The organism is Alloyangia pacifica, from assembly GCF_003111685.1.
Lineage (GTDB): Bacteria > Pseudomonadota > Alphaproteobacteria > Rhodobacterales > Rhodobacteraceae > Salipiger > Salipiger pacificus_A.
Genome location: NZ_CP022191.1, coordinates 226,526 through 282,458, shown reverse-complemented (window position 1 = coordinate 282,458; position 55,933 = coordinate 226,526). Strand labels below are relative to the sequence as shown.

Annotated in this window: 52 protein-coding genes (2 of these 52 cut by a window edge); 27 read left to right on the top strand and 25 right to left on the bottom strand. The window is 67.0% G+C overall.

The window, feature by feature from the left end:
- From CEW88_RS20480 to CEW88_RS20445, 8 genes are all read left to right on the top strand, one after another.
- Nucleotides 1-519 carry the 3' portion of an ABC transporter permease gene (locus tag CEW88_RS20480; protein WP_108970415.1) on the top strand. Its footprint begins 318 nt before the window's first position, so the window shows 519 of its 837 coding nt (coding positions 319-837); the start codon falls outside the window, past its left edge; it ends in the stop codon at nt 517-519.
- A 3-nt stretch (nt 520-522) separates the two neighbouring features.
- A complete protein-coding gene (locus CEW88_RS20475) occupies nt 523-1,692 on the top strand; it encodes an amidohydrolase family protein (RefSeq protein ID WP_108970215.1) in 1,170 nt (389 codons plus the stop codon).
- A complete protein-coding gene (locus CEW88_RS20470) occupies nt 1,689-3,080 on the top strand; it encodes an FAD-binding oxidoreductase (RefSeq protein WP_108970214.1) in 1,392 nt (463 codons plus the stop codon). The genes CEW88_RS20475 and CEW88_RS20470 overlap by 4 nt, the downstream gene beginning before the upstream one ends.
- 29 nt (nt 3,081-3,109) lie before the next feature.
- Entirely contained in the window at nt 3,110-4,120 is a 1,011-nt protein-coding gene (locus CEW88_RS20465) for an ABC transporter substrate-binding protein (RefSeq protein ID WP_108970213.1), read from the top strand.
- Between the two features lie 17 nt (nt 4,121-4,137).
- Complete coding sequence (locus CEW88_RS20460) at nt 4,138-4,782, top strand: NAD(P)H-dependent oxidoreductase (RefSeq protein WP_108970212.1); 645 nt, start codon at nt 4,138-4,140, stop codon at nt 4,780-4,782.
- Nucleotides 4,757-5,383: a TetR family transcriptional regulator C-terminal domain-containing protein gene (locus tag CEW88_RS20455; protein WP_108970211.1), complete on the top strand. Its 627-nt coding sequence runs from the start codon at nt 4,757-4,759 to the stop codon at nt 5,381-5,383. Before CEW88_RS20460 ends, CEW88_RS20455 begins: the two co-directional genes overlap by 26 nt.
- Nucleotides 5,380-5,763, top strand: a complete 384-nt coding sequence (locus tag CEW88_RS20450) for a RidA family protein (protein ID WP_108970210.1) — start codon at nt 5,380-5,382, stop codon at nt 5,761-5,763. Before CEW88_RS20455 ends, CEW88_RS20450 begins: the two co-directional genes overlap by 4 nt.
- 299 nt (nt 5,764-6,062) lie before the next feature.
- Complete coding sequence (locus CEW88_RS20445) at nt 6,063-7,037, top strand: class 1 fructose-bisphosphatase (protein WP_108970209.1); 975 nt, start codon at nt 6,063-6,065, stop codon at nt 7,035-7,037.
- Nucleotides 7,038-7,249: 212 nt separating this feature from the next.
- Here CEW88_RS20445 and CEW88_RS20440 read toward each other — a convergent pair whose 3' ends face one another.
- The 7 genes from CEW88_RS20440 to CEW88_RS20410 form a co-directional block, all read right to left on the bottom strand.
- Nucleotides 7,250-8,527: a solute carrier family 23 protein gene (locus tag CEW88_RS20440; RefSeq protein ID WP_108970208.1), complete on the bottom strand. Its 1,278-nt coding sequence runs from the start codon at nt 8,525-8,527 to the stop codon at nt 7,250-7,252.
- A 214-nt stretch (nt 8,528-8,741) separates the two neighbouring features.
- Nucleotides 8,742-9,761 carry an LLM class flavin-dependent oxidoreductase gene (locus CEW88_RS20435; protein ID WP_108970207.1) on the bottom strand — a complete coding sequence of 340 codons (1,020 nt, stop codon included), beginning with the start codon at nt 9,759-9,761 and terminating at the stop codon, nt 8,742-8,744.
- A gap of 141 nt (nt 9,762-9,902) precedes the next feature.
- Entirely contained in the window at nt 9,903-11,048 is a 1,146-nt protein-coding gene (locus tag CEW88_RS20430; protein WP_108970206.1) for an ABC transporter permease, read from the bottom strand.
- Nucleotides 11,045-11,971, bottom strand: a complete 927-nt coding sequence (locus CEW88_RS20425) for an ABC transporter ATP-binding protein (protein ID WP_108970205.1) — start codon at nt 11,969-11,971, stop codon at nt 11,045-11,047. The genes CEW88_RS20430 and CEW88_RS20425 overlap by 4 nt, the downstream gene beginning before the upstream one ends.
- Nucleotides 11,968-12,927 (bottom strand): HlyD family secretion protein, encoded by a 960-nt coding sequence (locus CEW88_RS20420; protein ID WP_254694552.1) that lies wholly within the window; start codon nt 12,925-12,927, stop codon nt 11,968-11,970. The genes CEW88_RS20425 and CEW88_RS20420 overlap by 4 nt, the downstream gene beginning before the upstream one ends.
- Before the next feature lie 104 nt (nt 12,928-13,031).
- Nucleotides 13,032-13,832 (bottom strand): class I SAM-dependent methyltransferase, encoded by an 801-nt coding sequence (locus tag CEW88_RS20415; protein ID WP_159099692.1) that lies wholly within the window; start codon nt 13,830-13,832, stop codon nt 13,032-13,034.
- A 144-nt stretch (nt 13,833-13,976) separates the two neighbouring features.
- Nucleotides 13,977-15,128 carry an acyl-CoA dehydrogenase family protein gene (locus CEW88_RS20410; RefSeq protein WP_108970203.1) on the bottom strand — a complete coding sequence of 384 codons (1,152 nt, stop codon included), beginning with the start codon at nt 15,126-15,128 and terminating at the stop codon, nt 13,977-13,979.
- Between the two features lie 97 nt (nt 15,129-15,225).
- Between CEW88_RS20410 and CEW88_RS20405 the strand changes: the two genes are divergently transcribed.
- The gene (locus CEW88_RS20405; RefSeq protein ID WP_193989099.1) at nt 15,226-15,918 is read left to right on the top strand and encodes a winged helix-turn-helix transcriptional regulator; all 693 of its coding nucleotides are present in this window, start codon (nt 15,226-15,228) and stop codon (nt 15,916-15,918) included.
- A 58-nt stretch (nt 15,919-15,976) separates the two neighbouring features.
- On the opposite strand, the gene CEW88_RS20400 is transcribed toward CEW88_RS20405, so the two are convergent.
- Together CEW88_RS20400 and CEW88_RS20395 are read right to left on the bottom strand one after the other, a co-directional pair.
- Complete coding sequence (locus tag CEW88_RS20400; RefSeq protein ID WP_108970202.1) at nt 15,977-17,371, bottom strand: tannase/feruloyl esterase family alpha/beta hydrolase; 1,395 nt, start codon at nt 17,369-17,371, stop codon at nt 15,977-15,979.
- Between the two features lie 99 nt (nt 17,372-17,470).
- Nucleotides 17,471-18,112, bottom strand: a complete 642-nt coding sequence (locus tag CEW88_RS20395) for a TetR/AcrR family transcriptional regulator (RefSeq protein ID WP_108970201.1) — start codon at nt 18,110-18,112, stop codon at nt 17,471-17,473.
- 196 nt (nt 18,113-18,308) lie between these two features.
- Here CEW88_RS20395 and CEW88_RS20390 point away from each other — a divergent pair, with 196 nt between their 5' ends.
- Complete coding sequence (locus CEW88_RS20390) at nt 18,309-20,345, top strand: NADH:flavin oxidoreductase (protein ID WP_108970200.1); 2,037 nt, start codon at nt 18,309-18,311, stop codon at nt 20,343-20,345.
- A 250-nt stretch (nt 20,346-20,595) separates the two neighbouring features.
- Here the strand turns inward: CEW88_RS20390 and CEW88_RS20385 are convergent, their stop codons facing one another.
- The 4 genes from CEW88_RS20385 to CEW88_RS20370 form a co-directional block, all read right to left on the bottom strand.
- Nucleotides 20,596-21,891 carry an SLC13 family permease gene (locus CEW88_RS20385; RefSeq protein ID WP_108970199.1) on the bottom strand — a complete coding sequence of 432 codons (1,296 nt, stop codon included), beginning with the start codon at nt 21,889-21,891 and terminating at the stop codon, nt 20,596-20,598.
- Between the two features lie 27 nt (nt 21,892-21,918).
- On the bottom strand, nt 21,919-22,740 hold the full coding sequence (locus CEW88_RS20380; protein WP_108970198.1) for an amidohydrolase family protein: 822 nt from the start codon (nt 22,738-22,740) through the stop codon (nt 21,919-21,921).
- A gap of 160 nt (nt 22,741-22,900) precedes the next feature.
- Nucleotides 22,901-23,632, bottom strand: coding sequence for a GntR family transcriptional regulator (locus CEW88_RS20375; RefSeq protein WP_108970197.1), 732 nt, complete (start codon nt 23,630-23,632; stop codon nt 22,901-22,903).
- A 266-nt stretch (nt 23,633-23,898) separates the two neighbouring features.
- Nucleotides 23,899-25,386, bottom strand: a complete 1,488-nt coding sequence (locus tag CEW88_RS20370) for an amidohydrolase family protein (RefSeq protein ID WP_108970196.1) — start codon at nt 25,384-25,386, stop codon at nt 23,899-23,901.
- Between the two features lie 98 nt (nt 25,387-25,484).
- Here CEW88_RS20370 and CEW88_RS20365 point away from each other — a divergent pair, with 98 nt between their 5' ends.
- Nucleotides 25,485-25,862: a winged helix-turn-helix transcriptional regulator gene (locus CEW88_RS20365; RefSeq protein ID WP_108970195.1), complete on the top strand. Its 378-nt coding sequence runs from the start codon at nt 25,485-25,487 to the stop codon at nt 25,860-25,862.
- Between the two features lie 50 nt (nt 25,863-25,912).
- Here CEW88_RS20365 and CEW88_RS20360 read toward each other — a convergent pair whose 3' ends face one another.
- Nucleotides 25,913-26,407, bottom strand: coding sequence for a MarR family winged helix-turn-helix transcriptional regulator (locus tag CEW88_RS20360; RefSeq protein WP_108970194.1), 495 nt, complete (start codon nt 26,405-26,407; stop codon nt 25,913-25,915).
- Nucleotides 26,408-26,575: 168 nt separating this feature from the next.
- On the opposite strand from CEW88_RS20360, the gene CEW88_RS20355 reads away from it, so the two are divergent.
- Nucleotides 26,576-27,766 (top strand): hypothetical protein, encoded by a 1,191-nt coding sequence (locus tag CEW88_RS20355; protein WP_108970193.1) that lies wholly within the window; start codon nt 26,576-26,578, stop codon nt 27,764-27,766.
- Nucleotides 27,766-29,001 (top strand): Zn-dependent hydrolase, encoded by a 1,236-nt coding sequence (locus CEW88_RS20350; RefSeq protein WP_108970192.1) that lies wholly within the window; start codon nt 27,766-27,768, stop codon nt 28,999-29,001. Before CEW88_RS20355 ends, CEW88_RS20350 begins: the two co-directional genes overlap by 1 nt.
- Before the next feature lie 110 nt (nt 29,002-29,111).
- Here CEW88_RS20350 and CEW88_RS20345 read toward each other — a convergent pair whose 3' ends face one another.
- The 8 genes from CEW88_RS20345 to CEW88_RS20310 all read right to left on the bottom strand — a co-directional run bounded on the left by CEW88_RS20345 (nt 29,112) and on the right by CEW88_RS20310 (nt 36,850).
- Nucleotides 29,112-30,119, bottom strand: a complete 1,008-nt coding sequence (locus CEW88_RS20345) for a zinc-dependent alcohol dehydrogenase (RefSeq protein ID WP_108970191.1) — start codon at nt 30,117-30,119, stop codon at nt 29,112-29,114.
- A 32-nt stretch (nt 30,120-30,151) separates the two neighbouring features.
- A complete protein-coding gene (locus tag CEW88_RS20340; RefSeq protein ID WP_108970411.1) occupies nt 30,152-30,931 on the bottom strand; it encodes an SDR family NAD(P)-dependent oxidoreductase in 780 nt (259 codons plus the stop codon).
- A gap of 5 nt (nt 30,932-30,936) precedes the next feature.
- Nucleotides 30,937-31,434, bottom strand: a complete 498-nt coding sequence (locus CEW88_RS20335; protein WP_254694551.1) for a 2,4'-dihydroxyacetophenone dioxygenase family protein — start codon at nt 31,432-31,434, stop codon at nt 30,937-30,939.
- On the bottom strand, nt 31,434-32,963 hold the full coding sequence (locus tag CEW88_RS20330) for a tripartite tricarboxylate transporter permease (RefSeq protein ID WP_108970190.1): 1,530 nt from the start codon (nt 32,961-32,963) through the stop codon (nt 31,434-31,436). The genes CEW88_RS20335 and CEW88_RS20330 overlap by 1 nt, the downstream gene beginning before the upstream one ends.
- Nucleotides 32,964-32,973: 10 nt before the next feature.
- Entirely contained in the window at nt 32,974-33,456 is a 483-nt protein-coding gene (locus CEW88_RS20325) for a tripartite tricarboxylate transporter TctB family protein (protein ID WP_108970189.1), read from the bottom strand.
- Between the two features lie 11 nt (nt 33,457-33,467).
- Nucleotides 33,468-34,439 (bottom strand): tripartite tricarboxylate transporter substrate binding protein, encoded by a 972-nt coding sequence (locus tag CEW88_RS20320; RefSeq protein ID WP_108970188.1) that lies wholly within the window; start codon nt 34,437-34,439, stop codon nt 33,468-33,470.
- A gap of 14 nt (nt 34,440-34,453) precedes the next feature.
- Nucleotides 34,454-35,209 carry a FadR/GntR family transcriptional regulator gene (locus CEW88_RS20315; protein ID WP_159099691.1) on the bottom strand — a complete coding sequence of 252 codons (756 nt, stop codon included), beginning with the start codon at nt 35,207-35,209 and terminating at the stop codon, nt 34,454-34,456.
- A gap of 462 nt (nt 35,210-35,671) precedes the next feature.
- Complete coding sequence (locus tag CEW88_RS20310; protein ID WP_108970186.1) at nt 35,672-36,850, bottom strand: MFS transporter; 1,179 nt, start codon at nt 36,848-36,850, stop codon at nt 35,672-35,674.
- Nucleotides 36,851-36,939: 89 nt separating this feature from the next.
- Between CEW88_RS20310 and CEW88_RS20305 the strand changes: the two genes are divergently transcribed.
- From CEW88_RS20305 to CEW88_RS20290, 4 genes are all read left to right on the top strand, one after another.
- On the top strand, nt 36,940-37,836 hold the full coding sequence (locus CEW88_RS20305) for a LysR family transcriptional regulator (RefSeq protein WP_108970185.1): 897 nt from the start codon (nt 36,940-36,942) through the stop codon (nt 37,834-37,836).
- A gap of 235 nt (nt 37,837-38,071) precedes the next feature.
- The gene (locus CEW88_RS20300; protein ID WP_108970184.1) at nt 38,072-38,830 is read left to right on the top strand and encodes an amino acid ABC transporter substrate-binding protein; all 759 of its coding nucleotides are present in this window, start codon (nt 38,072-38,074) and stop codon (nt 38,828-38,830) included.
- Between the two features lie 4 nt (nt 38,831-38,834).
- Entirely contained in the window at nt 38,835-39,509 is a 675-nt protein-coding gene (locus tag CEW88_RS20295; RefSeq protein WP_108970183.1) for an amino acid ABC transporter permease, read from the top strand.
- Nucleotides 39,506-40,240 carry an amino acid ABC transporter ATP-binding protein gene (locus tag CEW88_RS20290; RefSeq protein ID WP_108970182.1) on the top strand — a complete coding sequence of 245 codons (735 nt, stop codon included), beginning with the start codon at nt 39,506-39,508 and terminating at the stop codon, nt 40,238-40,240. Before CEW88_RS20295 ends, CEW88_RS20290 begins: the two co-directional genes overlap by 4 nt.
- 132 nt (nt 40,241-40,372) lie before the next feature.
- On the opposite strand, the gene CEW88_RS20285 is transcribed toward CEW88_RS20290, so the two are convergent.
- The 3 genes from CEW88_RS20285 to CEW88_RS20275 are packed head-to-tail and all read right to left on the bottom strand — an operon-like array spanning nt 40,373 to nt 43,187.
- Nucleotides 40,373-40,681, bottom strand: a complete 309-nt coding sequence (locus CEW88_RS20285) for an antibiotic biosynthesis monooxygenase (protein ID WP_108970181.1) — start codon at nt 40,679-40,681, stop codon at nt 40,373-40,375.
- A gap of 35 nt (nt 40,682-40,716) precedes the next feature.
- Nucleotides 40,717-42,246, bottom strand: coding sequence for an autoinducer-2 kinase (lsrK, locus tag CEW88_RS20280; protein WP_108970180.1), 1,530 nt, complete (start codon nt 42,244-42,246; stop codon nt 40,717-40,719).
- 2 nt (nt 42,247-42,248) lie between these two features.
- Nucleotides 42,249-43,187 (bottom strand): sugar-binding transcriptional regulator, encoded by a 939-nt coding sequence (locus CEW88_RS20275; RefSeq protein ID WP_108970179.1) that lies wholly within the window; start codon nt 43,185-43,187, stop codon nt 42,249-42,251.
- A 215-nt stretch (nt 43,188-43,402) separates the two neighbouring features.
- Between CEW88_RS20275 and lsrA the strand changes: the two genes are divergently transcribed.
- The 10 genes from lsrA to CEW88_RS20225 form a co-directional block, all read left to right on the top strand.
- The gene (gene lsrA / locus CEW88_RS20270; RefSeq protein ID WP_108970178.1) at nt 43,403-44,878 is read left to right on the top strand and encodes an autoinducer 2 ABC transporter ATP-binding protein LsrA; all 1,476 of its coding nucleotides are present in this window, start codon (nt 43,403-43,405) and stop codon (nt 44,876-44,878) included.
- Nucleotides 44,871-45,881 carry an ABC transporter permease subunit gene (locus tag CEW88_RS20265; RefSeq protein WP_108970177.1) on the top strand — a complete coding sequence of 337 codons (1,011 nt, stop codon included), beginning with the start codon at nt 44,871-44,873 and terminating at the stop codon, nt 45,879-45,881. Before lsrA ends, CEW88_RS20265 begins: the two co-directional genes overlap by 8 nt.
- Entirely contained in the window at nt 45,878-46,861 is a 984-nt protein-coding gene (locus tag CEW88_RS20260; RefSeq protein WP_108970176.1) for an ABC transporter permease subunit, read from the top strand. Before CEW88_RS20265 ends, CEW88_RS20260 begins: the two co-directional genes overlap by 4 nt.
- Nucleotides 46,862-46,896: 35 nt before the next feature.
- On the top strand, nt 46,897-47,913 hold the full coding sequence (gene lsrB / locus CEW88_RS20255; protein WP_108970175.1) for an autoinducer 2 ABC transporter substrate-binding protein LsrB: 1,017 nt from the start codon (nt 46,897-46,899) through the stop codon (nt 47,911-47,913).
- Nucleotides 47,914-47,981: 68 nt separating this feature from the next.
- Nucleotides 47,982-49,223, top strand: a complete 1,242-nt coding sequence (locus tag CEW88_RS20250) for a class II aldolase/adducin family protein (protein WP_108970174.1) — start codon at nt 47,982-47,984, stop codon at nt 49,221-49,223.
- A gap of 703 nt (nt 49,224-49,926) precedes the next feature.
- Nucleotides 49,927-50,355: a class II aldolase/adducin family protein gene (locus CEW88_RS24775; RefSeq protein WP_254694573.1), complete on the top strand. Its 429-nt coding sequence runs from the start codon at nt 49,927-49,929 to the stop codon at nt 50,353-50,355.
- Nucleotides 50,356-50,391: 36 nt separating this feature from the next.
- Nucleotides 50,392-51,339: a LysR substrate-binding domain-containing protein gene (locus CEW88_RS20240; protein WP_108970173.1), complete on the top strand. Its 948-nt coding sequence runs from the start codon at nt 50,392-50,394 to the stop codon at nt 51,337-51,339.
- Nucleotides 51,340-52,145: 806 nt separating this feature from the next.
- The gene (locus CEW88_RS20235) at nt 52,146-53,306 is read left to right on the top strand and encodes an acyl-CoA dehydrogenase family protein (protein WP_108970410.1); all 1,161 of its coding nucleotides are present in this window, start codon (nt 52,146-52,148) and stop codon (nt 53,304-53,306) included.
- Between the two features lie 3 nt (nt 53,307-53,309).
- Complete coding sequence (locus tag CEW88_RS20230; protein ID WP_108970172.1) at nt 53,310-55,364, top strand: acetate--CoA ligase family protein; 2,055 nt, start codon at nt 53,310-53,312, stop codon at nt 55,362-55,364.
- Nucleotides 55,361-55,933 carry the 5' portion of a carnitinyl-CoA dehydratase gene (locus tag CEW88_RS20225; RefSeq protein WP_108970171.1) on the top strand. Its footprint extends 213 nt past the window's final position, so 573 of the gene's 786 nt are visible here — the first part of the coding sequence; the start codon lies at nt 55,361-55,363; its stop codon lies beyond the right edge, outside the window. Before CEW88_RS20230 ends, CEW88_RS20225 begins: the two co-directional genes overlap by 4 nt.

The following is a 55,933-nucleotide window of genomic DNA, read 5'->3' as shown; positions in this document are numbered from 1 at the left end:
ATGAGCCTCTTTCCCTTCGCGGTGATCCTGCAGGTGACGCCGGTGGTGGCCATCGCGCCGCTGATCCTGATCTATGTCGACAGCACCTTCGCCGCGCTGCTGATCTGCGCCTGGATCGTCGCCTTTTTCCCGATCCTGTCGAACACCGCCATCGGGATGCGCAGCGCCGACCACAACCTGCGTGACCTCTTCACCCTCTACGGCGCCACCAAGTGGCAGCGCCTGCGCTACCTGCTGATCCCCTCGGCGCTGCCCTACTTCATGGCCGCGCTGAAGATCGCCGGGGGTCTTGCGCTGATCGGCGCGGTGGTGGCCGAGTTCGTCGCCGGCACCGCCGGGCAGAACACGGGCCTTGCCTCACGCATCCTCGAAAGCAGCTTCCGGGGCGAGATCCCGCGGATGTTCGCGGCGCTCCTTCTGGTGTCGATGCTGGGCATTCTGATCTTCCTCGCCACCTCCTGGCTCTCGCGCGCGGTCCTCGGGCACTGGCACGAGAGCGAAATCAAGCGGCAGGGCTGAGCGATGACCACGCTGAACGGCGTCGCGCTGGCTGGGCGCGACGGGTATTGGGACGTGACGCTGGAGGGGGCGCGCATCGCCGCGCTGACCCCGTCGGAGGGGCAGGGGGGCGGCCTGCTGTTGCCCTGTTTTGCCGACGCGCATGTCCACCTCGACAAGACCTTCACCGCCGCGCGCGTGCCGAGCCGCCCGCAGTCGCTGCACGAGGCGATAGAGCTGATGGCCGGGGACAAGCCGAACTGGACGGCGGGCGACCTGCGCCAGCGCGCCGCGCGCGGGCTGCGCCGCGCCTTTGCCAATGGCACCAAGGCGATGCGCAGCCACGTCGATTGGACCGAGGCCGGGGTGCCCGCGGCGCTGCCGGTGCTGCGCGAGCTGGCCGAGGAATGGCGCGGCCGGGTCGATCTGCAGCTTGCCACGCTGACGCCGCTGGATGACATGCCCGAGGTCGGCGCGAGGATTGCGCAGGAAATCGCGGGGACCGGCGCCGTGCTCGGGGCCTTCATCTACCGCAACGAGGATATCCCGGCAAAGCTGCGCAGGGTCTTCGACCTTGCCGAGACACACCACCTGCAGCTCGATTTCCACGTCGACGAGGGGCTCGACCCGGAAGCGCAGGGGCTCGATGCAATCCTGCAGGAGACCGAGGCGCGCGGGATGGCGGGCCGGGTGCTGGTGGGCCACTGCTGTTCGCTTTCGGTGCGCCCGGAGGGCGCGGTGGCCGATCTGCTGGGCCGGGCGGCGGAGGCGGGCATGGCGCTCTGCACCCTGCCGACCACCAACGCCTTCCTGCAAGACGCCACGCCCGATCGCACCCCGCGGCTGCGGGGCCTCGCGCCCATCCACGAAGCGCGCGCGGCAGGAATGCCGGTCATGCTGGCCTCGGACAACGTCTGCGATCCGTTCTACCCGCAGGGCGATTACGACCTTTTCGACGTCTACCGCATGGCCGTGCTCGCCGGGCATCTTGATCCCGCCGGATGGCTCGACAGCGTCACCGAGACCCCGGCGCGCTGGCTGGGACATGACTTTGCGCTCAAGGCCGGCGCCCCCGCCGACTTCATCCATATCGCCGCCACCGGGCTCGACGATGCGCTGAACCGCCCTCGCGCGGCGCGTACTGTCTGGCGCGGCGGTGCCCCCATTCCCGAGACCTCCGGAGACCTCGCATGACCGACACGCAACTGGCCGCGCCCAAGGGCCGCCACGCCGAGGCGCTCGCCGCCCTGCGGCAGGACCTCGACGGGCTGCGCTTTTACGACGACGAACGCGCGCTCGAGGCGCGGTCCAAGGATTACTTCTGGTACAGCCCGATCCTCGACGCCGAGCTGAAGGACAAGCGCGCCGAGCTGGTGGTGATCCCGCAGGATCAGGACGAGGTGATCCGCGTTGCCGCGGCGGCCGCCCGCCACAAGGTGCCCGTCACCCTGCGCGGCGGCGGCACCGGCAACTACGGGCAATGCGTGCCGCTCGACGGCGGGTTGGTCATCGACCTGACACGGCTGAATCGGATCCTCGAGATCACCCCCGGCCACGCCCATGTGGAGGCGGGCATCCGCATGTCGAAGCTTGACGACGCTTCGCGCGAGACCGGGCAGGAGCTGACCATGTACCCCTCGACCCGCAGCCTCGCCACCATCGGCGGCTTCATTGCGGGCGGCTCGGGCGGTATCGGCTCGCTGCGCCACGGCATGCTGCGCGACGAGGGCAACCTCACCTACCTCAAGGTACTCACGCTCGAGGAAGAGCCGCAGGTGATCGAGCTGCATGGGCCCGACGTGCAGAAGGTGCACCACGCCTATGGCACCAACGGCATCGTGCTGGAGGTGGGGCTGGCGCTCACCCCCTCGACCGACTGGCTGCACACCGCCGCGCTTTTCGACGGCTACGACAAGGCGCTGCGCTTTGCCACCGCCGCGCAGGAAGATGGCCTCGATTGCTACTTGCTGACCCCAGTCGAGCGCCGCTTCGCGCCCTATTATCGCAAGTTCGAGGGCTATTTCCCCGAGGACCGCGACGCGGTCTTCGCCATGGTCGCGCCGACGGACATGGACCGCTTCCGCGCCCGGGCCGAGGCCGAGGGCGCGAGCATCTCCTTTGCCATGACCATGGAGGAGATCCACGAGAACCGCCTGCAGCCCGCCTATGAATGTGGCTGGAACCACACCACGCTGCAGGCGCTGAAGGTCGACAAGGGCTGGACCTACCTGCAGGTCGCCTACCCGCGCCCCTTCGATCCGGCCCTCGTGATGCGCCAGATGGAGCGCTACGGCGACGAAATGTTCTGGCACCACGAGATGGCGCGGCAGGACGGCGAGATCCAGATCTTCGCCCTGCCGCTGGTGCGCTTCCGCGGCAAGGACGCGATGTACGCGCTGATCGCCGAGCTGGAAGCGGACGGCTGCACGATCTTCGACCCGCATGTGGTGACCATCGAGGATGGCGGCATGAAGACCATCGACACGGCGCAGATCGACTTCAAGAAACGGGCCGACCCCTATGGCCTGATGAACCCGGGCAAGACCCGGGGCTGGCACCCCGAGATGGCGCGCAGCGCATAACAAGACCCCAACCAACAGGACCCCAAGAAATGAAAACTCTCTCCGTTTCCCTGACCGCACTGGCGGCCTCGCTCGCGGCATCTGCGGCCTTTGCCGGCGACAAGGTCGTCTTTGGCACCAACTGGCTGGCGCAGGGCGGCCACGGCGGCTTTTACCAGGCGCTGGCGGACGGCACCTACGAGAAATACGGACTCGAGGTCGAGATCCGTCAGGGTGGCCCGCAGGTGAACAACCGCCCCATGCTGATCGCCGGCAAGCTCGACTTCCTGATGGCGGGCAACCTGCTGCTGTCCTTCGACAACGTGCGCAACGGCATCCCCACCACCGTCGTCGCCGCGATCTTCCAGAAGGACCCGCAGGCGCTCATCGCCCATGAAGGCGCCTACGACAGCTGGGAGGACCTGACCACCGCGCCCGAGATCCTGCTCTCCAAGGACGGGCAGTTCTCCTACTGGAAATGGATGGTGCAGGACTTCGGTTTCCGGGACGAGCAGGTGCGCCCCTACGGTTACAACCTCGCGCAGTTCCTCAGCGACGAGAAGATGGTGCAGCAGGCCTATGCCACCGCCGAGCCGCTCTACGCCGCGGCCGAGGGTGCCGACGTCGCGACCTATCTCATGGCGGATTACGGCTGGAACACCTATGCCACCACCATCGAGACCCGCCAGCAGATGATCGACGAGAACCCCGACGTGGTGCAGCGCTTCGTCGATGCCTCGATCGAGGGCTGGTACACCTTCCTCTATGGGGATCACACCGCCGGCTACGAGGCGATCATCGCCGCCAACCCCGAGCTGACCGTCGAGAAGCTGGACGCCGAGATGGCGCAGGTGCGCGAGCTTGGCATCATCGACAGCGGCGACGCGCTCGAGCTTGGCATTGGCGCGATGACCGACGCGCGCATCGCCGCCTTCTACGAGACCGCGGTGAACAGCGGCATCCTCGAGGAGGGCGGTCTTGATCTGTCGAAGGTGGCCGACACGTCCTTCGTCAACAAGCGCCACGGCATCGAGATCAAGACGGCCGCCGAAGCCAACTGAGCTGGAGAGGCGGTGCCATGCGCGTCCTGATCGTTTTTGCTCACCCGTGCCGGGAAAGCTATGGGGCCGCCCTTCTCGCCACGGCCCGCGAGAGCCTCTTGCGGGCCGGGCACAAGGTCGAGGTGATCGACCTTTACGCCGAGAACTTCGATCCGGTTCTCTCTGCCGAGGATTGGGCCGAGTACGTTTCGAACACCGATCGGCTGATCGCCCGCGTGGCGCCGCATGTCGCGGCGCTGCGCCGGGCCGAGGGGCTGGTGTTTGTCTATCCCACATGGATGTACGGCCCGCCCGCCATTCTCAAGGGCTGGATGGAGCGGGTCTGGCTGCCCGGCGTCGCCTTCGAGGTCGCCAGCGCCACCAAGATGCGTGCCACCGGCAGGTTGCAGAACATCCGCCATTTCGCGGTGATCACCACCTCGGGCTCGCCCTGGTGGTGGCTGCGGCTGATCCGCGATCCCGGGCGCTCGATGCTGGCGCGGGGCTACCGTGTCTTGTTTCACCCGCGTTGCCGCGTGACATGGTTGCAGCTACACGACATGAACCACCGCAAACCACGGGACCTGAAGGCCTTTCTCGCAAAGGTCGGCACCCGCATGTCCCGGTTCGGCGGACCGGCAATCCAGAGGAAGAGCGATGAGCGCCGCACGTCTGAAGCGTAAGGAAATCCACGACGCCATCCGCGAGGCGGCGCTACGCGAATTCGCCAGCACCGGTCTGTCGGGAACCTCCACGCAGCAGCTTGCCAAGGCCGCGGGGATCACCAAGGCGCAGCTGCATTACTACATCACCTCGAAAGAGGACCTCTACCGCGAGGTGCTAGATGGCATCATCGGGCAGTGGCGCGACATCTTCTTCGTGGGCGAGTCCGACGATCCTGCCGAGGTGATCACCGGTTACGTGCGGCTCAAGCTGCGGCTGGCGCTCGACTGCCCCGAAGCCTCGCGGCTGTTCCTGCAGGAACTTGGGCGCGGCGCGCCCGAGATGGGCGGTAAATGGGAGGGGTTGCACGCCTCGGTGCGCGAGGCGACGGCGGTGATCCAGCGCTGGGTCGACGAGGGGCGGATGACCCCGGTCGACCCGCTGCTCTTCATGATGAACATCTGGGCGGTGACCCAGCACTATGCCGATTACGAACTCCAGAGCCGCCGCGTGCTGGGCGTTGATCCCGGAGCCGAGATGGATTTCGAGCGCATCGCGGCGGAGGCGGTGCAGCTCTTTCTTGCCCGCGCCGGACTGAAAGACGAAGGACGGACCCGATGAAACCGCTTGCCCCCAAGAGCATCGCCGCGCCCTTCGGCCAGTATTCGCACGGCATCGCCGCCGGTCCGGTGGTGGTGACCTCGGGCCAGCTGGCGCTGCGCCCCGACGGCGCGATCCCGGACGGTGTCGAGGCGCAGGCCGATTTCTGCTTCGAGGCGGTGCGGGCAATCCTTGCCGAGGATGGGCTGGATTTCTCGGACGTGCTGCGCTTCTCGGCCTTTGTAACCCGGCGCGAGGACATGCAGGGCTACATGGCCGCCCGCGACCGCGCCTGCGCCGATCTCGATGTGAAGCCGGCCTCGACGCTGATGATCGTCTCTGGGTTCACCCGCCCGGAATTCCTTGTCGAGGTCGAGGCGCTGGCGCTGCGCCGGGGCTGACAGCCGTCTGATCTCACGGCGGAATTGTCTGCTATCATGCACCATCTGCCGTCCGGTGGCGGCTTTCGCCGGCAGGGCGCCCCTGGCTGGCATTGTCATTTGCCGTGGCAGGTGCCGCAGGTGACGTAACGGCCGGGTCACAGCGGCCGCGCGTCCCTTCGAGAAGAGGTGTCGTGGTGCGTTATACGGGAAGTGCCTTTGGCACCGGGGCCTGACGCGCGGCATTTCCTCGGCGGCCGCGGGGCGCTAAATCGGCAAGGCAAGCGCAGAGCGCGCGGAAACCCACAGGACGACCCATCATGTTGACTCTCCCGAACGACCACCCGCCCCGCGGCGACGCGCTGCACATGCGGCTGGCAGATGACGGCGCCGCGCGCATCGTGCGGCATATCGCCGAGGCGCTCCCTGCTATCGCGGACCGGCTGGCCGAGGGTCTTCTGACCGGCGATCCGGCGCAGATCGTCGGCGACAACGAAAGCGGCGATGCGCAGAAGGCGCTCGACGTCGGCGCGCATGAGCACATGCTGAAGGCTCTCGCGGGCTGCAACGTCCGCCACGTTCTGTCGGAAGAGGCCGAGGCGGTGGTGACGCTTGATCCCGACGGGGCGTTCGATGTGGCCATGGATCCGATCGACGGGTCCGGCTCGATCGGCATCTGCGCGCTCTTGGGCATGCTTTTCGTGATCTACCCCGCCGGCGATGGCAGCTTCCGCCGCCCGGGCTCCGAGGCGGTGGCGGCGGGCTATGCCTGCTTTGGCCATTCTGTGGATTTCGCCTGGTCGCTTGGCGACGGCGTGCATATCGCGACGCTCGATCGCCGTGCCGGGGATTTCCGCATCACCGCCGAGAACATCCGCCTCAGGCGGACCACCTCGATGATCGCCGTCAACGCCTCGAACGAGCGGCACTGGGCTCCGGGACTGCAGGCCTATGCGCAGGACATGCGCGCCGGAAAGGACGGCCCGCTGGGCAAGACCTACAACATGCGCTGGCTGGCGGCGGCGGTGGGCGATTTGCACCGGATCATGCTCAAGGGCGGCGCCTTTCTCTACCCACAGGACGGGCGCAAGGGCTACGAGCAGGGGCGGCTGCGGCTTGCCTACGAGGCCGTGCCGATTGCCTTCATGGTCGAGCAGGCCGGGGGCCGCGCGAGCGACGGACGGCGGCGGATCCTCGATCTGACGCCCGAGACGCCGCATGGGTTCTGCCCGCTGATCTTCGGGTCCGACGAAGAGGTGGCGCGGATCGAGGAGTATATCGCGCGGCACGGCTGACCCTTCCGCGGCGCTGTCGCCGTCGCCGGAGCGCGGGAGTTCTCCCCATCGGCGGGGGATGGAGCTGTGGATAAGCGGGGCGTTGGATCAAGCAGGTATGGGCCCGGGCTGGCTTGCCTGATTTTTGGGCACTTGCGGGGGCGCGGTTCCGAAAGCCCCGGCAAAAAGCCCCCACCGTGGGCGGTGGGGGCCGTCTGTTTTCTTGTCGACGGTCAGGCTTCGCGGCCGATGCCGAGCAGCTGATAGAGCAGCAGCGCCGCCAGCGTAGATGTGCCGATACCGCCAAGCGCGAAATCGCCGAGATGCAGCGTGAAGTCCCCGGCGCCGAAAATCAGCGCGATGCCTGCGGTGAAGAGGTTGCGCGGATCCGAGAAATCCACCCGGTTCTCGATCCAGATTCGCGCCATGGCCGAGGCGATGAGCCCGAAGACCGCGACCGACAGACCCGCCAGCACCGGCGCCGGGATCGTCTGCAGCAGCGCGCCGAACTTAGGCGAGAGCCCGAGGCAGATCGCAACGATGGCGGCGATCACGAAGACCAGCGTCGAGTAGACCTTGGTCATTGCCATGACGCCGATGTTCTCGGCGTAGGTGGTGACACCCGTGCCGCCGCCCGAGCCCGCGACCATGGTCGCCAGCCCGTCGGCGAAGAAGCCGCGGCCGATGTAGGGATCCATGTCCTTGCCGGTGATCGCCCCCAGCGCCTTGATGTGACCGAGATTCTCGGCGACCAGCACGATGGCGACCGGGGCAATGAGGGTGATCGCGGACCAGTGGAACTCGGGTGTCTGGAACCGTGGCAGGCCGAACCAATCCGCCGTGCCGACCGCAGAGAAGTCGATGCCCGGCATGATTCCCAGCCCGTTGCCCAGCAGCAGCACCAGCGCGTAACCGAAGACCAGCGCCAGCAGGACCGACAGCCGCCGCGTGCCCGAGGGGCCGTAGCAGGAGACCATCGCCATGCAGAGCACCGTCAGCAGCGCGATCGTCAGATGCGCGGGGGTGGGGGAGCCGAAGGCGTTGAGCTGGTCCACGGCGACCGGCGCGAGGTTGAGGCCGATGGCGATGCCGATGGTGCCGGTCACGACGGGGGGCATCAGCTTTTCCACCCATCCGTAGCCGACCGCCATGACGATCAGGCCGATCAGCGCGTAGAGCGCGCCGCAAGCGATGATCCCGCCGAGCGCATGGGCGATGGTCGCGCCCTCTTGCCCGAGCACCGCCAGCACCACCGCGATGAAGGCGAAGGAGGAGCCGAGGTAGCTCGGCACACGGCCCGCGGTGATGATGAAGAAGAGCAGCGTGCCGATGCCCGAGAAGAACACCGCGACGTTGGGATCGAAGCCCATCAGGATCGGGGCGACGATGGTCGAGCCGGACATGGCCAGCAGGTGCTGGATGCCCATCGGAACCGAGGCCGCGCCGGGCAGGCGCTCGTCCGGCATGATCACCTGACCCGTGCCGACGCGCCATCGGGGGAAATATGACATTGCTCTCTCCTGGGAAGACTCTCTCTGCGCGACGCCTTAGCGGCATTTGCACGCGAATGTGAGAGGTTCCGCACCGGAAATCCGGGATGCGCGCGTCGGTGCCGCACCCTTGGGGCGGGATTTCGCGGGCTTGGGTGCGCAGGGGAGAGGGGAGGGGGGACAGTTCTGCCGGCATCGCCCGGCGTTAGGTCCGGGCGATGCGGTAGGATGCGGCTCAGCGCCAGCCGAGGGCGGGGGCGACGTGGGTCAGGATGTTCTCGAGCACATGGGCGTTGTAATCGACCCCCAGCGAGTTCGGGATGGTCAGCAACAGCGTGTCGGCTTCTCTGATGCCCTCGTCGGCCTTCAGCTGCTCGATCAGCTTGTCGGGCTCGTCGGCATAGGAGCGGCCGAAGATCGAGCGCTGTTGCTCGATGAAGCCCACCGAGTCCTTTTCCTTGCCGCCGGAGCCGAAGTACATCCGGTCCTCGTCACTGGTGATCGCAAAGATCGAGCGGCTGACCGAGACCCGCGGCTTGCGCGCATGGCCCGCCGATTTCCACGCCTCGCGGTAGGCGTGGATCTGCTGCGCCTGCTGGATGTGGAAGGGCTCGCCGGTCTCGTCATCCTTGAGCGTCGAGCTTTGCAGGTTCATCCCCAGCATGGCGGCCCATTCGGCGGTCTTGTTGGAGCCTGCGCCCCACCAGATGCGATCCTTCAACCCCTCGGAATGCGGCTCGAGCCGCAGTTTGCCCGGCGGGTTGGGGAACATCGGGCGCGGGTTCGGCTCGGCAAAGCCGTGGCCCTCGAGCATCTGCAGGAAGACCTGCGCGTGGCGGCGGCCAAGGTCCGCATCCGTCTCGCCCTCCTCCGGGGCATAGCCGAAGTAGCGCCAGCCCTCGACCACCTGCTCGGGGCTGCCGCGGCTGATGCCGAGTTGCAGCCGTCCCTGGCTGATGAGGTCGGCGGCGCCGGCATCCTCGGCCATGTAGAGCGGGTTCTCGTAGCGCATGTCGATGACGCCGGTGCCGATCTCGATCTTCTTGGTCCGCGCGCCGACGGCGGCGAGCAGAGGGAAGGGGCTGGCGTGCTGGCGGGCGAAGTGGTGGACGCGGAAATAGGCGCCGTCGAGCCCCAGCTCCTCGGCGGCGACCGACAGGTCGATGGCCTGCAGCAGCGCGTCCGAGGCGGTGCGGGTGGCCGAGCCGCGTTGCGGGGACCAATGTCCGAAGGACAGGAAGCCGATCTTCTTCATAGCGATACTCCTTGGGCTGCGGCGGCAGCGGAAAGCCCCCTCTGCCGGGCCCGTTTGAGCCATAGCTAGTCATTCGGGGGCAGGGCCCGCAAGCCGGGCGGCTGTTTGCCCAAGCGCAGGCCCTGTGCGCGGGTGGCCGGATCAGTCGAGCCGCTTGCGGAACCGAAGCGAGGCCAGCCCCAACCCCAGCAGCGCGAAGCCGAGCAGCCAGAGGCTGTCGGGGAGCAGATCGATGAGCCCTGCATCGCGCAGCACCACGCCGCGGATGATCCGCATGAAGTGGGTCGCGGGCAGCAGGTCGGCGATCAGCTGCGCGCCGCGGGGCATGCCCTCGTAGGGGAACATGAAGCCCGAGAGCAGGATCGACGGCATCAGCACGAAGACCGTCATCTGCATGGCCTGCAGCTGGTTGCTGGCCAGAGTCGAGAGCACCAGCCCCAGCGACAGGCTGGCGACGATGAAGAGCAGCGTCACCAGCAGCAGCACCCAGAGCGATCCGGCGACGGTCACCGAAAAGAGCAGCGCGCCCAGACCGAGGATGATCCCCACCTGGATAAGGCCGATGCCGACATAGGGGATGATCTTGCCGATCATGATCTCGACCGGGCGGATCGGTGTGGTGATCAGCATCTCCATATTGCCGCGCTCGCTTTCGCGGACGATCGCCGCCGAGGTGAACATGATCATCGTCATGGTCAGGATGATGCCCACCAGCCCCGGCACGATGTTCACCACCGAGCGCTGCTCGGGGTTGTAGAAGAGCGTGACCTCGAAGGTCGGCGTGGCGGTATTGCTGGACTCCCGGAACATCTCGCCGAGCGGCATGGAGCGCAGCGAGCGGATCGCCGCGGCGACCAGCGTGTCCGACCCGTCCGCCACCCATTGCGCGATGGGCCGGGCCCCGACCTGCTGCAGTCCGTCGGCGAAACGGCTGCCGATCGCCGGGCTGCGCACCAGTCTCTGCGCCACGTCCTCCGGAATGATGAAGGCGGCACGGACCTCGGCGCGGACGATGGCGCGTTCGGCTTCGGCGACGGTGGCGACGCGCTGCTCGAAACGGATCACCTGCGTCGCCTCGACCATCTGCACGAGGCTGCGGCTGAGGCTGCTCTCGCTCTGGTCGACCAGCACAGCGGGAATGTGGCGGATCTCCGTGTTGATCGCGTAGCCGAAGAGCACCAGCTGGATCAGCGGGATCATCACGATCATACCAAATGTCATCCGGTCGCGCCGCAGCTGCAGCAGTTCCTTGCGCAGGATCGCGAGGATGCGACGGCCGGAGATCATCGGTCTTGTCCGTGGGTTGCCAGCACGAAGACGTCCTCGAGATTGGGAAAGATCGCCCGCACCCTGGTGTCGGGGTGACCTGTGAGCGCCGCTCTCACCAGCGCCTCGGGATCGCCGGTGCCCTCGGCCACCAGGACCCGCAAACGTTCGCCGATTTGCGCCACCGACACGATCCACTCCCGCCCCGAGATCGCCCGACCGATGCGGCGGGGATCCGCGGACTCCACTTCCACCGCCCGCCCGGCGATCCGGTCCATCAGCGCCCGCGGGGTGCCGTCGGCGCATTTTCGTCCGTGGTCGAGGATGGCGATCCGGTGGCACCGCTCGGCCTCGTCCATCAGGTGGGTCGAGACGATCATCGTGGTGCCGGCATCGACGAGATCGAAGAGCTGCTCCCAGAAGGCACGGCGGGACTCGGGATCGACCGCGGCCGTCGGCTCGTCGAGGAACAGCAACTCAGGCTCGTGCATCACCGTGGCCGCCAGCGCGAGGCGCTGACGCTGGCCGCCGCTCAGCGCCCCGGCCAGCACGTTCGCCTGCTCGCGCAGCCTGTAGGTGTCCATCAGCTCGTCGATGCGCTGGCGTTTGCGGCGCGCGGGAAGATCGTGGATCTCGGCGATGAAGCGCAGGTTCTCCAGCACCGTCAGGTCGCGGTAGTAGGTGAAGCCCTGCGTCATGTAGCCGATCCGCCGCTTCACCGCCTCGGCCTCGCCGGGCAGGTGCGCGCCGAGAACTTCTGCATGGCCCGACGAGGGCGTCAGAAGCCCGGTCAGCATCCGCATCGCAGTGGTCTTGCCCGAGCCATTGGGCCCGAGAACCCCATAGACCACGCCTTTGGGGATCGCGAGATCGAGCCCGTCCACCGCCAGCTTGTCTCCGAAGCGCCGCGTGAGCCCGAAGGTTTGGGCAACCGCCTCGCTCATGGCAGATGTGCCGAGACCGGAAGCCCCGCTGGCAGCTCTGCCGCCGCTTGGGGAAGCGCCACCTCGGCTGGGTAGACGAGCCGACTGCGCTGCTCCTGGTTGAGCGCGTAATAAGGCGTGAAGGCAGGCTCGTTGCTGATCCAACGCAGGGTGCCCTGGTAGACCGCGCTGTCTCCGTCCAGGCTGATCGAGACCGCATCGCCGATGGCCAGCCTGGCGCGGGCGGCTTCGGGCACATAGATGCGCGCGTAGGGTCGGTCGCCGGTCAGCAGCACCGCAACAGGGCTGCCGAGGGGCACCCGCTCACCGCGGTTCCACGGCAGGCTGTCGAGCAGCCCGTCGCGCGAGGCGCGGATGGTCAGATTGTCCAGCCGGGTCCGCTCTGCGGTGACCTGCGCCTCGGCGGCGGTCACATGCGCCTCGGCGATGCGGATGTCCTCGGCGCGGGCGCCGATCCGCAGCTCCTGCAGCGACTGCTCGGCGCTGGTCAGCTCGGCCAGCGCCGAGTTGCGCTGCGCCACCACCTCGTCCAGCCGGGCGGCGGTGACTGTGCCGGTCTCGACCAGCCGGGCGTTGCGCTCGTAGCTGGCCTGCGCCTCCTGGTAGACCGCGCGGGCCCCCTCGACCCGCGCCTCGGCGATGGCGAATTCCTCGGGGCGGGCACCGGTGCGCATCCGCTCGAGATCGGCCTCCGCCTCGGCGAGCTGCGCCTGCGCCACCGCCACCTGCGCCTGCTGCAGGCTGTCGTCGAGGTGGACCAGCACGTCGCCCGCCTTCACCGCGCTGCCCTCGGCGATGGGCAGATCGGTGATGAGCTCGTTGGCGGTGGCGGTCAGCAGCACGCGCTCGCGCATCAACTGGCCAAGCGCCACGTCGGCGGGCGGTCCGTCACAAGACTTGATACCGAACGGCAGCAGCACCGCCAGACCCGCCAGACCCTTGAGCATTGCCAGCATGCCACCCTCTCCCGTTCTGGACACGCGCGGCATCCGTCCCGGCCAGCCTCGCCCGCAAGGCAGCGCGAGTCCATGATTTTGATCAAGGTCTTGCGGCACTCACCTCAGGGTTCCACTTCGGCTATGGCAAAGACCGCTGGCGCCTCGAAGGACACAGTGCCGTCGGCGTTGCGATACTGGCCGAGCCTTGTCTCCGCCGCTGCCTTGAGCGCGGTCATGATCTCCGGCGTTGCCATGCTGGCCAGCGTCCAGCCGCCGATTTCCGTGTCGAGCCAGGCCTCGAGCGAGCTATGGCGGATCTGCCCGGTCTTGTGGATGCGCTGCGCGGCGCCGAGCCCCGCGTCGTCGAGCAGGGCCGCGAGCTCCGCCGGATCGCCGAGGCAGAAAGGCGCCTTGAGCGCCCCCGCCGCCTCCTCGCCCATGATCTCGCCAAGCAGGGGAATGAGATCGCGGTAGCCCGGCGACTCCTCCCAGGCATCGAAGACCGAGACCGCCACGTGCCCGCCCGGATGGCAGACCCGCCGCATCTCGCGCAGCGCCTGCACGCGGTCCTCGAAGAACATCAGCGCGAACTGGCAGGTCACCGCGTCGAAGGCATCGTCGTCGAAGGGCAGCGCCTCGGCCGGTGCGCGCTGAAAGTTCACATGCGGCTCCAGCTCGCGTGCCACCGTCAGCATGCCCTCGTTGATGTCCACCGCGCTCACGCTCGCGCCGCGCTTGAGCGCCGCCCGGGCCACGACGCCGGTGCCTGTCGCCACGTCGAGTACCCGGCCGCCGCCCCGGATGCCCGCCGCCTCGACCAGCCAAGGGGCAAATTGCCCGAAGAGCGCCGGAACGAAGAACGATTCGTAGACCCGCGCCGCCTCTGCCGTGATCTGGCCCGTGGCAGCGTCTTGTTTTCCCATGCCCATCGCCTCCTCCTGTCGTCAGAGCATCGATGCGGCGCAGTATAGCACAGGCGCTCTGCCGCCGGGCAGCGCGCGGCGCCCCCGGGGAGGTGTCCGGAGGGCGCCGCGGCCCGTCAACGCCGCGAGGGGCTGGGAGGCGGTTCAGAAGATCTCGTCGATCGACTGACCGAGCGCGAGGGCGCCGACGTATTCAGACTGTATCTCCTTCTGCAGCGGGTGGTAGCGTGCGGCTTGGATGTCGCGGAACAGCCGCTCGAGTTCCGCCTTGCGGTAGAAGCCCGCGCCGCCCGCCAGTTCCATGGCCAGTTCGACCGTGCGGATCGCGTTCTCCTCGACCAGCCGGCGGCCGGTCATCACCTGCCCGACCATCTTGGCGCCGGGCGTGTTCAACTCGCAGGTCGCGACCATGTGCGCGTGGGCGAGCCGCGCGCTGCAGAGCGCTGTCTCCATCCGCCCGGCACGGTCGCGCAGCAGGCGCGAGGCCGGGCGCCGCGTGGCGATCTCCACCGCGAGATCCCGCGCCCGCTCGGCGACGCCGAGGTAGACCGCGTAGATGATCGGAAAAGCGATCGTGCCCAGCATGAAGAAGATTGGGTGCCACCTGCCTTGCGGACGTTTCACAGCAACTTTTTCGGCGGGCACGAATAGCCCCTCGATCATCACGTCGTGGCTGCCCGTGCCGCGCATTCCCAGCGTGTGCCAGGTGTCGAGCACCGAGACCTCGGGCGCCGCCATGGGGCATGGGAAATGCAGGATCGTGCCGCCCTCTTCGGGTGAGATCGCGCTGGTCATCAGCAGATCCCCGGCCGGCGCGCCCGAGACGAACATCTTGCGGGCGGTGATCCGGTAGCCGCCCTCGACCGGTTCGGCCTTGCCCGATCCACCGATCCAGTCGCCGCCGCCGGAGGAGAGCAGCACGAGCTTCTCGGCAGCGATCCTTTTCAGCAACGGCTCGGTCTTGTCCCGCGTCGCTTGCTGGTGGTGCCAGCGCCAGGCGGGAAAGGCGACCTGGTGGGTGTGCATCGACAGCGCCAGCGCGGTGGACGAGCACCCATGCGCCACGCGGCGCAGCATGTCGCAGAGGGCGCGGACATCGGCGCCGCCACCACCCAGGTCTGCCGGAACGCCCGCGTCGATGAGCCCGGCCTCCTTGGCCCTGCGGTAGTTCTCGGCAACGAAGCTGTCGTCATCGTCACGGGCCATGGCGTGCTTGCCGCAGCTGGCCGCGAAGTCCTCGGCGATGGCGGTGAAGTCCCGCGTCGCCGGGCGGTCGAGGGTCTCGATCTCGGTCATCTCGTGGTCCTTTCATTCCCTGTCGTCCCACGAGCATGACAGAGTCGACACAGAGCGATAGTTCAGGAAATGAATCGGCTCGTGTATGATCCTTCGCATGGAGATCACCAACCTCTATGGGCAGTTTTGCCCGATCTCGATGGCGTCCGAGGTCTTCTGCACGCGCTGGACGCCGCTTGTCGTGCGCGAACTGCTCTGCGGATCGACCCGCTTCAACGACATCCGCAAGGGCGTTCCGAAAATGTCGCCCAGCCTTTTGTCCAAACGCCTCAAGGAGTTGGAGCTGGCCGGGGTGATCCGTACGGTGCAGACAGATCGCGGCACACAGGAATACCAGCTCACCCCGGCGGGTGAGGACCTGCGCCCGATCGTGATGGGCATCGGCAACTGGGGGCAGCGCTGGGTCGAGTCGCGCCTGTCGCTGCGCAACCTCGACCCATCGCTTCTCATGTGGGACATCCGCCGGAATTTCGACCCGGATCCGCGCCCCGACCGGCGCTGCACGATTCAGTTTCTGTACCCGGAAATCGGGGAAAACCTGCGCGACTGGTGGCTCGTCGTCGGCACCGACGACACCGACCTGTGCAAATTTGACCCCGGCTACGAGGTCGACATCCTCGTGACGGCCGACCTGCGGGCGATGACCTCGGTCTGGATGGGCCTGTCCCGGCTGCCCGACGAGATCGACGCCGGGCATATCCAGATCGACGCCGTGCCGGAGTTGGAAACCCGCCTGAAGACCTGGCTGAAACTCAGCGTCTTCGCGCCGCAGCACCGCATGGTGGACTGAGCGCGTCAGAGAGGGACCTCCTGCCCGGGCCGAGGACGCGGGGCAGGAGGCGGAGGGGTCACTCGACCATGATCGAGCTCGGCGCGGTGCCCTCGTTCATCCAGGCTTCCAGCGGGGTCATCGGATCGAGCGAGGACCAGTTCACCCCGTTCGGACCGGGCAGGATGCCGCAATGATCGAGCCCCGGTACCATGAAGAGCTTCACGTTCTCGTTCAGCGCGGTCTCGCCACCGGCAAGTTCCGCCGCTTGGTCGTACCACTCCACGGTCTTGTAGGGTGTCACGATGGAATCCGCCCAGCCGTGGTAGACGATCATCTTTCCGCCCGCCGCGCGGAAGGCCGAGAGATCCGGGGTGTCGCCGTTGTAGACCGAAGCCGCCGTCGCCATGCGCGCCGGATCGGTCTCGAAATCGAAGGACAGCGGCGAGTAGTCGGTGCCCGGATCGTCGGCAAAGGCCATGTGGCGGGTGAAGCCCCCCGCAAAGCCCGAGACCAGCTTTCCGGCGCCCTCGGCGTTGCCGGTCAGCCAGAGCCACCAGAAGGGTTCCGACCCTTCGGGAATGCCGCCCGGGTAGAGCTGCTCGCCCGCCGCGTTGCGCGGACCCTCTCGCCATTTCGCCAGCGTGTCGAGTTGCTGGTTGCTGAGGCCGAGGCCGGAGTAATCGACCTCGCAGGCGCGCGGATCTTCGATCACCCCGTCTTCGGTGCCGTCCGCGCCGTCGCATTGCTGCATCACCGCCGCGCCGATCTTCGCGGCCTCGTCAGGCCCGAGGATCTGGCTGCCGTCCTCGGCGGTATTGGCCTGAAGGGTCCAGGACATCGCCGTGCCGACGAGCCCGGTGTAATCCATCGCCGGAGCCCCCGAGATGATCCCGTCGAACATCTCGGGATAGCGCTGCGCGGCCACATGCGCCATGCGCCCACCGGTCGAGCAGCCCTGAAAAATCGCCTGGCTCGAGGGCGCGCCATAGAAGGCATCCATCATCACCTGCGCGATCCGGTTGGTCTCGCCGATCGAGCGCCAGCCCCAGTCGCGCTCAGCGTTGGGGTTGTCCTGCGCCCAGGTCGCTTCGGTGACGGCGAGCGCGTGGTGGCCGCTGTCCGACGTGGCGGTGGCATAGCCGCGCTCGAGCCCCGGGCGCATGGCATTGACCCAGGACTCGCCACCATCGGCCCGCCCGAGGATGCCGCAGAAGCCGCCGCAACCCGCCTGGTAGAACTTGCCGTTCCAGCCCGAGAGCGGCAGGCGCACCTCGATGGAAATGGCGGGCAGGGCGGTGGCCCGCACCTCGCAATACTGCGGCAGGCCCTCGGGGCTCATCACCTGGGCCGAGGTGACATGGCCGCCGTCGAAGACTGTGTCGCGCAGCGCGCTGCACTCCTCGGGCGTCTGATCGGCATAGGCGTAGGACGCGCTTGCCAGAAGGGCCAGCGTGATGGCGGTCAGCTTCATGGATATCCTCCCAAATTCTCCCTTGGGTAGAATTGCTCTGCGAAGAGAACCGCTCAAGAATTATATGCCATGACGCAGCGTCCGCGCTGATCTTGGCGATCAGCGTGGAAACTCCGGGTTCAGGCCGAGCCGGGCCTTGAAGCGCGCCATTTCCTCGTCGGTGGGGTAGCGGCTGGTGTAGACCTGCACGTAGTCGGGAAAGCGCGCGAGCCGCGTCTCAAGCGTCTCCTCGAGCTGCAGGGCAATATAGCCCATCTGCACGAGGTAGATGGTCCAGGCCCGCACGTCCGCATCCGGCTCGGAATGCCCCCAGCGCTGCAGCAGCTCCTTGAGCGCGCGCCGGCGCTGCTCGTCCGCCTCGTGCACCTTCGGCAACACCGCCGGGTCCTGTCGGCCCCAGGCGCGTACGGCGCTGTCGAGCCGCGCGTTGAAGCCTTCGTCCGAGAGGAAGATGCTCACGAGGTTCAGCATCGCCTCGGTCTCGGTCGCGGCATACTCGCGGCTCGCGGTGAGCAGGGGGCAAGTCGTCACCGCCTCCCAATGAGCGAGAAGCGCCTCGAGCAGGGCCTCGCGGTCCTTGAAGAACCAGTAGAAACTGGTGCGCGAAAGGCCGAGCTTCTTCGCCAGCGGCAGGATCTTCACCGCGTCGATTCCGCCCTCGATCAACGCCTCGGTGGCCGCGCCGAGCCAGAGCTCGCGCGAGCCCCGCCAGCCGCGTTCGGGTGAAATCTCGCTGTTCATGAGGCGTGTTTAGCAGGGTGCCGCCGGACTGTCCAAGAAACTGTATACTTCTGTCTATTTTGCGTGCACCCGCGACAGGTTTTCGAGATGGCGGTGGAGCTGGGCCATAAAATGTGCGCTGATGATTTTTAAATTGACACATGTGAACATTGTGTCTTGAGATGCCCGTGACGCATCCCCTGCCCAGAGGTCTCCGATGACGAACGATCCGCTCCTTCAGCCGTATCAGCTCAAGCACCTGACCCTGCGCAACAGGATCATGATCACCAGCCACGAGCCGGCATATCCCGAGGACGGTCTGCCCAAGGAGCGCTACCGCGCCTACCATGTGGAGCGGGCGAAGGCGGGCGTGGCGATGACCATGACCGCCGGATCGGCCAGCATCTCGAAAGACAGCCCGCCGGTGTTCAACAACATCCTCGCCTGGAAGGACGAGGTGGTGCCATGGATGAAACAGCTCGTCGACGAATGCCACGATCATGGCGCGGCGGTGATGATCCAGCTCTCGCACCTTGGCCGCCGGACCCGCTGGGACAAGGCCGACTGGCTGCCCGTGGTCGCGCCCGGATTTGACCGCGAACCCGCACACCGCGCCGCGCCGAAGCTGATCGAGGATTGGGACATGACCCGGATCATCGGCGATTTCGCCGATGCCGCCGAGCGGATGCAGGCCGCGGGGGTCGACGGCATCGAGCTCGAGGCCTACGGCCATCTGCTCGAACAGTTCTGGTCGGAGCAGACCAACGACCTCGGTGGCGACTACGGCGGCAGCCTCGACAACCGCATGCGCTTCACCATGGACGTGCTGCGCGCGATCCGGGCGCGCTGCGGCGAGGCCTTCATCGTCGGCCTGCGCTACACGGGCGATCAATGCCTGCCGGGCGGGCTGACGGCGGACGAGGGCATCGAGCTCAGCCGCAAGCTGAAGCAGAGCGGGCTGGTCGATTTCCTCAACGTCGTGCGCGGCCATATCGACACCGACGCGGGGCTGACCGACTTGATTCCGATCCAGGGCATGCGCAACGCGCCGCACCTCGATTTCGCCGGCAAGATCCGCAAGGCGACGGATTTCCCAACCTTCCATGCCGCCAAGATCCCCGATGTCGCTACCGCGCGCCACGCCATCGCCTCGGGCAAGCTCGACATGGTCGGCATGGTCCGCGCGCATATGGCGGACCCGCACCTTGTGCGAAAGGTCATCGAGGGTCGCGAAGAGGATATCCGGCCCTGCGTGGGGGCAAACTATTGCCTCGACCGCATTTACCAGGGCGGCATGGCGCTCTGCCTGCACAACCCGTCCACCGGGCGCGAACTGGAGCAGCCGCATGCCATCGCCAAGGCCGAGACCCGGAAGCGCGTCACCGTTGTCGGCGCCGGGCCGGGCGGGCTCGAGGCTGCCCGGGTCGCCGCCGAACGCGGCCATGACGTAACCGTTTTCGAGGCCGCCGACCAACCGGGCGGGCAAATCCGCCTGACCGCGCTGCAGCCGCGACGCCGCGAGATGATCTCGATCATCGACTGGCGCTACCAGCAGTGCCTGAAGATGGGCGTGCAGTTCGAGTTCAACACCTATGCCGAGGCCGAGGATGTCCTCGGCAGCGCCCCCGACGCAGTGATCCTCGCGACTGGCGGGCTGCCGCACACCGAGGTTCTCAGCGCCGGCAACGAGCTGGTTGTCTCGGCCTGGGACATCCTGTCGGGCGACGTCAAACCCGGCCAGACCGTGCTGGTCTTCGACGAGGCGGGCGATCACGCAGGGCTCATGGCGGCCGACCTGATCTCGGAGGCCGGCGCGCAGGTCGAGATCGTCAGCTGGGACCGCAACCTCGCGGCCGAGGTCATGTCGATGAACCTCGTGCCCTACATGCGCAACCTGCAGATGCGCGACACGACCTTCACCGTCACATGGCGGCTGGAGTCGGTCGAGCGTGATGGCAACCAGCTGCGGGCCACGCTCGGCAGCGACTACGGCGCGGCCAAGCGCAGCCGTCTGGTCGACCAGGTGGTTGTGAACGCCGGCACGCGCCCGCTGGACGAGCTTTACTTCGCGCTGAAACCGCAAAGCTCGAACCTGGGAGAGGTCGACTACGACGCGCTCATCGACGGCAGACCGCAGGCGCTGGCGCCCAATGCCGGCGGGAGCTTCCGGCTGTTCCGGATCGGCGACGCGATCTCGAGCCGCAACACCCACGCGGCGATTTACGACGCGCTCCGCCTCGTGCGGCATCTCTAGCCTCGGAGGCACCGCCCCGGCTGCCCTTGCATCACGCCCGGTTGCCTGACGTCGAGGTGCTCGTGCGTCGAGGCCGGTCTCTTTCGGCTCCCCAAATCGACCGGCAGGCAAGCCTCGCTCTCCTGTGGCGGTCCGCGGCTCGGGCCAGCCATGATCTGCCGGTTGGGGTCGGGGCGACCGACACGATCGCCGGCCTCAAGGTCCAGGCGCGGCCTTCCTTTGCCCGCGCGCTGGACCTCGCCGCCCGAGCTCAGGTCAGGAAGGTCAGCGCCAGGTTCGTCAGCATGGCCGCGACGAAGCCGAGCGGCGCGGCGCGCAGCAGCAGCCGGGTGAACAGGCTGTGCCGCAGTTCGGCATCCGGCGCCGAGCCGAGGATCAGGCTGCCGCCCGAGGAGAAGGGCGAAATCGATGTCGCCTGGGCGCCGACGACGATGGCGGTGAACATCAGCATCGGGCTCAGCCCCAGCTGCGCCGCGAGTGCCGGCACCATGGGAAAGAGCGCCGGCGTCACCACCCCCAGCGTCGAGGCGAAGAGCGACATGATCGCGGCCACCACGCCGAAGCTCAGCGGCACCAGCACGGGCGGGATCGTGCCGCCGATCCAGGCTGCGAGCTGGTCGATGGTGCCGGCCTTGATGGCCACGGCGATCAGCATGCCCATGCCGCAGATCATGATCAGCGTCGGCCAGGGAAGCGACGCGATGGCCTTGCGCTCGTCGCCGAGCTTCAGCATCAGCGCGATGACCGAAAACACGCTGGCGATAAGGCCGATGTCGATCTTCGAGTTGATGAAGGCGGCGGTCTCGTTTCCGGGCAGGGCCAGATGCGCGAGCGGCGCGGCCAGCACGATCGCCATCATCGCCAGCGTCAGCCACAGCGTCTGGCGCTGCTTTGGTTCGAGCTGCGCGGGCTTGTCGATTTGCATCTCGCCCTCCAGCCCGCGGTGTTTGCCCGTCACGAGGAGCATCAGCGTGATCACCACCAACGGCAGCAGGAAGGTCGCGGCGAAGATCGCGACGCTGTTGACGAAGGCGGTGTTGGCATTGATCCCGGCGTTGGTCATCAGCCCGCGGAAGATGATGCCGGACTGGCTCGACATGAAGTTGGCGCCGCCGAGCGCGCCGTAGTTCACCGCCATGCCGCCGAGAATGAGGTCCATGCCGGTGCGCCGGCAAAGCAGCAGGGTAATCGGCGCCATGAAGGCCAATACGGTGTAATAGCCCGCGCCCATCGCCGCGATCACCGTCGCCGTCATGAAGACCGCGTAGGGCAGCAGCCAGGGGGCACCGCGGCAGGCATAGAGGAGGTGGCCCGCCAGCTTCTCGAGCGTGCCGTTGACCATGGCGAAGCTGTAGAAGAGACACACCGAGAAGATCACGAAGAAGATCTTCAGCGGCCACATGGCGATGATCTCGGAGGGCTTCAGACCCATCAGGAAGGCACCGATGAGATAGGCGAAGGCAATGGCGAAAAGCCCGATGTTGATACGGGTCTTGTAGCCGAGGATGATGGCCAGAACGATGGCCAGCACGGTGATGAGACTCATGGTGTCCTCCCTTGTCTCGGGGCGGTGTCAGGTGAAGCGGAAGAGCGCCGCCGGATTCTCGACCAGCACGCGGCGCCGATCGTCCGGATCGGGGAGCAACTGCTCGAGGCGCGCGACCTGCTGGGCATAGCTGGCGGCCTTCTCATGCTGGGTGTGCGGCCAGTCACTGCCCCAGACGAAGCGGCCCAAGCCGCCGCAGGCGGCGCGCAGATGTGCGAGCGAGACAGAAGCCCGCGCCGCGTCCTGACCGCTGCGATAGGGGGCCGAGAGCTTGACCCAGGCATTGGGCGTCTGCCGCAGCATGTCGAGCGTGGCGGCATGTGCGGGGTTCGCGGCGTCGATTCCGCCCTGCGGCAGGCCGAAGTGATCGATCATCACGGCGCAGCCGGCGCGGGAGATGGCGGGGAGAAGCTGCGCGAAGTCCTCGAAGGCGCGCTGGATCTCCACCTGCCAGCCGATTTCGGCAAGGCGGTGGAAAAAGCGCTGCCATTCTCGGCTGGTGTAATCCTCGAGTTCCTTGCCGACGAGGTTGAGCCGCGCCCCGACGAAGCCCTGCGCATCCATCTCGGCCAGCGTGCGTTCCGCGACCGCCGGGTCGAGCACGGCGATGCCGCGCAGCCGCTGCGGATACGCCGCGAGGGCCTCGGCGAGCAGATGGTTGTCGGTGCCGTAGAAGCTTGGCTGGACCAGCACCCCGTGACTGACGCCCGCGCGCGCCATGTGCCCCAGCCAGGCCTCGACGGTCGCCGTGTAGCTCGGTGCATAGCGGCGTCCGGGCGCCATCAGCGCGCGCGGGTCAAAGATATGCGCATGGGTGTCGATGCCGGAGAGCGGGGGGCTGGAGGTCATGCCGGGTCCTTCTGTTCGTGTGGCAAGACGTCCCGGCCCCGCTCCTGCAAGGGAGGGGAGGGCTCCGTGGAGGGGGCCGGGAAATCGGGCGAGCGCGGAGTGGTCGCGCTCGAGCCCTATGGGGAGGTCCGGCGCGTGGCGTGCCGGGCCAGGATCGGGATCAGCCGATGCGACTTCGGTAGCGGAAGCTGCGCGCCGGCCCCATGGCGCGGCGCCACTCGATCGCGCTGCCGTCAAGGGCGAAGGCCGTGCGCTCGATCACCGCGACGAACTCGCCGGCGGCAAGGCGCAGGCGCTTGGAAATGGCGGCGGGGGGCTTGGCAAAGCTTACCTCGTCCTCGGCATGGGCGACAAAGACGCCGAAACGCTCAAGGTAATAGGGGTAGAGCAGCGGCCCGATCTCGGCCTCGGCAACCATCTCGATGCCGTCGAAGCGCGCGCGGGGCAGCCAGATCTCCTCGGTCAGGATCGGCGTGTCCTGCAGCAGGCGCAGGCGGTCGATGCGGATGCAGTCGCCCGAGCCCAGAACGGCGGCGATCTCTGCGGGCGCGTTCAGCACGCTGCGGGCGATCAGCCGGCTCACCGGGATGCTCTGGGCGCGGTCTTCGCCCTGCAGCGCGAAGAAACGGAACAGCGTCGGCTCGAACGCGGGTTTGCGCAGGAAGGTGCCGGCGCCCTGACGGCGCTCGAGCAGCCCCTCGGAGACCAGCTGCTGCAGCGCCTTGCGCACGGTGCCGACCGAAAAGCCAGAATCGCGGGCAAGCGCGTTTTCAGAGGGCAGGGCGTCTTCGGTCGACCATTCGCCGGCGGCGATGCGCGCGGCGATCCGGTCGCGCAGGCGCAGGTAGGCCGGCAGGCGGCTGTCTTCTTCCAGTCTGTCCAGTGATGACATTGCGGTCTCCTTCCCTCGGCACTGAGTAGTCGTGCGGAAAAGATGAGTCAACCACTTCTATATAGAAGTGGAGGACGTGTCTGTCTTAAATTTGTCCGGGAGCCTGCACGCGCGCGCCAGACCCCGGGCCAAAGGTCTCGGGCGCATCCCTGGTCCCCGGCTCAACTGCCCATAGAACGCTTTCCGGAAGTCGGCCCAACCTTCCGATCCGTGGCAAACGGCGGCGATGATTCAATCGCCGCCGCCGTGCCTTGCGCGTCAGACGCTCAGTCGAAAAGCGCGCGTTCGACGCCAGCGGCCTCGAAGAGGTAATCCCGGGAGCGGGTGATCTGATCGCGCAGGGCGGGGACGTCGAACCCGACCATCTCGCCCTTCCACTTCTTGATCTGCCCAGCGACAAGCACGGTCTCGACGTTCGATCGCTCCATCAGGGTCACCACCGCCCCCGGTGCATTGTTCAGCGGCGCGACGTTCAGGGCCTCGGCATCCAGCAGGAGGATGTCCGCTTCCTTGCCCGGGGTCAGACTGCCCACCTTGTGATCAAGCCAGAGGTCCTTGGCGCCATTGATCGTCGCGAATTCCAAAACGTCCCGCGCGGTCAGCAGGGTGGGGGCCGTCGCGTCGCCGTCCAGCGCGGCCTGATTTGCGAAGGCGCGCTGAAGCGTCATGGCACTGCGCATCTGGGTGAAGAAGTCGGCGGTCATGGTGCATTCGACGTCCACCGACAGGGACGGCGCGATGCCCATGTCGAGCGCCTTCTGGATCGGCGGCATGCCGTGGCGCATCTGCATCTCTATCGGCACCGAAAGCGACAGATGTGCGCCGACCTCGCGGGTGCGCTCCCAGGCGGCGTCGCTCATCCCGGTCATGTGGATGAACAGGTGTCGGTCGGTGAAATGCGGGATGAGCCGGTCCATCGTCTCACGCATGCCGAGGCTGCCGACCACATGCAGCGCGATCGGCAGATCGAGCTCCTGCCCCAGCGTCCACAGATCCAGCGGATCGACATGCGGCAGATAGGCCTCGCCCCCCATGACCATCGTCAGCAGCTGATCGTCCGAGCTGAAATACGCGTCGCGGATGCGCCGCGCGTCCTGCGGATACTGCGCATCGGCGCCCTGGCCTTCGAAGTAGCCGAAGACGCCCCGGCGCCCCGCCTCGCGCAGCCCGCGGATCGCCGCGTCGGAATGGGCGGGAGAATGGTGGATTTGCGAGACATCGTGGACCGTGGTGACCCCGGCGTCGAGCTGACTGATGCCACCAAAAAGCTCGGAAATGTAGACATCTTCCGGGCGATAGACCGGGGCAAACTTTCCAAGAATGTCGTCGAGGTAGTTCGGGGCGCCGTCGCGGTCCGGCGTGGCATACATAATCCCGTTCGGCAGGAAAGACCGCAGCGCCGTCTCGAACTGGTGGTGATGGGTGTCGATGAAGCCGGGCATGACGATCCTGCCTTCAGCCTCGATCACCGCGGCATCGGACGCCTCGATGCGTGGCGCGATCTCGACGATCCGGCTGCCCTCGAGCAGAACGTCTCCCCGCTCGAAGTCCCCCACCTGCGGGTCCATGCTCATGACGTGGCCGCCGCGGATCAGCGTGCGGCGCCCTTGCGCGCCGACACCCTCGGGAAGCGTCTGCGCGGCGGTGGGGCTGGACAGGAAGGCCGGCAATACGGCGGCCGACGCTGCGCTGGCAGTGGCAAGCTTGAGGAAGGAGCGCCGGTTCGGGCGGGCAGAGCGGCAAAGGTCACACATCTATTATTCTCCTGGTGTGCGGTTACTCTTTGTACGTTAGAATGGATAGGGATGCGAAAATAACGGCACAAGGAGGCACGTTCGTGAAGCTAGGGCACATGTCTGTACCCGGGGATTGCAACCGGATCTCGCCGATCCTCTCGCAGGTCGGCAACAAGTGGGCGGCGCTGACGGTGCTGGTCCTGTCGGAGAAACCCAAGCGCTACAATCAGTTGCGCCGTGAAATCGAGACGATTTCGCAACGCATGCTGACCGTCACGCTGCGCGCATTGGAACGCGACGGGCTCGTCCAGCGCGAGGTCTTCGCCGACAAGACGCCTCCGCAGGTCGAGTACAGGCTGACACCCTTGGGCGAGACCCTGGTCGGGCCGCTTTTTGCGCTCTGCGAATGGTCGGCGCTGAACTGCGACGACATTGAACGGAACCAAGCCGCTTATGACATGGCGCAGACGCCCAAGGCCAAGGCGGCAGGATGAAACCTATGAGGGGGGGCGCCATATCGGCCTAGCTTGGCGGTCCCTCACCTTCAGGTATCGTCGGGTGACAGCGCCTCGGAGGCTGAAAGGCCTCCACCGAGGATCAGCTTGCGGCACAATTCCAGGAACTGATCGCGCTCTTCCTGGGACAGAACGCTGAAGATCTCTTCCTGGCGCTTCAGGACCTGCGTCTCGATCCCGTCAAGCACGCGCCGCCCCTCATCGGTCGGGTAGAGCAGCCGCGCCCGCGTGTCCTCGTCGCTGGTCTCGACGGTGATCCAGCCACGTTCGCGCAACATCGAGACCGCGCGGCTGACCGAATTCTGCGGTCGCGGGAACAGCAGCGGGATGTCCTTCGCGAGCAGGCCGGGAAATCGCACCACCGCGTAGAGCGCCGACCAAGCGTGCACCGGCATGCGGTAGGTCTTCTCGAAGAACCGGTTGGACACCTGGTTGTTCGCAAGGACGATGTGGCTCACCGCCATCAGATAGCGCAGATCGGACGTGAAGGTCTCGCGCAGGATGTCGTCGGTCTCGTATCGCAAGCTGTCCTCGCCGTGGCGGTGTCGAAAGGTCTCCGTGGTACCCAGCGCCCCACGAGGTTGCAATATTTCGCGGCGGCATACCGAAACATAGCACAGCTTGCAAATTACATCCACTTGGATGTAACGATCCGTCAACCGTTGCATTTCAAGATTCCAAGCGAGACCCGAATGCCCCAACTTGCCGCCTTTGCCGTGCTGACGTTGATCCTCTTCGTCGGCGACGTCGCTGCCACGAGAACCCGCTCGCGGCTGCCGTCGATCTTCGTCTGCGCCGTCCTGTTCCTGGTCGGCTACTGGACGTTCTTCCCCGCCGATATAGTGCAGGTCGCCGGGTTCGGAACGCCGGTCGTCTACCTGTCGATGTTCCTGCTGATCACCAACATGGGCACGCTGCTCTCGCTCAAGGAACTGAGGCGGCAGTGGCGCACGGTGGTCATCGCGCTCCTCGGGATCGCCGGGATCGCCGCCATGCTCTTCACCGTCGGGCGGCTCTTCCTCGATTTCGAAACCCTCGTCGTCGTGACGCCGCCGCTGACCGGTGGGGTGGTCTCGTCGCTGATCATGTCCGAAGCCGCGTCCAAGGCGGGCTTCGAGAGCCTCGCGGTGCTCGCCATCCTGATCTACGTGATGCAGGGCTTCATCGGCTACCCGCTGACGTCGTGGATGCTGCAGCGTGAGGGACGCCGCGTGCTGGGCCTCTACCGCAGCGGCCAATGGGCCGGCGCGGCCAAGGTGACACAGGTCGAGAGCGCGCAGGGCGCCGCGGTGCCCGCGCTGTTCCGCAACCTGCCGGCAGAGTACAACACCGTCTACTTCAAGCTGTTCCGGCTGGGCCTCGTCGCCTTCCTTGCTTGGGGCGTGTCCGAGCTGGTGAAGCCCTATTTCGAGATCAGCCCCTTCGTGCTGTGCCTCGTGGCGGGGGTCATCGCCTCCTCGGTCGGATTCCTCGAGCGCCAGCCGCTGCAGCTGGCGAACTCCTTCGGCTTCGTGATCATGGTGCTGATGCTGTTCATCCTCGGCGGGCTGAACCGCGCGACGCCCGAGATGCTGCTCGATCTCGCGGGCCCGATGTTCGGCGCGATCCTCATCGGCATCGCCGGCATGTACGTTTTCTCCTTCATCGCCGGAAAGCTGCTGGGCAGCACGCCGGCGATGGCCTTCGCCTGCTCGCTGACCGCGCTTTACGGCTTCCCCGCCGACTACGTGATCACCAACGAGGTGGTGAACGCGCTGTCCGACAAGGAAGACGAACGCGAGGTGCTCTCCGCCCACATGCTGCCGCCGATGCTGGTCGCCGGTTTCGTCACGGTGACCATCGTCTCGGTGCTGTTGGCCGGTATCTTCGCAGGGCTGCTGTGATGGCGCAGCACGTCAGCGAGGGGCGCATCCGCGAGATGATCGAGGCGGTGGCCGCCTTCACCGCCACCCCGGGCCGGGGCACCACACGGCTGACCTACAGCGCGCAGCACCGCGCGGCGCTGGACTACCTCGCGGGCCGGATGCAGGAGGCGGGGCTGAGCACGCGGATCGACAGCGTCGGCAATCTCGTCGGGCGGCTCGAGGGAGCCGATCCGTCGCTTGCCCCGGTACTGGTCGGCTCGCATATCGACAGCGTGCCCAACGGCGGCGCCTTCGACGGGCCCGCCGGGGTCGTCGCGGCGATCGAAACCGCGTTCTGCATGCAGCAGCTTGGCGTGACGCCGCGCCGCCCGCTCGAGGTGATCGCGATGATCGAGGAGGAGGGCGGCCGCTTCGGCGGCGGCCTGCTCGGCTCGCGCATCCTGACCGGCCAGCTCGGACCGGAGGCGCTCGCTCCCATGTGCGACAGCGAAGGTGTTTCCCTCGGCGAGGCGATGGCGGGTTTCGGTCTCGCGCTGCAGGAGACGGGGGCCGCTGCGATCCCCGAGGGGGGCATCCACGCTTTTCTCGAGCTGCACATCGAGCAGGGACCGGTGCTTGAACAGACCGGTGACGCCGTGGGCATCGTGACCTCGATCGTGGCGCTGTCGCAGCTCGAGGTGCGGATTACCGGTGCCGCGGGACATGCCGGCACCACTCCGATGGCCGGCCGCCGCGACGCGCTCGTGGCCGCGGCCGGGGTCATCGCCGAGCTGCCGGGCCTCTGCGCGGCCATCGACCCCCGCGCGGTTGTCACGGTCGGCCAGATCGACGTGCATCCCGGCGGCGCCAACGTCATTCCCGAGGCCGCCATCTTCAGCGTCGACGTGCGCGCCGACAGGGTCGGGACGGTCGACGCGATCAAGTCGGCGCTTCGCACAAGGCTCGCCTCGCTGGAGGCGATCGGCTACGCGGTCGGGACCGAAGAGCTTCTCGCGGTGCCGGAAACCCCGATGTCGGAGGAGATCCGCGGCGCGCTGATCGCCGCAGCCGAGGACTGCGGTTTCGCCTGGCGCCCCATGCCGAGCGGCGCCGGGCACGACGCCATGGTCCTGTCGAAGATCGCACCGGTCGGGCTGATTTTCGTGCCAAGCCGGGACGGCGTGTCACACACGCCCGAGGAATGGACCGACTACGACCAGCTGGCGCGCGGCGTCGAGGTGGTCTTCCGGGCCACGCGGGCGCTGACGGCCTGAGGCCGCGCCGGGCGTCGCGCTGGACAGGGCATGGCGCGGAACGCGGGAAGTTGTCCGGAGGCAACTTCCCGCAGGCGCCTGTCTTGCAGAGGGATCTCGGACCCTCGGGGTCAGCCCCGGCAGTCGACCAGCACCTTCACCATGCCGGCCTCTGGATCCGTGGCCAGCTCGAAGACATCGCCCGCGTCGCTGAGCGGCACGATCCGGGTGATCAGTTTCGCCAGCGGCGTCTCGAGCTGCGCAACAAGCGCCGTGGCGCGGCGGAATTCCTCACGCGTGTAGACCCGTGACCCGACGAGCCTCAGCTCCTTGAAGCTCATGTCGAGCAGCGCGACCGGGGTCGGGGCCTTGAACAGCGAAGCGAGGCAGATCGTGCCGCCGGTGCGCACGAGCCGCGTCATCTCGAGCGCCGCAGGCGCCGCGCCGGAGCATTCCACCAGCACGTCCGCGCCGTCGCCGTCGGTGGCCGCGGCCACCGCCGCGGCAAGGGTCTCCGCACGGGCATTCACGGGCTCGAACCCCAGTTCCTCGGCAAGTCGCAGCCGTCCCGGCGCGATGTCCGAGATAAGGATGCGCCCGCCGCCGGCGTGGCGCAGCATCAACGCGGTGATGAGCCCGATCGGCCCCGCGCCGGTGACGACGCAGGTGTCGCCCATGGTGACCGCGGCGCGGTCCGCCACCCGCAGGCAGACGGCGACCGGCTCGATCAGCGCCGCGAGCTCGTCCGGGACATCGTCGGGTACCGGGACCAGCAGCTCGGGCGCGACGGTTATTTCCTCGGCCATGCCGCCGTCACAGTCGATGCCAAGAAGGCGCAGGTTGGCGCAGACATGCGGGCTGCCGGTCCGGCAGGGATGGCAGGCGCCGCAGGAGATCAGGGGGAAAGCGGTGACCCGCTGGCCCTTGGTGAATCCGGCGTGATCCTCGATCACTTCGCCGATGAACTCGTGACCAAGGATCAGCGGCGCCTGCGCACGCGGGTGGCTGCCCGCGTAGATGCCGATGTCCGTCCCGCAGACGCCGCAGTAGTGCAGCCGCAGACGGACCCCTTTGGTTTTGGGGCGAGGGACATCGCGCACGGCGACTGTCCGCGGCCCTTCATAGACCAGCGCCTTCATGTCTTCCTCCTGCTCAGCTTTCCAGGTCGCGATCAGGTGATCGCGTAGCCGCCGTCGATTGGGATGACCGTGCCGGTCATGAACCCCGCCAGCGGGGTGGCGAGGAACAAGGCGGGGCCCGCCAGATCGCCCGGCTCGCCCCAGCGGCCCATCGGCGTGCGTCCGAGAATGGTACGTGCGCGCGCCTCGTCGTCCTGAAGATCGGCGGTCAGCGGTGTGCGGATCCAGCCCGGAGCGATGGCATTCACCCGGACGCCGTCCTTTGCCCAGGCGATGGCGAGCGATTTGGTGAGCTGCGCAATGCCGCCCTTCGACGCCGAGTAGCCTGGCACCAGCCCGCCGCCGAAGAACGACAGCATCGAGGCGGTGTTGATCACACTGCCGCCCGTGCGCGCCAGCGCGTCATGCGCGGCATGGGCGCAACGCATCGAGCCGTTGAGGTTGACGTCGACGACCTGCTCGAAGACCGCGGGCTCGAGTTCAGCGCCGCGGCGGATCAGCCCGGCGCAGTTGACCAGCGTGTAAAGATCGGCCTGCGCGCCGATGACCTCGGTCACCGCTGCGCCGTCGCGCACGTCGAGCAGCTCAAAGCTCAGGGCCCCGCCGAGCCCGAGCTCTTCCGCCTTGGCGGTCGCCGCCGCGGCCTCTCTGTCGGTGAGCCCCGTCGCGGTGACCCGCGCCCCGGCCCGGGCGAATCCGAGCGCGATGCCGAAACCTATCCCCGAGGTGCCGCCGGTCACGAGGACCGAGCGGCCTTCGAGGAAAGGCGCCGCCCATTCGCCACCGAGGGCGGGGATGTCGCTTCTTTCCATCTTGGTCATCTGATGAACTGGTCGAGGTAGCTCGCGCCGAGCCCGACCTCTTCGTAGTGCTTGCGGCACATGTCGATCTTGGTGAACACATCCTCGAAGCCGACGTGCTTGTTGTCCTCGTCGACGTAGTACATGCACCCTTGGATGTTGAAGAAGGTGATCATTTCTTCGCAATCCTCGGGCACGGTCAGGGTGTGGATCTCGCCCGGTGGTTCGAAGACGAAGGAGCCGGTCTCGGCCACCCAGTCATGCTCGAGGTAGTGCCAGCGGCCCTTGATCACGTAGCCGGTGACCGGGGCGGGGTGCAGGTGCTTGCTGAGCACGCCGGACTTGCGCACCCGCAGCAGGTTGCACCACTGCCCGGCCATCGTGTTGAGCAGGAGCGGGCGGAACCACACGTCCGGCGCCTGCGGCACCCAGACCCGTTCGTCCTCGGGGATTGCCATTTCGGCAATCTCGGGAACGGCGAGCGGATGGGTCGAGCCTTTCATTGAGGCATACATCAGGATTTCCCTTGTTTGGCGAGAGAGCTTCGGTCGGATCTGCCGCGCCCGGAGAGGCGGCGCAGCAGGGACACCGCCGGCGGTGCGAGCCAGACCAGCAGCGTGATCACGCCCAGTACCCCGGCGATGGGGCGTTCGAAGAAGGCGAGCAGGTTGCCATCCGCCTTGATCATGCTGGACATGAAATTCTCCTCCACGACCCGGCCGAGCACGAGGCCCAGCACCAGCGGCGCGGCGGGATAGTCATTCGCCTCCATGATCCAGACCAGCACACCAACGGCGGCGAGCGTCCACAGATCGAAGAGCGAATTGTTCGTGGCAAAGGTGCCGAGGATGCAGAGCAGCAGGATCGAGGGATAGAGCTTGCCCATGCGCACGCCGAGCAGTTGCCGCCCGCCGATGATGGCCAAGAGGCCAAGCGGGATGATCAGTAGGTTCGCCAGCACGAAGACGATGTAGATCGCGTTGACGAGCTCGGGCGAGGTGATGAAGACCATCGGCCCCGGCTGGATGCCCTTGAGCACCAGCACGCCGACAACGATCGCGGTGATCGAGTCGCCGGGGATGCCGAAGACCAGCGCCGGCACGTAGCTTCCCGAGAGCGCCGCGTTGTTGGCCGAGGCGGCTCCGGCGATGGCCTCGGGCTCGCCCTTGCCGTAATTGTCGGCCTTCTTCGAGACCTTCTGACTGATCGCGTAGGCGATCCAGGCGGCGATGTCGGCACCTGCACCGGGCAGCGCGCCGATCAGCGTGCCGATCAGGCTGCCGCGGGCCACCGCGCCCTTGTGGGTCCAGAGATTGCGGGGCTGTCCGCGCAAGATCGACAGCCCGGCCTTTGCGGGTTTCTGCGGGGTGACGAGCGGGTGCTGCGCCGAGCGCAGGATCTCGGCCACCGCGAAGGCGCCGATCATCACCGCGATCAGCGAAACCCCGGCCTGCAGGTCGATCAGCCCGAAGGTGTAGCGCGGCAGACCGGTCGTCACGTCGAGGCCGATCATCGTCAGGAACAGGCCGAGCAGCAGCGACACCGTGCCCTTGAGACGGTCGCGCCCGGCGACCAGCGTGGCGCAGGACAGGCCGAGCAGCGCCAGCCAGAAATATTCGTAGGTCGAGAAGAGCAGCGCCACCTCGGCCAGTTGCGGTGCGGCGAGCACGAGAACCGCTGTGCCGATCAGCCCGCCGATCACCGCCACCATCATCGACGTGCCGAGCGCGAGATCCAGCCGACCCATGCGGTTCAGCGCATCGAGTTCGCGCATGTAGGCGGCCGAGGCCGGGGTGCCGGGGATGCGCAGCAGCGCCCCGGGAATGTCGCCGGCGAAGATCGACATGGCCGAACAGGAGACGATGGCGCCGATCGCCGCCACCGGCGAGAGGAAAAAGGTCACCGGCACCAGCAGCGCCACCGCCATGGTCGCGCTGAGACCCGGGGTCGCGCCGACGAAAAGGCCGAAGGCCGAGCCGAGCAGGATCACTCCCAGCACGTCGAGGCTAAAGACCATGTGAAAGGCGGAAATCAGGACATCCATGCGGGTCGCTTCAGAACAGGGAGCCGGGGAAGGGCCCGGTGGGCAGGGGCACACGCATCACCTCGATGAAGAAGAGCGTGACCGCGAGACAGACGGCGATAGAAACGACGGCGGCCGCAATCGGTCGCTCGTCCCAGAGCAGGGCGCTGACAAGGACCAGCACCACCGAGACCGGCAGCGAGCCGAGCACGGGCGCAAGCAGGCCATAGAGCACGATTGCCAGCGGGATGAAGAGGATCCGCGCCAGCCGCTTGGGGCTGCGCATCCAATCCTCGACCTCGGGGAGGAGCCGCACCTCGGCGCCCTGCATCCGTGCCGCGAGACTGCGCCCCGCGATCAGCAGGCCGAAGAGCACGAAGCCCGAGCCGACGATGCGCGGGAAGAGCCGCGGGGATGCGGCCCCCGCAGGTTCGGGAAAGCCCTGCGCCTGCAGGACCACGAAGATCCCGAGTATCGCGAAGCCAAGCCCCGTCCAGATATCCGGAAGCCGCATCCCTACTCTCCTCAGCTGCCGCGTTGCGCGAGGCCGATGGCGTTCATGACCTCGCCGACGCTCTGCTGCGTCTCGTCGAGGAAGTCAGTGAACTCCGCGGCGTCGAGGTAGCGAGCGCCAAAGCCCTGCTGCGCCATGAAGGACTGGAACTCTTCGCTGTCGAAGACGGTCTTCACGGCGGCTTCGAGCTTGGCCGCGGCCTCGGGATCCATCTCCTTGGGGCCGACGACGCCGCGCCAGGTGCCGCCCGAGTAGGGGGTGCCGGTCTGTTCGGCGGCGGTGGGCACGTCCGGGAAGGCCGCGTTGCGCTCGTCGGCGAAGACGGCCAGTGCCTTGGAGCGTCCCGCATCCATCATGGTCTTGCCCTCGGGCAGCGACGACGGGATGATCTGCACGCCTCCGGCAGCCAGTTCCTGAAAGCCGGGGGCAGCGCCCTGCGAGGGCACCATCGTGACCTTCAGCGGGTCGACGCCCTGCTGTTGCAGGAAGCCGGCGAAGGCCAGGTGATAGGCCGCGCCGACGGCGGTGCCGGACATCTTGAAGGTGCCGGCGGGCGCATTCTTGATTGCCTCGACGGCGTCGCCGACGGTTTCCCAGTCGCTGCCTGCGGCCACGTGGAAGGCACCACTGTCGAAATTCACCAAGCTGATCGGCGTGAAGTCCTCGTCGGTGAACTCGGCGTTGCCGGTCCAGTAGTAGGTCACCATCTCGGCGGTCGCGAAGCCGATGGTGTAGCCGTCGGTCGGCGCGGTCACCATGGCGTTGTGGCCGACGACACCGGCGCCGCCCGAGCGGTTCACGACCGCGACATTGGTTCCAAGCTCGGCTTCCAGCCCCTTGGCCAGCATCCGCGCGACGGCATCGGTGCCTCCGCCGGCGTTCCACGGCACGATCATGGTGATCGGCTTTTCGGGGTATTCGGCCATGGCGGTGCCGGCCGCCGCGAGCAGGGCAATGCTCGCGAACGTCATTTTCTTCAGCATGGGGTCTCCTCCGTTTAGCTGAATGTCTTGGTAAGCTTGTGCCTTTCCAAGTGGCGACGCGTGAACCAGATGGTGTCGAGCATCGCCTGTCGGGCGGTCGCCGCGTCCTTGCGCTCGATGGCGTCAAGAACGTTGCGGTGATTGACCAGGTTGTTGCGGAAATTCTCCATATGCATCTCGATGGCGACCCGGAACAGTTGCCCGAGCACGGCGTCGATGGCGGTGTCGAAGGCCTCGATGATCGGGTTGCCGGTCGAGGCGAGGATCGCCAGATGGAACTCGCGGTCGGCGCGGATCGCGGCAACGGCATCACCGCTGTCGGCGGCGGCCTCCATCTTGTCGTAGGCGACGCGGATCGCGGTGATCGCGCTGCGGCTGGCGCGCTCGGCGGCCATCGCCGCGGCGGCGGGTTCGAACACCTCGCGCGCCTCGTCGATCGAGCCCATCAGCTCGACGTTGAAGCCTTCGCTCGGCATCATCCAGCGCAGCACGTCGCGATTGAGCAGGTTCCAGTGCTTGCGCGGCAGCACCCGGGTGCCGATCCGCGGCCGCACCTCGACCAGCCCGAGCGCGACCAACGTGCGGATCGCCTCGCGCAGGGTGGTGCGGCTGATCCCCAGATCGTCCATCAGGCTGGCCTCGACCGGCAGCGTGCCCTCGACCTCGTACGTGCCGGCGACGATGCGCCGGCCCAGCGTGTCAAGAGCCTCGGACGCCTTCAGAGGGCGCGCATCGGCTCCCAGGGTCTCAGGCAGTGCGAATTCGCTCACGGCTGTCTCCTCCATGTCAACCTCGGCGGCTGACCGACCGTAGCGCCTCCACCCCACGGTCCAAGATGAATCAGTCATAGACAATTTGGTACGATGAATCAAATTCAATAATCGTATCAAAATACGTATCAATTATATCTATATAAATGAACGCTTTAGATGGAACATGCTCGCGTCCCGCGAGCGGGAGCATCTGCAGAGGTCGCTTGTCGCGCTCCACGTCCCGGACCCAGATGACATCGCGCGCACGCCCGCCCCGGATGCACCGGGGCGGGTCGGACCTTGCAGATTTAGCGCGTCAGTCCCAATCGGGTGCCAGCCCCTCGGGCGAGACGATGCGGCCATGCGGCTCCGCCGCCGCGGAAGTCGCGCGCTTCGCCGGGCGCCATGCGGACGGTGCCGAGGCCAAGCGCGGGGAATCCGGCGCGCCCAATGTGTCCAATGGTCATGGGACAAGTCCTCCTATTCTGCTGGAAGAGGGGAGGCCGTCCGGTCGAGACGACCGGAGAGCCGGGTCAGAAGCACGCCGACGAAGACCACCGCAGCGCCGAGCAGGGGTGCCGCGGCAAGGCCGCTGCCCGCGACGACGAGCCCGCCCGTCCATGCGCCAAGCGCGATGCCAAGGTTGAAGGCGCCGATATTGAGACCCGAGGCAACGTCGACCGCATCCGGCGCAACCTCGCGGGCGATCTGCACGGTATAGACCTGCAGCGGCGGCACGTTAGCGAAGGCGAAACCGCCCCAGACCGCGATCACCGCGATGGCCGCCGCAGGCGACGAGAGCGTCAGGCCGAGCGCCAGCAAGACCGCCGACAGCCCGATGAAGATCAGCGTCAGCGCGCGCACCGCGCCCATGCGGTCCGCCAACTTGCCGCCGATGATGTTGCCGACCGCGACCGAAGCGCCGTAGAGCAGGATGACGAGGCTCACCGCGCCCGTGCCGAGCCCGGTCACCTCGCTCAGCATCGGGGCAAGGTAGGTGAAGGCGATGAAATTTCCGCCGTAGCCGACCGCGGTGATCAGGTAGACGAGCAGCAGCCGTGGCGAGGTCAGCACCTTTGCCTGAGCGCTCAGGCGCGGCACCGGGCGCCGGCGCAGCGTGCCGGGCACAAGCAGCGCCGAGGCGATCAGCCCGATCACGCCTAGAACGAACACGCCGAGGAAGCTCGCCTGCCACCCGAAGTTCTGACCAATCCAGGTGCCGAGCGGCACACCGGTGACCAGCGCGACGGTCAGGCCCAGAAAGACCAGCGCGATCGCGGAGCTTTCCTTCTCGCGATCAACGAGATCCGTAGCGATGGTCGAGGCGATGGCGAAGAAGACACCATGCGCGAGACCGGTCAGAAAGCGCGCGGCGATCAGGCTGTCGTACCCGGGTGCAAAGGCGGCGAAGGCATTGCCGGCGATGAACAGGACCAGCAGCGACAGCAGCAGCGTCTTGCGCGGCAGGCGCCCGGCAAGCGCGGTCAGCACCGGCGCGCCGATGGTCACGCCAAGCGCATAGAGGCTGACCAGAAGGCCGGCTGAGGGCAGGGATACGCCGAGGTCCGCGGCGATGGTCGGGATGAGGCCAACGATCACGAACTCGGTCGTGCCGACGGCGAAGGCGCTGATCGTCAGCGCCCAGAGAGCTAAGGGCATGGGAGGCTCCTGTTTCCACTTTCGCCGCGAAGATGGCCGCGCTAGGCTTTTGCGTGAACAGACAGGTTGGCAAAGGCTCGTTGCGCTTGATGCACGAATTACCGCAGACCCGAGACCTTGCGACCTTTGTTAAGGTGATCGAGGCCGGGGGCTTTGCCGAGGCCGGCAGGCATCTTGGCGTGGCTCCCTCGACGCTGAGCCGAGCGGTGACCCGCCTCGAGCTGCAACTCGGCGCCACCTTGCTGCGCCGGAGTACCCGCGCGATCGAACTGACCGCTGAGGGGCGCGACCTGCTCGTGGCGGCACAGGACATCGTCACCCGGACCGAGTCGCTGGCCGATCTCGCGGCGCAGGGGCGTGCACCGCGAGGTCCGCTGCGGGTGAATGCCCCGGCAGGCTTCGTCCTGCACGTGATCGCGCCGCAGCTGGTCGAGTTCCACGCGCGGTTTCCCGAGGTGGAGGTCACTCTCGACATGACCGATCGCCTCGTCGACCTGATCGACAGTCATGCGGATGTGGCGATCCGCTTCGGGCGATTGGCTGACAGCGAGGTGCTGCAGCGGCCGCTCGGACGCACGCCATGGCGTCTGGTCGCGGCTCCGTCCTATCTTGACCGCGCAGGCTGGCCCGACAGGCCCGAGGCGCTTGGGCAGCTCCGGCAGGTGCGCTTCACCGCGCCGTCGCACATCAACGGCCTGCACTTCGAGGGGCTTTCCGGGCCAGTTGACGTCCCCGCCTCGGTTTACGCCGAGAATGGCGAGGCGGTGCGCAGCCTCATCCTTGGCGGCATGGGGATTGCGCGCCTTTCGGAGTTCATGGTGGCCGAGGATATCGCGGCGGGGCGGCTGGTGTCGCTCTTTCCCGATCGCCTGCTGGCAGACCCGCTGGAGATCACCGCGCTTTATCTTACCCGCACGTCGGGGTTGCGACGGCTCGCGGTCTTTCTCGAATGGCTGTCGGAGAAACTCTCCCGTACCGCCGCCTGACCGTCATTGCGTTCCCCCCCCGGAAATCTCTTGCCGCAGGGGCGGGAAAGGGACAGCTGCACCAACCCCATCGACGGACCCGGGGCAAACGGGCATTCTTTCCGGGGCGGATAAGACGGAACGACGTTCCGCAAGCCGAGCGTTACCTCGAGACAGGGACCTTTTCTTTGTGGACCCATTGATCCTCGCGACCCGGGAAGACACCTAGTGCCCCTAATTCAAAGGAGTTGCCAAGATGCTCAAGTCTATCGCCACCGCCACAATTTTCGCCGCCGGGCTCGCAGGCAGCGCCATGGCGCAAGAGGCCCAGACCCTGCGGGTGGGCATGTCGGGCGGCTATTTCCCCTTCACCTTCGTCAAGCAGGACGTGCTGCAGGGCTTCGAGGTTGATGTCATGAACGCCGTTGGCGAGCAGACCGGCCTCGACGTGGAATTCGAGACCATGTCCTTCTCGGGTCTCGTCGGCGCGCTCGACGCGGGCCGCATCGACACGATCGCCAACCAGATCACCATCACCCCCGAGCGCGAGGCCAAGTTCGCCTTCACCCAGCCCTATGTCTACGACGGGGCGCAGGTGGTGGTGCGCGAGGGCAATGACGAGATCACCAGCGTCGAGGACCTGCGCGGGCGTACCGTCGCTGTGAACCTCGGCTCGAACTTCGAGCAGCTGCTGCGCGAGTTGCCCTTCGCCGACGAGGTGGAGATCAAGACCTACGAGTCCAACATCGCGCAGGACACCGCGCTGGGTCGGGTCGATGCCTTCGTGATGGATCGCGTCTCCTCGGCGCAGCTCATCCAGGAAAGCCCGCTGCCGCTGGCTCTGGCCGGCAAGCCCTTTTCGGAGATCCACAACGCATTGCCCTTCCGCAACGACGCGGCCGGCACCGCGTTGCGCGACGAGGTGGACGCGGCGCTGTCCACCCTGCGCGAGAACGGCACGCTGACCGAGATCTCGCAGAAGTGGTTCGGCACCGACATCACCAGCCCGGAGTGAACCCATGCGGGGACTGGACCTCGACTACATGCTGGGGCTGGTCCCCGTTATCCTGGGCTACGTGCCGCTGACGCTGGGTATGGCGGCGGCGGGGATGGTCCTGGCGCTCATCCTCGCCTCGCTGCTGGCGGTCGAGCGGGTGTTCCGTCTGCCTTGGATCGACTGGGCGGTTGTGCTGTTCATCAGCTTCTTCCGCGGCACGCCGCTCTTGGTGCAGCTCTTCCTCTTCTACTACGGTCTGCCGCAGGTGATGAGCTTCCTGACCAGCATCAACGGGGTCACCGCCGCGATCATGGGGCTGACGCTGCATTTCTCGGCCTACATGGCCGAGACGATCCGCGCGGCGATCCTCGGTGTCGACCGCAGCCAATGGGAGGCGGCACAGTCTATCGGCATGACCCAGCTGCAGATGATGCGGCGGATCATCCTGCCGCAGGCCGCCCGGGTGGCGGCGCCGACGCTGGTCAACTACTTCATCGACATGATCAAGGGCACCTCGCTGGCCTTCACCCTTGGCGTCACCGAGATGATGGGCGCGGCGCAGAAAGAGGCGGCGGGCAGCTTCCTCTATTTCGAGGCCTTCCTCGTCGTGGCGTTGATGTACTGGGCCATGGTCGAACTGCTGAGCCAGGGGCAGAAGCGGCTCGAGGTCTATCTGAACAAGGCGTATGCACGATGATTTCCGTCCGCGGTCTCAGCAAGACTTTCAACGGCACTGCGGTGCTCGATGGGATCGATCTCGACATCGCGCCGGGCGAGCGGGTGGTGATCATCGGCCCCTCGGGGACCGGCAAGTCGACCCTCCTGCGCTGCCTCAACTTCCTCGATGAGCCCGACGCGGGACGGATCACCATCGGCGCCGTCACGCTCGATGCCGCCCGGGCGAGCCGGGCCGAAGTTCTCGCCCTGCGCCGCCGCTCGGCTTTCGTCTTCCAGAACTACGCGCTCTTTGCCAACAAGACCGCGAAGGAAAATATCATGGAGGCGCTGGTCACCGTGCAGGGCCGCCCGCCGGCCGAGGCCGAGCGGCGTGCGCTCGAGGTGCTGGCCGAGACCGGCCTCGCCGAAAAGGCGGACAGCTACCCTGCGAGCCTCTCGGGCGGACAGCAGCAGCGCGTCGGCATCGGCCGAGCCATGGCCATCGGCGCCGAGCTCATGCTCTTCGACGAGCCGACCTCGGCGCTTGACCCGGAATGGGTGGGCGAGGTGCTCGACCTCATGCGCCGCGTCGCCGCGCGTCGCCAGACAATGCTGATCGTCACCCACGAGATGCAGTTCGCCCGCGAGATTGCCGACCGGGTGATCTTCATGCACGGCGGCAAGATTGTCGAGGAAGGAAGCCCGGAACAGATCTTCGGGTCGCCCAAGGACGAGCGGCTGCAGCGGTTCCTCAGGCGGCTGTCGCATTAGGCACATGTGATGGGTGCGCGTGCCAAGTCTTGCGGCCTTCCTCCGCAGAGGCCGGGTTCCCTTCTCATGCGGGACAAGCCTGCGCCATCGCAAGGACGGCGGCACGGCTTGACGATCGGCTTGGCTGCGGGCTCAGGCGGGCGCCTGGTCCTGGATCAGCACCGGCGAGAAGTAGGTCTTGCTGCGTCCGCCGAGGGTGATCGGATCGATCATTGACACGCAGGTCTGGTAATGCGGGGTCTTGCGGTGCTCGTCCAGAGCGGCCTCGCTCTCGAAGATCTCGTAGACGTAGAAGTTGTTCTCGTCTGCGGGGTCGTGCAGCAAATCGAAGCGCAGATTGCCCGGCTCCTTGCGCGTGCCTTCGCAGTTCAGAGTGAAAGCCTTGAGGAAGGTGTCGCGCGTGCCTTCCTGAACCTTGATGTTGACGAGTTGGATCAGCATGACCTTGTCCTTTGTGAGTAGAAGAATGGGAAGCCTCAGATGCCGGGCGCCTGCCACATCGAGGTGGTGGTGCCGTCAAGCACGAGCTGGCGCTGCGCGGCATAGGCCTTGGCCCATCGCTCGCCGGCCTCGTCGTAGAGCGGCCGCAGCGCCGTATCGGGGGTGAAGGTCCGTTCGATCCGCGTCCAGGCACCGCCCGCCTCGGCGAGCGAGGCGAAATGGCCAGCACCGGTCGCCGCCGCCGAGGCGCAGCCCTGTGCGGTGGCCTCGGTCACCTTCGGCGTGACCACCGTCAGCCCGGTGACATCGGCAAGGATCTGCGACCAATGGGCGGATTTCGCGGCGCCGCCGGCGAAGACCAGGCGCTCGGGCCGGTGGCCGGTGAGGGCAAAGACGGCCTCGAGGTTCCGCCGCGCGACGATGGCCGCGTTCTCCTGCAGCGCGCGGAAGATCGCGGCCGGACCCGAGGCGGCCGCGTCGAGCGAGAGGTTGAGCAGTGAAGGCGCGGCGTGGAACCAGTCGCCGTAGCGCATGACGTCGGAAAAAATCGGGATGATCCCATAGGCGCCGGGCGGCACGGCCATCGAGTCGGCCTCGAGCGCCGCGTAGCCTTTGCCGTTGCCGAAGGCATCGCGGAACCAGCGCATGACCGCGCCGGTGAAGAAGCTGATCGCCTCGGCCTGGTTGAGCCCGGCAACCATGTGCGGGTTGATGCGTAGAGTCATGCTCGGATCGGTGAGCGACAGGGGCACGTTCACCACCTGCTGCCAGAAGGTACCACCCAGCACCGCGCAGTCTCCCTCGTGCACGATGCCGAGTCCAAGCGCGCCGGTCTGGCAGTCGCCGCCGCCGGCGACGACCAGCGTGCCGGGGGCCAGACCGGTTTCGGCCGCGGCAGCGGCATGGACCTTGCCAATGACCTCGCCGGTGGTGACGCCGCGGGGAAAGAGATCGGTGGGCAGGCCAACGGTTTCCAGCGCCCCGGTCAGCGGCGCGCGGGTCCGCAGATCAAGCAGGCCCGTGGTGCCGCCGTTCGAGGGCTCGAGCGTCAGCTCGCCCGAGAGCCGGTAGAGGATCCAATCCGAGAGCATAGTGAGGCTGCGCGCGCGGTCGAGCGTTTCCGGCGCGTGGCGGCGCAGCCAGGCGAGACGGGGCAGGGCGCCAAGCGCGTAGGTCTGGCCGGAGCGTGCGTAAATCTCTGCCTCGAGCCCGGGGTGGGCCCGCTTAAGCTCGCGCACCTCGTCACCCGCGCGGGCATCAACGTTGGCGCAGGCCCAGATTTCGGCGCCGCTGGCGTCATGCAGCACGAAGGCTTCGCGCATGGCGGTGGCGCTGACCGCGCGGATCTCGGTGGGGTCGATCCCGCTTGCCGCGATCACCTCGCGGCAGCAGCGCGCCAGCGCGGCCCAGTTGCCGGCGGTGTCGAAATCCATCGAGCCGGGGAAGCGGGGGTCGGTGGCGTGCCACCATTCCTGTCCGGAGGCCGCGATCTCGGCGCCGGTGTCGTCGAAGAGCACGGCGCGGCCGCTGCCGGTGCCGGCATCGAAAGCAAGGAAATAGGGCATGCTCAGGCCTCCGCCGCGTCGAGAAGGGCGAGCGCGGTCGGCTCGTCGGTGACCAGGATGTCGAGGATTTCGCCGCGCAGGGCCGAGAGGATCGGACCGGTCTTGCTCGGCCCTCCCGCCGCGCCGATCACCCGGTCCGAGGCGCGCAGTTGTTCGAGGTCGACGCCGACCACCCGGTCGTGCAGCGGCACGCCGATGTCCTGCCCGCGACGGTCGTAGAAACGGCAGAGGATGTCGCCGCGCGCGCCGCCCCGGCGCAGCGGATCGATCTCGCCCGCCGGGATGTAGCCCTGCGTCACCACCGTCGCGCTCTCGCTCAGCCCGCCGATGCCAACCAGCTTGTAGTCCGCCTCGAGCGCCTGCGCCATGAGCGCGGCGATGGACGGCTCCTGCATGAGCGCGCGCGCCAGTTCGGGCGTCGAGACCACCAGCGGCGCCGGGATGATGTTGATGTTGCGATGCCAGTTCGCCTCGCGCATCCCCTCGACGTAGGTCTGCACGCCGCCAGTGAGCGAATAGAGGCCAATGCCGCGCTCCTGCGCTGTGTGGCCCAGCATGCGGATCGAATGGGTGATGGTCTCGCCCCACCCGACCGACAGCGTCTCGCCCGGGGCCAGCTTCTGCATCAGGTACTGGGCGGCGGCCTGCCCTACGCGCAGGTTCACGTCTGCGACCGAGCTTTCGGGAATCACCCGGCAGTCGCTCAGGTCGAACTGTTGCCGCATCCGGGTCTCGAGCTCGAGGCAACCCTGCTGGCGCGAGTTGATCCGCACTTGGATGAGTCCAGAGCTGCGCCCGGCGTCGAGCAGGCGCGAGACCTTTATGCGAGAGATGTTGAGGATGTCGCCGACTTCGCTCTGGGTCAGCCCATCGTTGTAATAGAGCCAGGCCACGCGCGCCATGAGGGCATCGTCGGTGGCGCTCTGAGGCTGTTCCATCATCGGGCGGGTCCTTTCCTGCGAGCTGCAAGCGAGATCATAATAGTTCTTCATCAAATAATTGATCAAGTCAACTGCCCAATTATGCGGCGATTGTGCCCTATAAATGCGCAGAATCAGATTGACACGACGTATGATGGCTGCACAAATGATGGCGAAGAGTGCAAATGAACATCAACTGGTGGTCGGCTCGCGCTCGGCATCGGTGAGGAGGCGTCATGGAAACTGTTCTCGCGGAATTGAAGTCCGTGTCGAAAAGCTACGCGGGCGTCCCCGTGCTGAAGGCGGTCGATTTCACGATCCGCTCCGGCGAGGTTCATGCCCTGCTGGGGGGCAACGGTGCGGGCAAGTCGACGCTGATGAAAATTCTCGCGGGGCTCGTGTCCGCATCGGGCGGCGAAGTCCGGCTCGGCGGCGCGCAGCTCTCGCCCGCGACTCCCGCGCAGGCGCAGGCAATGGGTCTCTACCTCGTTCCGCAGGAAGCGCATATCTTCCCCAACCAGTCGGTGCTCCAGAATATCTGCGTCGGCATGCCGAAGCCCGCCGGTGCCTACCGCGCGCGCGTCGAGGAGCTGATTGCCCAACTCGGCGTTTCGCTGTCGCCGGATGCCAAGGCCGCGACGCTGGAAATCGCCGACCGGCAGATCGTCGAGATCCTGCGCGGGCTGCTGCGCGAGGCCAAGGTGCTGATCCTCGACGAGCCGACCTCGGCGCTGACGCCGCACGAGGTAGAGACGCTGTTTGGCCACATGCGTGCGCTGCGCGCCGAAGGGCACGGGCTTGTCTTCATTTCCCACAAGCTGCACGAGCTGCGCGCGGTCTCCGACAGGATCACAGTGCTGCGTGACGGCTACGTTGTGCTGAGCGAGCGGATGAGCGCGAGCCCCGACGCCGATATACTTGCTGCCATGAGCCCGGGCGTCACCGCGCTCGATGTGCGCGAACGGCAGCGCGAGATCACCGGCGCGCCGGTACTGTCCCTCGAGGGGCTGAGCGGCGAGGGCTTCGTCGACATCTCGCTGTCGTTGCGCGCGGGAGAGATCCTCGGGCTGACTGGCGTCGTCGGTGCGGGGCGCACGGAACTGGCCGAGACGCTGGTTGGACTGCGCCCGCGCAGCGGCGGGCGGGTCACGCTCGAAGGCCGAGACTTCAAGGCCAGGGGGCCGGGGGCGGCGGTGAAGGCGGGGGTGGTGCACCTCTCCGAGGACCGGCAGCAATACGGGCTCTTCCTCGAGGCGCCGCTCTACTGGAACACCTCGTCGCTGGTGCACGACCGGCTGCCCTTCCTGCTGCGGCCCGGGCAGGAACGCCGCCGTTTCGCAGCGTACCGCAAGTCGCTGGGCATCCGCTGTGCCGGACCCGACCAGCCGGTCGGCAGCCTGTCGGGCGGCAATCAGCAAAAGGTCCTGCTGTCGAAATGCCTGGCCGCGGCGCCGCGGGTGCTGATCCTCGACGAGCCGACACGGGGCGTCGACGTGGGCGCGCGCAACGACATCTACCGCATCATCGAGGAGCTCGCCGAGACCGGCACCGCGGTGCTGCTGATCTCGTCCGACTTCGATGAGGTGCTGCGCCTTTCGGACCGGATCGCGGTGATGGCGGGGGGCCATTTCGCGGGAGAATTGCCCGCCGGGTCCAGCACCGACGACATCGCACAGCTTGCCTTCGAGGCCGGGGAGGCCGCCCATGCTTGAACGCATCGCCCGCGACCGTGTCGCGACGCTCTTCCTCGTCACGCTGGCCGTGCTGCTGGCGGTCGGCGCCGCGGCGCCGGGCTTCCTGTCGGCGCACACCGCGAGCATCATCTGGTCCAACGGTCTGGTGCTGATGCTTGTGGCGCTGGGGATCTTCCCGATCATCCTGACCCGCAACATCGACGTGTCTGGCGGTTCGGTGCTCGGGCTCTCGGCGGTGACCCTGGGTCTGACGCTCAACGCCGGCGTCGCGTTGCCGCTCGCCTGCGGCGCGGCGCTTGGTGTCGGGGTGATGGCCGGGGCGCTCAGCGGCGCGCTCGTGGCGCTGCTCGGCGTGCCCTCGATCGTGGCGACGCTCGGCACGCTCGGGCTTTTCCGCGGGGTGATGCTGATCGCCACCGGCGGGGAGTGGATCGAGGAGCTTCCCGAGGCGCTGAAGGCGCTCGGCGCCAAGTCGGTCGCGGGCCTGTCGGTCATGGGGCTGGTCGCCGCGGGTGTTATCGTGCTGCTCTGGCTGTTCCTGCGCTCGCGCCGCGGCGGCTGGGTCAAGGTCGTCGGCGACAACCGCGCCGCGGCGCGCCACCTCGGGCTGCCGGTGAAGCGCATCGAGTTCCTTTGCTTCGCCTGGGGCGGCGCGATGTACGCGCTGGCCGGGATCACTTTCGCCGCGCAGATCGGTTTTGTGCCGAACCAGGCGGGCAGCGGCATCGAGCTGCGCGCCATCGCCGCGCTGGTGCTCGGCGGGATCAGCCTGCTTGGCGGCGTGGGGACCGTGGCGGGCGTGGTCATCGGGGTGATCTTCTTCACCTCCATCGACACCTCGCTCGTGTTCCTCAAGATCCCCGCCTACTGGAACGACCTCATCGGCGGCGGCATGCTGCTGACCGTCTTGCTGATCGACGGCCGGCTGCGCATCGCGCTCGAGGCCCGTGACCGGGCCGCGCGCTACCGCCGCTCGAGCCACAAGATCGCCCCGCGCAGCGACCTGGAGGATGCCGCATGAAACGCCACTTGATGCGCTGGGAAGTGCTGCTCTTCGCGGTGCTGCTGGCCGAGCTCGCCATTTTCGGGATGATCAACCCGCGCTTCCTGCGGCCCGCGTCGCTGCTGTTCGGGACCTCGGACTTCGTGCAGGTGGGCATCGTCGCCGTGCCGCTGACCCTGGTGATCATCGCCGGAGGGATCGACGTGAGCTTCGCATCGACCGTGGGGCTTGCCGCGATCACGTTTGGCATCGCCAACTTCTTCGGGCTGCCGCTGCCGCTCTCGCTGCTGGTGGGTTTTGCCACCGGTGCAGCCGCAGGACTGCTGAACGCGGTGGTGATCCGGCTCACGCGGTTGCAGCCGCTGGTGGTGACGCTGGGCTCGCTCTACATGTTCTCGGGCGCGGCGACCGTGCTCTCGGGGCTGGTCGGCGCCAGTGGCTACGAAGGCATCGGCGGCTTTCCCGCCGGTTTCACCGCGCTTGGATACGCACAGGTGCTGGGCCTGCCGATGCCGCTCTTCGTGTTTCTCTGCTTTGCAGCGCTGCTGCTGGTCCTGCTGCACCTGACGCGGTTCGGACGGCTGGTGTTCCAGGTCGGTCAGAACGAGCACGCTGCGCGCCATTCGGGTATGCCTGTCTTCCGTGTGCAGCTGGTGACCTACGTGCTGACCGGCCTTGCCGCGGCGCTCGCGGGGCTCATGCTATCGGCCTATTTCGGCTCGGCCCGGGTCGATCTCGGCAGCGCAACGCTGCTGCCGGCGATCACTGCGGCCGTGCTCGGAGGCGCCTCGATCTACGGCGGTCAGGGCTCGGTGCTGGGCACGATCATCGCCACGTTCATCATCGGCTACCTGCAGCAGGGCCTGCAGATGAGCGGTGTGCCCAGTCAGATTTCCAGCGCGCTGTCCGGGGCGCTGCTGGTCCTCGTAGTCGCCCTGCGCCACGGCGCTGAGCTGCTTCGGGATTTCTTACCGGTCCGCTCGCGGCAGACGCACTGACCCCGGGCACTTGTTTCAATGGAGGAGGAAACACCATGCGTAAATCCCTGACGCTGCTTGGTACAGTTGCGGCTGGCCTGATGGCCGCCAACGTCGCGAGCGCCCAAGACATCGCCTTTATCCCGAAACTGGTCGGGGTGGGCTTCTTCACCTCGGGTGGGAACGGGGCGATGGCCATGGGCGACGAGCTTGGAGTCAACGTGACCTATGACGGCCCGACCGAGCCCAGCGTCTCGGGCCAGGTTCAGTTCGTGAACAACTTCGTCAACCAGGGCTACGGCGCGATCGTGCTCTCCTCGGTCTCGCCCGACGGCCTCTGCCCGGCGCTCAAGCAGGCGATGGCCCGCGACGTGCTGGTGATGACCTGGGACAGCGACGTGAACCCCGAGTGCCGCTCCTACTACATCAACCAGGGCACGCCGGACCAGCTTGGCGGGCTGCTCGTGGACATGGCGGATGACGGGCTCGCCGGCAAGGAAAAGGCCAAGGTCGCCTTCTTCTACTCTTCGCCGACCGTGACCGACCAGAATGCCTGGGCCGAGGCCGCCAAGGCCAAGATCGCCGCCGAGCACCCGGGCTGGGAGATCGTGACCACGCAATATGGCTACAACGACGCGCAGAAATCGTTGCAGACCGCCGAGAGCATCCTTGGCGCCTATCCCGACCTTGACGCGATCATCGCGCCCGACGCCAACGCGCTCCCGGCATCGGCTCAGGCAGCCGAGAATCTGGACCGCGCCGGCGAGGTGACCATCGTGGGCTTCTCGACACCGAACGTGATGCGCCCTTACGTGAAGCGCGGCACGGTCGAGCGGTTCGGCCTCTGGGACGTGACACAGCAAGGGGCGATCTCGGTCGCGGTGGCGGCGCATGTGCTGAAGGACGGCCCGCTCAACGTGGGTGACAGCATCGACGTGCCGGGCATCGGCCCGGTCGAGGTCTCGCCGAACGCGGTGCAGGGCTACGACTACGAGGCCGAGGGCAATGGCATCATCCTGCTGCCCGAACGCACCGTTTTTAACGCCGAGAACATCGACAACTACGACTTCTGAGGCCGCTTTTGCCACAGACCACCCGGGGGCGCTTGCGGCGCCCCCGGTCCATGACAGGGAGAACCGAGATGCAGAGCCGCTGGAACGACAAGGAAGCTGAGGCCTTCGCGGCCGGGGCCGAGGCCCGGGGAGAGCCCGCCGCGCTGGGGCTGCGGGTCTACAGCTCGCGGCTGATCGGGCAGGACCCGGACCTCGTTCTGCACGGCGGCGGCAACACCTCGGTGAAGATCCCGGCGGCGGAAGGCACGGTGATCCACGTCAAGGGCTCGGGCTGGGATCTCGGCGACATCGAGGCGCCGGGCCTGCCGGCCATGCATCTGGCGCCGCTGCTCGAGACGCGCGACGTGCCGCGCATGTCGGACGAGGACATGGTCGCGTTCCTGCGCAGCCACCTGCTCGATGCCTCCGCGCCCAACCCCTCGGTCGAGGCGCTGCTGCATGCCTACATGCCACATGCCTTCGTCGATCACACCCACGCAACGGCGATCCTCGTGCTGGCCGACCAGGCCGACATGGAGCCGGTGGTGCAGGAGATCTTCGGCGGGCGGGTCGGCTGGGTGCCCTACGTGATGCCGGGCTACAATCTCAGCCACGCCTGCAAGGACGCGCTGGCGCGCGATCCCTCGGTCGAGGGGCTCTGGCTGGCGCAGCACGGGCTCTTCACCTTCGCCGAGACGGCGCGCGAGAGCTACGAGCTGATGATCGAGTTCGTGACCAGGGCAGAGGACTACCTCGCGGCGCGTGGTATCACCGTTCCGGCCCCGGAAGACACCGACCGCACGGCACCCGAAGCGCTGGTTCGCGACCTTGCCGACGCGCTCGCCGCGCGCGACGCGCTTGGCGATGAGCCGGCCCTCGACTTCCGCTCGACCCCCGCGATCCGCGCCTATCTCGGGCGTGACGACCTGCCGGAGCTCGCGCGGCGCGGTACGGTGACCCCCGACCACGTGATCCGGCTGAAACCCTTCGGCATGTTGCTCCAGGCGGGCGCCACGCGCGAGGAGATCGACGCCGCGCTCGACGGGTTCGCCGCGGAATACCGCGCTTACTTTGAGCGCAATGCGCCCCACGCAGCCGAAGAAAAGGTCATGCTCGACCCCTTGCCGCGCGTCATCCTCGTGCCGGGCGCAGGCATCTTCGGGGTCGGCGCGAACATGAAGGCGGCACGCATCGCGGGGGATCTCTTCGAGCAGACCTGCCGTGTGGTGAACGCCGCCGAGGCCTACCGGCGCTTCACTCCCATTTCCGAGCGCGATCTCTTCGACATGGAGTACTGGTCGCTGGAACAGGTCAAGCTCAAGAAGCAGTGAGCGACGTGTTCCGCGGTCCGCGCCGACGCGCGGCCGCGGACGCTTTCGCAGCGGCGTCTGATCGCAATTGTCGAAGGTCTTGTCTTAGAGCCGGCTCCCTTCGATGCCGTGCGCCGGGACGTAGTTTTCCCAGCTCGTTCAACGCCGGCACGCGAGAGCGCGGTTTCGACATCTTGCGCTTCGACACCGCACCGCGATGGCAGACCGCCGAGGCGAACGGCGATGAGCCGGAGATCACCTGGGCGGGCGAGGATCACGTCACCCGCTTCCCGCTGGACTGGCTCAAAGCCTACAAGTCTCCGCGCCGCTGCCCCGACCCGGCAGACCTGAGCGCACGGCATGGTACGGCGACCACGACTCCGACGTGCCGCGATTCAGCCAGCCTGTGCTTCTGGCCGACCCCACTCCGAGCGCCAAATGGATCGAGGCGCTTTTGGTCGAAGGCCTCGTGATCCTCACCGACATGCCGGACAGCGACGCGGGCCTTACCGAGGCTGCCGGGGGTGATTGGTCAGCTCCGCCCGATTTTCTTTGGCGACCACTTTGACGCGAAGACCCACATCAACCCGACCCACACGGCCTATACCGCGCCGGGGCACGAGTTGCATGCCGACACGCCTGCCGAGGAGCTCGCGCCGGGCGTGCAGTTCCTGCTCTGCCGGGCCAACAGCGTCGAGGGCGATAGAGTCTCTCCGCGAATGGCGTGGCCGTTGCCAAGGATTCCCGGCTCCGCGATCCGGAGGGGATCAAGGTGCTCTCGGAGGTGCCCGCCCCGATCGACACCACCCCCGCGCGCTTTTACGGCCGTACTGCCAATGATCTGGATTTCGGCGCCATCGGCAGCGCCGGGGAGGAGGGTGAACGGCTGTCGGACTCTCTGGGCGAAAAGGAGGTGTCGGTCATGGGCGACCATGGAGGCACCATCGTCGGGCAGACCGTCGTGCAGGCTGTCGAGAACCTCTATTTCTTCGACAAGGCAATGCAGACGCTGATCCTCGCGCGCTCGACCGGAGCGGCACTTGCGGTGCTTTCGGATGCGGTGGCGCAGAACACCGCGGACGGCTGGCTGGCCTACCGCGGCATGGCTGACCGGCACTTTGAGTTCCTGAAGTCGCAGGTGACCCTGCCATAAGCGCGGGAGGTCTCGATCACGCGCCTGCGCCGCGCTATGCAGCGGGGGCCGTTTTTCAACCGCGCGAGGCCCGCCATCAAACGTTTCCCCTCGATCCAGGCGCTGCGCGCCATCGAAAGCGTCGCGCGCAATGGCGCGCTCTGGCGAGCCGCCGCCGAGCTTAACGTCACCCGCAGCGCAGTCAGCCATCAGCTGCGCCTGCTGGAAACCGACCTCGGCTTCAAGATCCTCGAGCGCCACGGCAACCGGACCGAGATCACCCCGCAGGCTCGCGCCTATGCCGAAGACGTGCGCCGCGCGCTCAGCATGATCGCCAGCTCGACGGCGCGCGTCTCGCAGCAGGGGCTGACCGGGCGGCTGACGGTGAGCGCCCCCCCGGGCTTCGCGTCGTCCTGGCTGTGCCTGCATGTCGGTGATTTCCTGGCGGAGAACCCCGAGGTGGTGCTGAACGTGATCAGCACTCACAATCTTGCCGACACCAACAACCCCGAGGTCGATACCTTCATCACCTTCGGGCAGGAGCCGCGCGCGCACCTCGTGATCGAGCCGTTGATGGCGGTCGACTTCACGCCGCTCTGCAGCCCCGCCTACCTGAGCCAGTTCAAGAACTTCAACGACCTCGGGATTCTCAAGGCCGCGACGTTGATACACATGAAAGATTTCACCGACTGGGAGAACTGGATGCAGCTCTCCGGCCTGCCGACAGAGAACGCCCATCGCGGCATCTGCTACTCGGACATGAACATCGTGCACACGGCGGTTCTGGCCGGACAGGGGATCGCGATCGGTGACACGGTCCTGTGGCGAAATGAGTTGCGAGACGGCAAGCTGATGCGTCCCTTCGCGGCGTCCCTGCATGCCGACACCGGTTATTTTCTTTGTACCCCGGAGGAAAAGTTCGAAACCGAGATCGTGGCTGAGTTTCGTAACTGGCTGAAAAGACGAATTGAATTGAGCAGGTTTCGCCAACGCCGCGACGGGTGACAAATTCTATTTGTCGCGCAGGTCAACAAGTTTCATTTGCGGTCCATGTGCTCGTCTCCCTACCCTTGTCCCATAACGGGCAAGAATGAAGAGCGAGGCGATTGTGGTGAACACAACGCAGATCGAAGCACGTTCGGTCGGAAAAAGAATAAGGGAAGTTCCACGCCTTAGGCGCCACATCCTAAACGTGGTTGCGACAATTCCGCTGTGCCATCAACCTCCCGCTGGCCATCGCCTTCTGCATCGGCATCTGGATGCTGCGCGCGCGCGCCTCGGGGCGGATGACCGGTTTCGTGCTGCGGCCCATGGTGGCGCCACCCGTGGTTTCGTCGCTGACGCTCTACTTCTTCCTCAAGAAGCTGTCGGAGTGGAACACCCTGATCGCCTACGACAGCCTCGGTGGCGTGATCCTCGCCCATATGGGGATGATCGTGCCTTGTGCCGTGGTCGTGGCCATGATGTCGCTGAGCGAGCTCGACCGGCGCATGGACCTGGCCGGGCAATCCATGGACGCGAGTCTGCCGACCCGCGTCTTCGGGGTGATCCTTCCCAACATCCGCTTCGGCTTCTTGGACGCGTTCTTCCCGTGCTTCCTGCTCAGCTGGGACGAGATCGGCGTGACGCTCTTCGTCATCTCGGTCGAGTCCATCACCCTGACACGCCGCATGTGGATGGGCCTGCGTGACAATGTCGACCCCTCGATCGCCACGCTCTCGGTGCTGCTGATCCTGTCTCCCGCGCCTCGGCGGCGCGGGAAACCCCGCAAAACCCCAGACCAACGCAACGACAGAACAAGAGGGTCCGACATGCATTTTGGACTGACCGAAGAACAGGAGATGATCGTCTCCACCGTCCGGAGCTTCGTCGAGAACGAGATCTACCCGCATGAGGCCGTGGTCGAACGCAGCGGCGAGGTGCCCGCAGAGGTGGCGCAGGAGATCAAGCAGAAGTGCCTCGATCTCGGCTTTTATGCCTCCAACTTCCCCGAGAGCGTTGGCGGGCCGGGCCTGTCGCACCTGGAGTTCGCGCTGGTTGAGCGCGAACTGGGCCGCGGCTCGATGGCGCTGACCCACTTCTTCGGCCGCCCGCAAAACATCCTGATGGCCTGTGAGGGCGAGCAGGTGGAGCGCTACCTGATGCCCGCCGTGCGCGGCGAGCGCATGGACGCGCTGGCGATGACCGAGCCCGACGCCGGCTCGGACGTGCGCGGTATGAAATGCACCGCCACCCGTGACGGCGGCGACTGGGTGATCAACGGCTCCAAGCACTTCATCTCCGGCGCCGACCACGCGGATTTCTTCATCGTCTTCGTTGCCACCGGCGTCGACGAGACCCCGCGCGGCCCCAAGAAGCGCATCACCTGCTTCCTTGTCGATCGCGACACCCCCGGGTTCGAGGTGGCGAAGGGCTACAACTCGGTCTCGCACCGCGGCTACAAGAACTGCATCCTCTACTTCGACAACTGCCGCCTGCCCGACGCGCAGGTGCTGGGTGAGGTCGATGGCGGCTTCGAGGTGATGAACGAATGGCTCTACGCCACGCGCATCACTGTGGCGACCATGTCGGTGGGCCGCGCCCGCCGGGTGTTCGACCACGCCGTGCAATACGCCGCCGAGCGCAAGCAGTTCGGCCAGCCGATCGGCAAGTTCCAGGGCGTCAGCTTCCAGATCGCCGACATGATCACCGAGATCGATGCCGCAGACATGCTGACGCTCTCCTCCGCATGGCGCCTCGACCAGGGCCTGCCCGCCAACCGCGAGATCGCCTCGGCCAAGGTCTATGCCTCGGAAATGCTGGCCCGCGTCACCGACGCCGCGCTGCAGATCCACGGCGGCATGGGGCTGATGGACGAACTGCCGATCGAACGCTTCTGGCGTGACGCCCGCGTTGAGCGCATCTGGGACGGCACGTCCGAGATCCAGCGTCACATCATCAGCCGGGAAATTTTCCGGCCGCTGGGAGCCTGACTCATGGAGCCGCTCAGCCGCTTCCTTTCGCCAAAGGCCATCGCCGTCATCGGCGGTGGTACCTGGTGCGAGAGCGTGGTGCGCCAGTGCCGCGAGACCGGCTTCTCGGGGCCGATCTGGCCGGTGCACCCCAAGAAATCCGAGGTCGGCGGGCTGCCGGCCTACCCGGACCTCTCGTCGCTGCCAGGCGTTCCGGATGCCGCCTTCATCGGGGTCAACCGCGAGCTTTCGGTACAGATCGCCGGAGAGCTCTCGGCCATGGGCTGCGGCGGCGCGGTCTGCTTTGCCGCCGGCTTCAGCGAGGCGGTCTCGGAATTGGCCGACGGAGATGACCTGCAGGAGCAGTTGGTCGCCGCCGCGGGCAATATGCGGATCCTGGGACCGAACTGCTATGGCATGGTCAACGCGCTCGACGGCGTGGCGCTCTGGCCCGACCGGCACGGCATGTCGCCGGTGGAGAGCGGCGTCGCCGTCATTGGCCAGTCGTCCAACGTGCTGATCAACCTCACAATGCAGCGCCGCGGGCTGCCGCTGGCCGCGGTCGTGGCGGCGGGCAATCAGGCGCAGACCTCCATGGCCGATCTCGGCATCGCGCTGCTGGAAGACCCACGCATCACCGCGCTTGGGCTGCACATTGAGGGGATCAGCGATCTGCCCGCCTTCGAGGGGCTGGCCCGCCGCGCGCAGGAGCTGGGCAAGCCCATCGTCGCGCTGAAGGTCGGAGCGTCGCAGCAGGCGCAGGAGGCGGCAATCTCGCACACCGCCTCGCTCACCGGCAGCGATGCCGGGGCGCGGGCGCTGCTGCGCCGGCTCGGCATGGCGCAGGTCGCCACGCCGTCGGAGCTGGTCGAGACGCTGAAGCTGCTGCATGTCACCGGCGGGCTGTCCTCTGCGCGGATCGCCTCGGCGTCCTGCTCGGGCGGCGAGGCCTCGCTGATGGCCGACATGGGCGAGGCAGTGGGCGTCGACTTCCCCACGCTGGACGATACCCAGAAATCCGCTCTGCGGGCCGCGCTCGGCCCGAAGGTCGCGCTGGCAAACCCCTTGGACTACAACACATATATCTGGGGCGACGAGGCGGCGCTGGAAGCCACTTTCACCGGCCTTTGCGACGCCGACCTGGCGCTCGGCTGCGTGGTGATCGACTACCCGCGCGACGACCGCTTTGCCGCGCCAGACTACGACCAGGTGCTGCGCGCGGTGGCCCGAACGAGACACACCACCGGCACGCCGATGGCCTTGGTTTCGCTGCTCGCCGAGGGGTTGCCCGAGCCGGTCGCTGCACGGGCGCTGGAGCTCGGCATCACCCCGCTCTGCGGCATGGGCGAGGCACTGCGCGCGATTGGCGCCGCGGCACAGGTCGGCATCCGGTCCGCGGGCGACAACCGACCAACCGAGCCGGTGCTGATACCGCTTAACGGCCATGGTGCCACCCGCATCTATCCCGAGGCGGAGGCCAAGGCGCTGCTCGCGGCAGCAGGCATCCGGGTGCCGAAGTCCGACCGCGCCGACTGTGCCGAGACCGCCGGAGCCTGCGCCTCTGCCATCGGCTTCCCGGTGGTGCTGAAGGGCGAGGGCATCGTCCATAAGACCGAGGCCGGGGCGGTGGTGCTGAACCTCGACTGCCGCGCGGCGGTGATGGAGGCGGCGACGGGCATGCCCGCGCAGAGCTTTCTCGTCGAAGAGATGATCACCGGCACCGTGGCCGAGCTGCTGATCGGCGTGACCCGCGACCCGGCGCATGGCTTCGTGCTGACGCTGGGGCTTGGCGGTATCCTCACCGAACTCATTCGCGACACCGCCTCGCTGCTGGTCCCCGTCAGCCGCGAGGAGGTGCATCGCGCGCTCAGGGGCCTGCGCAGCGGCGCTCTGCTCACCGGCTACCGTGGACGTCCGGCGGCGGACATGGAGGCGGTGCTCGACACGATCATGGCAGTGCAGGAGCTGGTCCGCACCCACGCGGACAGCCTGCATGAAATCGAAATCAACCCGCTGATCTGCCGTGCCTCCGACGTGGTGGCGGCGGATGCACTCATCAGGATGGGAGAGAAACAATGACCTCTTCGAACGTGCTCACCGAGCGCCGTGGCGCGGTGCTCGAGGTGACGTTGAACCGGCCCAAGGCCAACGCGATCGACATGGCCACCAGCCGCGAGCTGGGGGAAATCTTCACCAACTTCCGGGACGACCCCGAGCTGCGCGTGGCGATCCTCACCGGCGCGGGCGAGAAGTTCTTCTGCCCGGGCTGGGACCTCAAGGCCGCAGCCAGCGGCGAGGATGCCGACGGCGACTATGGCAAGGGCGGCTTCGGCGGTCTGCAGGAGCTGCGCGGCCTGAACAAGCCGGTGATCGCTGCGGTCAACGGCATCGCTTGCGGTGGTGGGTTGGAGCTGGCGATCAGCGCCGACATCATCTTCGCCGCCGACCACGCCTCCTTTGCCCTCCCGGAGATCAAATCCGGCACCGTGGCCGATGCGGCGACCCTCAAGCTACCCAAGCGCATCCCCTATCACATCGCCATGGAGCTGCTCTACACCGGCCGCTGGTTCGACGTGGAGGAGGCGCATCGCTGGGGCCTGGTCAACCGCGTCGTGCCGGGGGCCGAACTGATGGCCGAGGCGCGCAAG

What these genes read in the sequence shown, in the direction of transcription:
- CEW88_RS20475 (WP_108970215.1), top strand. Translation starts at nt 523, where the DNA reads ATGACCACGCTGAACGGCGTCGCGCTGGCTGGGCGCGACGGGTATTGG.
- CEW88_RS20470 (WP_108970214.1), top strand. Translation starts at nt 1,689, where the DNA reads ATGACCGACACGCAACTGGCCGCGCCCAAGGGCCGCCACGCCGAGGCG.
- CEW88_RS20465 (WP_108970213.1), top strand. Translation starts at nt 3,110, where the DNA reads ATGAAAACTCTCTCCGTTTCCCTGACCGCACTGGCGGCCTCGCTCGCG.
- CEW88_RS20460 (WP_108970212.1), top strand. Translation starts at nt 4,138, where the DNA reads ATGCGCGTCCTGATCGTTTTTGCTCACCCGTGCCGGGAAAGCTATGGG.
- CEW88_RS20455 (WP_108970211.1), top strand. Translation starts at nt 4,757, where the DNA reads ATGAGCGCCGCACGTCTGAAGCGTAAGGAAATCCACGACGCCATCCGC.
- CEW88_RS20450 (WP_108970210.1), top strand. Translation starts at nt 5,380, where the DNA reads ATGAAACCGCTTGCCCCCAAGAGCATCGCCGCGCCCTTCGGCCAGTAT.
- CEW88_RS20445 (WP_108970209.1), top strand. Translation starts at nt 6,063, where the DNA reads ATGTTGACTCTCCCGAACGACCACCCGCCCCGCGGCGACGCGCTGCAC.
- CEW88_RS20440 (WP_108970208.1), bottom strand. Translation starts at nt 8,527, where the DNA reads ATGTCATATTTCCCCCGATGGCGCGTCGGCACGGGTCAGGTGATCATG.
- CEW88_RS20435 (WP_108970207.1), bottom strand. Translation starts at nt 9,761, where the DNA reads ATGAAGAAGATCGGCTTCCTGTCCTTCGGACATTGGTCCCCGCAACGC.
- CEW88_RS20430 (WP_108970206.1), bottom strand. Translation starts at nt 11,048, where the DNA reads ATGATCTCCGGCCGTCGCATCCTCGCGATCCTGCGCAAGGAACTGCTG.
- CEW88_RS20425 (WP_108970205.1), bottom strand. Translation starts at nt 11,971, where the DNA reads ATGAGCGAGGCGGTTGCCCAAACCTTCGGGCTCACGCGGCGCTTCGGA.
- CEW88_RS20420 (WP_254694552.1), bottom strand. Translation starts at nt 12,927, where the DNA reads ATGCTGGCAATGCTCAAGGGTCTGGCGGGTCTGGCGGTGCTGCTGCCG.
- CEW88_RS20415 (WP_159099692.1), bottom strand. Translation starts at nt 13,832, where the DNA reads ATGGGAAAACAAGACGCTGCCACGGGCCAGATCACGGCAGAGGCGGCG.
- CEW88_RS20410 (WP_108970203.1), bottom strand. Translation starts at nt 15,128, where the DNA reads ATGACCGAGATCGAGACCCTCGACCGCCCGGCGACGCGGGACTTCACC.
- CEW88_RS20405 (WP_193989099.1), top strand. Translation starts at nt 15,226, where the DNA reads ATGGAGATCACCAACCTCTATGGGCAGTTTTGCCCGATCTCGATGGCG.
- CEW88_RS20400 (WP_108970202.1), bottom strand. Translation starts at nt 17,371, where the DNA reads ATGAAGCTGACCGCCATCACGCTGGCCCTTCTGGCAAGCGCGTCCTAC.
- CEW88_RS20395 (WP_108970201.1), bottom strand. Translation starts at nt 18,112, where the DNA reads ATGAACAGCGAGATTTCACCCGAACGCGGCTGGCGGGGCTCGCGCGAG.
- CEW88_RS20390 (WP_108970200.1), top strand. Translation starts at nt 18,309, where the DNA reads ATGACGAACGATCCGCTCCTTCAGCCGTATCAGCTCAAGCACCTGACC.
- CEW88_RS20385 (WP_108970199.1), bottom strand. Translation starts at nt 21,891, where the DNA reads ATGAGTCTCATCACCGTGCTGGCCATCGTTCTGGCCATCATCCTCGGC.
- CEW88_RS20380 (WP_108970198.1), bottom strand. Translation starts at nt 22,740, where the DNA reads ATGACCTCCAGCCCCCCGCTCTCCGGCATCGACACCCATGCGCATATC.
- CEW88_RS20375 (WP_108970197.1), bottom strand. Translation starts at nt 23,632, where the DNA reads ATGTCATCACTGGACAGACTGGAAGAAGACAGCCGCCTGCCGGCCTAC.
- CEW88_RS20370 (WP_108970196.1), bottom strand. Translation starts at nt 25,386, where the DNA reads ATGTGTGACCTTTGCCGCTCTGCCCGCCCGAACCGGCGCTCCTTCCTC.
- CEW88_RS20365 (WP_108970195.1), top strand. Translation starts at nt 25,485, where the DNA reads ATGTCTGTACCCGGGGATTGCAACCGGATCTCGCCGATCCTCTCGCAG.
- CEW88_RS20355 (WP_108970193.1), top strand. Translation starts at nt 26,576, where the DNA reads ATGCCCCAACTTGCCGCCTTTGCCGTGCTGACGTTGATCCTCTTCGTC.
- CEW88_RS20350 (WP_108970192.1), top strand. Translation starts at nt 27,766, where the DNA reads ATGGCGCAGCACGTCAGCGAGGGGCGCATCCGCGAGATGATCGAGGCG.
- CEW88_RS20345 (WP_108970191.1), bottom strand. Translation starts at nt 30,119, where the DNA reads ATGAAGGCGCTGGTCTATGAAGGGCCGCGGACAGTCGCCGTGCGCGAT.
- CEW88_RS20340 (WP_108970411.1), bottom strand. Translation starts at nt 30,931, where the DNA reads ATGGAAAGAAGCGACATCCCCGCCCTCGGTGGCGAATGGGCGGCGCCT.
- CEW88_RS20335 (WP_254694551.1), bottom strand. Translation starts at nt 31,434, where the DNA reads ATGTATGCCTCAATGAAAGGCTCGACCCATCCGCTCGCCGTTCCCGAG.
- CEW88_RS20330 (WP_108970190.1), bottom strand. Translation starts at nt 32,963, where the DNA reads ATGGATGTCCTGATTTCCGCCTTTCACATGGTCTTTAGCCTCGACGTG.
- CEW88_RS20325 (WP_108970189.1), bottom strand. Translation starts at nt 33,456, where the DNA reads ATGCGGCTTCCGGATATCTGGACGGGGCTTGGCTTCGCGATACTCGGG.
- CEW88_RS20320 (WP_108970188.1), bottom strand. Translation starts at nt 34,439, where the DNA reads ATGCTGAAGAAAATGACGTTCGCGAGCATTGCCCTGCTCGCGGCGGCC.
- CEW88_RS20310 (WP_108970186.1), bottom strand. Translation starts at nt 36,850, where the DNA reads ATGCCCTTAGCTCTCTGGGCGCTGACGATCAGCGCCTTCGCCGTCGGC.
- CEW88_RS20305 (WP_108970185.1), top strand. Translation starts at nt 36,940, where the DNA reads ATGCACGAATTACCGCAGACCCGAGACCTTGCGACCTTTGTTAAGGTG.
- CEW88_RS20300 (WP_108970184.1), top strand. Translation starts at nt 38,072, where the DNA reads ATGCTCAAGTCTATCGCCACCGCCACAATTTTCGCCGCCGGGCTCGCA.
- CEW88_RS20295 (WP_108970183.1), top strand. Translation starts at nt 38,835, where the DNA reads ATGCGGGGACTGGACCTCGACTACATGCTGGGGCTGGTCCCCGTTATC.
- CEW88_RS20290 (WP_108970182.1), top strand. Translation starts at nt 39,506, where the DNA reads ATGATTTCCGTCCGCGGTCTCAGCAAGACTTTCAACGGCACTGCGGTG.
- CEW88_RS20285 (WP_108970181.1), bottom strand. Translation starts at nt 40,681, where the DNA reads ATGCTGATCCAACTCGTCAACATCAAGGTTCAGGAAGGCACGCGCGAC.
- lsrK (WP_108970180.1), bottom strand. Translation starts at nt 42,246, where the DNA reads ATGCCCTATTTCCTTGCTTTCGATGCCGGCACCGGCAGCGGCCGCGCC.
- CEW88_RS20275 (WP_108970179.1), bottom strand. Translation starts at nt 43,187, where the DNA reads ATGATGGAACAGCCTCAGAGCGCCACCGACGATGCCCTCATGGCGCGC.
- lsrA (WP_108970178.1), top strand. Translation starts at nt 43,403, where the DNA reads ATGGAAACTGTTCTCGCGGAATTGAAGTCCGTGTCGAAAAGCTACGCG.
- CEW88_RS20265 (WP_108970177.1), top strand. Translation starts at nt 44,871, where the DNA reads ATGCTTGAACGCATCGCCCGCGACCGTGTCGCGACGCTCTTCCTCGTC.
- CEW88_RS20260 (WP_108970176.1), top strand. Translation starts at nt 45,878, where the DNA reads ATGAAACGCCACTTGATGCGCTGGGAAGTGCTGCTCTTCGCGGTGCTG.
- lsrB (WP_108970175.1), top strand. Translation starts at nt 46,897, where the DNA reads ATGCGTAAATCCCTGACGCTGCTTGGTACAGTTGCGGCTGGCCTGATG.
- CEW88_RS20250 (WP_108970174.1), top strand. Translation starts at nt 47,982, where the DNA reads ATGCAGAGCCGCTGGAACGACAAGGAAGCTGAGGCCTTCGCGGCCGGG.
- CEW88_RS20240 (WP_108970173.1), top strand. Translation starts at nt 50,392, where the DNA reads ATGCAGCGGGGGCCGTTTTTCAACCGCGCGAGGCCCGCCATCAAACGT.
- CEW88_RS20235 (WP_108970410.1), top strand. Translation starts at nt 52,146, where the DNA reads ATGCATTTTGGACTGACCGAAGAACAGGAGATGATCGTCTCCACCGTC.
- CEW88_RS20230 (WP_108970172.1), top strand. Translation starts at nt 53,310, where the DNA reads ATGGAGCCGCTCAGCCGCTTCCTTTCGCCAAAGGCCATCGCCGTCATC.